The sequence below is a fragment of the Ensifer aridi genome (assembly GCF_002078505.1).
Lineage (GTDB): Bacteria > Pseudomonadota > Alphaproteobacteria > Rhizobiales > Rhizobiaceae > Sinorhizobium > Sinorhizobium aridi.
In genome coordinates this window covers 132,557-188,814 of record NZ_LUAV01000034.1, presented here as the reverse complement: position 1 = coordinate 188,814, position 56,258 = coordinate 132,557, and the positions used below count along the sequence as shown (strand labels likewise).

The following is a 56,258-nucleotide window of genomic DNA, read 5'->3' as shown; positions in this document are numbered from 1 at the left end:
CACCGACGGTAATGGACGTGCGCGGATGCTCTGCGAGGCGGACGATGGCGCGTGCGGCACGGCGTGCATCATAGACGGGCGGAGGGACGCTGAGCTTGCGACCGGTGTAGTTCGCACCATGCGCGACGCCGGGCGTGTCCATGAAGGTCGGATAGACGTCGCAGATATGGATATCGGGTTCGCCGGCAAGTTCCGCCCGCAGCGCTTCGGAAAAGCCTCTCAGACCGAATTTGCTCGCCCCGTAGGCTGCCGCGAAGGGTGTCGCTGCGAAGCCGCCAAGCGATATCATGTTGATGAAGATGCCGTGACGCTGCCTCAGAAAAATCGGAATGACCGCGTGTGCGTCGTTGAAATGGCCGATCAGGTTCGTGCGAATGACCTGCTGGTGGGCTTCGATCGGGGTCTCCTCGAAACGGCCCACGGCTCCGACACCGACATTGCTGAACCAAATGTCGATCTTGCCGAAGCTCATCGCCTTCTCTGCGAGCTTCTTGACGGCGCCGGCATCGGTCACATCGGTCGGAGCGACCAGAACCTCCGCCCCTAATTCGCGACACGTCTTCGCGACGAGCTGGAGCGCCGACGCATCGCGCGCCGCCAGCACGAGCTTTGCTTCTCGCTTGGCAAATTCTTCCGCGGATGCCTGCCCCACACCGGACGAGGCACCGGTGATCACGACTACTTGATCTTTCAGGGATTTCCACATGGCGCTTCTCCGTCTCGAGCAAGTGCCGACGGAACCGCGTGCGGCTGAATATGTTCCGCCGCGCATCGGCACCAACGGCCTGAAAACCGAGCTGTTTCGCCATGTGCTCGGAACCGGACCCCTGCGGTGCGGCGTTAGTCTTGGTTAAATTCCAACACGGGCCGAAAGGGGCCGACCCCATGCCGTTGCAAGCCACCCTCACGCCGACGGACAATCGTGCGGCAATGATGCAAAACCGCTTCGAAGAGGAAGCGGTGCGCGATCCAGGCAGCGGCTTGGACCTGATTCCGCCGCGGGAAGCCGGCCTCGTCTATGTCAGCGATTCCGAGCCCGGCATCAGGCGGCTGCGCTGCGGCAAGGGCTTCGTCTACAAAATGCCCGACGGCTCTACCGTCACCGACCCCGCGACGAAAGCTCGCATTTCGGCACTGGGCCTGCCGCCGGCCTACCAGAACGTCTGGATCTGCCTCGATGAAAACGGTCACCTGCAGGCGACTGGCTTCGACGCACGCGGTCGCAAGCAATACCGCTATCATGAGAAATCGCAGGCGCTTCGAAGCGTCGATAAGTTCGCTCAACTGGTCCCCTTCGGCAAGGCGCTGCCGAGAATAAGGCGCGTGGTGCGACGCCACATGGAGGGTAGCCCGGATGACGTCCAGACCATTCTCGCCGCACTTGTTGCGCTGCTCGACGAGGCGCATCTGCGCACGGGAAGTCCCGCCTATGTAGAGGAAAATGCAACCTATGGGGCGACGACCCTCTTGAAACGTCACCTGAAACTGGTGGACGGATGCATCGAACTCAAATTCGCCGCCAAGGGCGGCAAGCGTGTGACGCGGCGGCTTCGCCGCCCGAAGCTGCAGCGCCTGCTTGAAGAAATCGCAGACCTGCCGGGACGGCAGCTCTTCGTCTGGAAGGACGAGAACGACGCTCTCCGTCCTGTCGATTCGGGTCGCCTCAACCGCTACCTCGCTGGGATAGCCGGCTTTCCGGTCTCAGCGAAGACATTCCGGACCTGGGCGGGAAGCGTCGCCGCTTTTGCGGCCGCGCGAGCCGCGCTCGACGAAAACGGGCGCGCGACGGTCAAACAGATGAGCGAGGCTGCGGCATCGGCACTTTGCAATACGCCGGCCATCTGCCGCAAAAGCTACATCCATCCAGACATCCTCTCTCTTGCCGGCAGTGGTTCCTCGACCTCGGCCAGGCAATTGCAGGTGCGCGGGGGAGCGAAGCCGGAGTTGCGTGCCGAGGAAGCACGTATGCTCAATTTCTTGGCTCGTGCCGAGCGAGCCCGAAGACGAAGCGACGGGCCCCGATGAAAGGGCCCGTCGCAATTTCACGAGCGGCGCGGAAGGTCGCTTTTCACTTCAAAGGTTGCGATCGGTTTCGCCGCCGGTCCAGCCGGACGTGCTTCCCGTCGTGCCCGTGCTTCCCGACGTCCGAACGCGGATGTTATTTTGGACATGGGTGACGCCGGAAACGTCTTCGGCGCAATCCTCGGCCCGGCGTTTGGCCCATCTCGAGTCGACGAAACCGCTGAGTTGGACCTCCCCGTTCGTGACGGAAACCTCGATATTCGAAGCGTCGAGCGCTCCATCGTCGCTCAAGCGGTCGCTCACGTCTTCCTGGATACGGCTGTCGGAGCGGGTATAGCCCTTGGGTCCCTTGCCGCGATATTGATCCATCTGGCGCCTGCGTTCAGCCTCCTCGTCGCCGAACCAGGAAGCCACTTCGTCGCCGGCGCGTTCGAAGAAGCCGCGTTCCTCCCCGTAGTCTCTGCCGCGAGACGGGCGTTCCCGATAGCCATAGCCGGGGTTGTAATAACCGCCGCCGTAATAGGGGCCTCCTGGGCCCTGATAGTCGCGGAAAGCACCTTCCCGGTTCCAGCGATCGACGTCCTCGCCCCTCCGGCGATAGCCGCCGGCCCAACCGGTCTCGGCATCCGGAAAATATTCCGAATTCTCGTAATCTGCGCCGGCATAACCGCGGCGCCTCTCCTCATCGGAGTATCCATAGCGCCCGCGTTCGGATTCCGGGTAGCGCCCGTAGTTGCGACTCCAATTCGTCCTATAGGGCATGATCTCCTCCATTCGTTTTCATTTGTTCGAGTTTCGACCAAACCAACGAAGAAGCGCGCGGTTCCCGCCGCGAGGGCGGCGCCGGGTGTTGGTCGACGATGTGCCGGGGGGGGGGAGCTGCATACCTCCCGGAAACGGACTTAGTCGCCCTTCATCTTTCCGGCGTCGGACAGCTTGCCGCGATGCGGGTCCTTCAGATTTTCGCCGGCCGCGTCCCTGTCGCGCTCAGGGTCGTCCTTGGCGGGCATGTATCCTCTTGGCCGTGTTTCCTTCGGCCCTTCCCACCTTGGCGATTGTTCCGTTGTGCCAGGCGCACCGTCCTTTGGTTTTTTCATGATTCTTCTCCGGAAGTGTCGTTCAGGATGAGCGGCAGCTTTGTCCGCCGTGCCTCAGTCCTGATCTTTCATGCTGGGGAGTGGGAAGCGCTCGTCGGCGTCCTCGAGGTCGGATTCCACAAGGAAGTCGTCCCTTTTGCTGCGTGCTGCCTCCCTCACCGCTTGGTGCTTCGGCAGTTCATCCGGCTCGAGAGGCTGCGTCTTCGATTTCAGGTCGCTGTCCGACTTCACAGGCTCGCTTCTTGCTGTGGTGGCGTCCGGCACCCCTTTCGATTTCTTATGGGTTTTTGACATTTCGCCCTCCTCGGCTTTTCGTTTGGTCAACGCCAGGCCGCAGACGAAGTTCCATCGCTCCTCGCCGCTTCCGCCTCTCGGAACAAAGCGGCAGAGCCTGAGTTAGGGCCGCGCCCGTTATCGCAACCCGCCATTATCGGAACCATCGTCGAAACAAGCACGCACCACCATTCGCGCCGGTTCCACGAAGGAGGCCTTCACCATGGAAAACTTCCCCCGCCCACCGTTTGAACGCCAGAGCCAACCGATGCCTGGAACGACGGACCGCATGGATCCGCTGCCGGACCATGGTGAAAACTCCTACAAGGGATCAGGCCGGCTTGCCGGCAAGAAAGCCGTCATTACCGGCGGCGACAGCGGCATAGGAAGAGCCGTGGCGATCGCCTATGCACGCGAGGGCGCGGACGTCCTCATTGCCTATCTCAACGAGCACGAAGACGCGAAAGCGACGCAGGCGTTGGTGGAAGAGGCGGGCCGCAAGGCCGTACTCGTCGCCGGCGACATCCAGTCCTCCGATCATTGCAGGCGCATTGTCGAAACCGCGGTGAAGGAACTCGGCGGCATCGACATCCTCGTCAACAACGCGGCCCACCAGGCCTCCTTCAAGAACATCGAAGACATCAGCGACGAGGAGTGGGAACTGACGTTCCGCGTCAACATCCATGCCATGTTCTATCTCACGAAAGCAGCGGTCCCGCACATGAAGCCGGGCAGCTCGATCATCAACACGGCCTCGATCAATGCCGACAACCCGAACCCGACCCTGCTTGCCTATGCGACCACGAAAGGCGCGATCCAGAATTTCACCGCCGGGCTCTCCCAGCTGCTCGCGGAGAAGGGCATTCGCGCGAATTCCGTGGCACCGGGCCCGATCTGGACGCCGCTCATTCCCTCGACGCTTCCCGAGGACTCGGTCATGAACTTCGGCAAGCAAGTCCCGATGAAGAGGCCCGGGCAACCGGTGGAACTCGCCTCGACCTACGTCCTGCTGGCAGATCCGATGTCGAGCTATGTCTCGGGCGCCACGATCGCCGTCACAGGCGGCAAGCCGATCCTGTAGCAGCGACACGTCCGCGGGGGAACATTGCGAACCATTCGCGGTTCCGGAGCAGACAGAGCCGGAGCCTCGATGCGAATGGCGCTTTGTCCGGTGAGTCCGACCGGAAACACGAGGACCATCCACCATGATCGATTTTACCCGTGCCCGGGACCGAATGATCGCGTCCCACCTTTCCCGTCGGGGGATCAAGGACCCGAACGTTCTCGAAGCAATGCGGCTCGTCCCGCGGGAGGCCTTCGTCGACCCCGGCTTCGAGGAATTCGCCTACGAGGATTCCGCCCTTTCGATCGGCCATGGCCAAACCATTTCGCAGCCCTACATCGTTGCGCTGATGACCGAACGGGCGGAAGTCCAGCCGGGCGACACGGTTCTGGAAATCGGGACGGGGTCCGGCTATGCGGCAGCGGTTCTCAGCCGGATCGCCGCACATGTCTACACGATCGAGCGCCACGCCGGGTTGGCCGAGGCGGCACAACGGCGGTTTGCCGATCTCGCCTACCGCAATATCGATGTGCGCATCGGCGACGGCACGCGGGGGTGGCCGGAAGCAGGCCCCTTCGACGCGATCCTCGTGGCAGCAGCCGGGCCTGCCGTCCCGCACGCGCTCAAGGAGCAACTGGATCTCGGCGGCCATCTGGTCATCCCCGTCGGCCCGCCGGAAGACCAGCGCCTCGTCAGGATCACCCGCGTCAATGCCACCACATTCGAGGAACAGGACCTAGGAGGCGTGAGGTTCGTGCCGCTTGTCGGCGAAGAGGGCTGGGGCGAAGAGCGGACGTCACCCCGCGTCTCGTCACGCCTGCGGCCACCGCCCACACTTTCCGAAATGATCGCCGACGCCGCCGAGCCCTTGCCCGATTTCGACGATTCCGCCTTCGGACGCCTCTTCGATCGCTTCGCCAAGCAGAGGCTGGTGCTGCTCGGGGAGGCAAGCCATGGCACGTCCGAATTCTACCGCGCCCGCGCGGCCATCACCCGCCGGCTCATCGAGGCACATGGATTTACCATCGTCGCCGTCGAAGCCGATTGGCCGGACGCGGCGGCGATCGATCGTTACGTCCGCCACCGCAGCCCGGTCGCACGGCCGCAGGCTCCTTTCCAACGCTTTCCGACCTGGATGTGGCGAAATCGCGAGGTCATGGAGTTCACGGAATGGCTGCGCGGCCACAACGAACGCAAGCGCGAGGCCGACCGCGCGGGCTTCTATGGTCTCGACATCTACAATATGCGAAGTTCCATCGCTGCGGTGCTGGACTATCTCGACAAGGTCGACCCGGAGGCGGCAGCGGTCGCGCGCGAGCGCTACGGCTGTCTGACGCCATGGCAGAACGAACCGTCCACCTATGGTCGGGCGGCGCTTAACGCCGGCTTCCGAAAATGCGAGGAAGCGGTCGTCAGACAATGCCGCGAATTGCTGGAGAGGCAGCTCGAGGCCGGGCGCGAAGCGGGCGACGATCTCATCGACGCAGCGCAGAACGCCCGCCTCGTCGCTTCGGCCGAAAGATACTACCGCGTTATGTACTACAGCGGAGCCGAATCCTGGAACATGCGCGACACGCATATGTTCGAGACGCTGCGACACGTTCTTAATGCACGCGAGCCCGACGCGAAAGCAATCGTCTGGGCCCACAACTCGCATATAGGCGACGCGCGCCACACCGACATGGGCACCGCACGCGACGAGTTGAACATCGGTCAGCTCTGCCGGGAGGACTTCCCCCGGGAAACCGCGCTGATCGGCTTCGGCACACATCGGGGGCATGTTGCAGCGGCGAGCGACTGGGGCGGCGAAATGGAGGTGAAGCCGATCCGGCCCTCGCTCGAGGACAGCTACGAGCGCCTGTTCCACGAAGCGCAAGTCGAGCGCTTCCTCCTCGATTTTTCGCGCGACCGTATGCTTCGGGAGAAGCTGCTCAGGCCGAGGCTCGAGCGGTTCATCGGCGTCATCTACAGACCGGAAACGGAGCGCTTGAGCCATTATGCCTATGCGTCGCTGCCTCAGCAGTTCGATGCCTTCGTCTGGTTCGACGAAACGGCACCCGTCACGCCGCTCGGCCCGGAACATATCGAGCCGGGCGTACCCGAAACATTCCCGTTCGGCTTGTGAGCCTGGGACTGGCGTCGAGAGCGTGAATGCCTACAGCTGCGTCGAGATGATGTTGTCGATCCGAACCGTGCCGCCGATCACTCCCCGCTTCGAGCCCGGCGGTGCCGGCCCCTCCTCGATGACGGTATAGAGCTTTTCGTTACGGAACGCGCTCGCCATGTCGGTCGTGACGCCTTCTGCCGGTTTGGCGTCGATCTCGCGGAAATCCAGTTCCGCCTCGGAAGCAACCAGGCGGGCATCGCCGCTCGATCTGGCGACCACAGTCACCTCGCCCTGATACGACGCGTTCTGCCAGTTCGGATCGTTGGGTTCCGCCAGCGGCGCCAGCCGAAATATCTTCAGTTCTTCTTGCATGAGCCTGCTCGATCTTATTTTGATGGAGGCGCTGTCCTCGGCTTCACTCCTATTCCGATTGGTCGATCGCATGCGGCGGCGGCTGACCATCTTCTTGGGTTGGCCCGTCGAGGGGGAAAATCGTCCAAAGCGCCGCTACCACTATGAGGAGGACGAGCACTGCTGCGATCACGGTTCTTTGCATCGTACCTGCTTCGATCGTTGCTGGAGAAAGGCGCGGCGCTGCCACGTTCGCTATCAATCGCCGCCAATTGGAATTGTTCCGAATCCGCTCTCACGATTCATCGAGCTAATACGGCGCGAATTCGGAACTTTTCCCAGGGCCATCAGTTGGGTGAGCCGCAAAAAAGAAAGGAACATCCGATGGCGACCGCGAACGAAAATTTGCTGGCTTGGCTTAGGGACGCGCATGCGATGGAAGAGCAGGCGATCACTATGCTTACTAGCCAGTCCAGACGGCTGGAAAACTATCCCGAGCTCAAAGCCCGGATCGATCGTCACCTGCAGGAAACGCGCGACCAGGCCGCAATGCTTGAGCGGTGCCTCGAGCGGCTCAACGGCGGTGCCTCGACCATCAAGGATATTACCGGCAAGATCGTGGCCTTCGGGCAGGGCTTAAGTGGCCTTTTCGTCGACGACGAAGTGGTCAAGGGTTCGCTCGCCAGTTACACGTTCGAGCACATGGAGATCGCCAGCTACAAGATCCTTATCGCGGCGGCGGATTACGCTGGCGATCAGGAAACGAAACGAGTCTGCGAAACCATTCTGCAGCAAGAGGTTGCGATGGCGGAATGGCTCGAGCAGCACGCAGGCGAGATCACCCGCAAGTTCCTCGAGCGGGACAAGCGCGACGTCACGGCCAAGCATTGAGCGTTCCCAAAGCGGCGGCAGCCCCGCGGATCCTTCTGGTCGCGGGCAGCGCGTCAGTCGATCACGCGACAGGTCACCCGACGGAGCCCGCGTTGGAGGTAACGCGGGCTCCTACGATTTCTCGAGCCCTCATACCGCGCCGCACTTCTGGGCGGGCTACGCCGTGAAGCACTGGGCGCTTCGGCGCTGGACACCGCACTCCTTATTGTGTTCAATGAACTCACCTATACATCTCATTGCTTAATAACTTCCCGGCAGGGCGCGCCGCGCTCGTTAATCATTTTGGCCTTTGTTGAAGTCATGCGTATCGTTTTCGTTGGCGCAGTCGAAAGCTCCAAAATCGCGTTAGAAGCGCTGATAAACGCCGGTCGAGTTCCTGCGTTGGTGATCACCATCCCTCTCGAGGTGGCGGGACGCCATTCCGATTTTGCCGACATAGGAGATCTGGCGCGGGCTGCCGGAAGCGCAGTTTGCTACGCCACAGACATCAACGGTCCTGCCGTCCTGGAGGCGATGGCATCGGTCGAACCCGATCTCACGCTTGTCGTTGGCTGGTCGCAAGTCTGCCGGCAGCCGTTCCGGGACATCGCACGAGACGGCACCATCGGCTTCCATCCGGCGGCGTTGCCGCGTCTGCGTGGCCGTGCCGTCATTCCTTGGACAATACTGCGCGGCGAGGAGGTGACGGGTTCAACGCTCTTCTGGCTGGATGAGGGGATCGACTCAGGCCCCATTCTGCTTCAGAGGCTGTTCGCTGTCGCGAGCGACGAGACCGCACGCAGCCTCTATGCCAAGCATACAGCAAATCTCGCCGAGATGGTGGTTGAGGCGGTTGCGCTCGTCGAGGCTGGCGATGCACCGCGAATGGAGCAGGATCATGAAAAGGCAAGCTATTGTGCGAAGCGAACCGTTGAGGACGGTCTGATCGACTGGAACGCGTCTGCAGCCTCGGTACTTCGCCTTGTCCGTGCCGTCAGCGTCCCATACCCCGGCGCATTCTCCTTTTACGATGGCGGGAAGATCCGGATCGACGACGCCGTGCAGATCGAAACCGCCGGTCGCTTTGTCGGTTTGGTGGGCCAGGTTCAAGCCCATACGGAACGCGGCTTCATCGTTCTATGTGGGGATGGTGAATGCATTGAGGTGCTGGCCTGGGCCTCGCCCACTGGCAAACGCCCAGCGGTGCACAGCAAACTACATCGGTGAGCGTTTCGACGACGCGAATAGGTCGACGACACAGGCGCGCAGAACTCGGCGCGGGGTCAAAGACCGCCGCTGACGGCGCGGCGAAACCGTACGAGCCTTTCTCCAACATTGAGGAACTGGCGCGACCAGCAGAGCGCAGACCTTCGCTCATGAGGTAATGGGAAAATAAGACCGCTATGGTAAGCAGATACGGATCGCGCAACCACGACCATATGTCCGCTGTATTAGGTAGTCGACATTGCCGCACGACTATGCGAATATCGAGGCTGTCGAGCGGGGCACTAATGGCTACGCTGCGCAATTGTGTAAATAAATGGCTTTCAGAGACTGATTTACGGGCTTGGCCAACACTAACGGCTAAAGCGCGGAGTATTTTTTAAAAGGTTCGCGAGCGTGTCACGCGCATGATGGGGGCCTGTCAAAGATTTCGATCGGACTGCTGTTGTGCTGCCTAGCGATTTTTGCGGTGGCCGGGCAGAACAAGTCTTTGCGGCTTAAATTCTAACCTCTGTCAGCACGCTGGAGCCAAACGGACGCACCAGAAATGGGGGGCGGCGGCTACATGAAGCGAGAACGACATCTGGTGCAGCCAGTTTCGGCGGCGACGGCCAACGACGCAATGACTTTCCCTCATGCAAGGGCGCAACTCGTCGCGACCGTCGTTCTTTCGTTGGCGGTCTCGCTCCTGTTTTTCGCAACCACATCGCACGGAATAGGGATCCTACCAGATTCAGTCGCGTACATGCGCATAGGCACCGCGCGTCATTTCGCTCCGCTTTACACCTGGTTGCTGCAAGCCGCGGCACTCACCCAGATCGATCTCGTGGCCGCCGCCTGGTGGCTCAATTGGTTTCTTTATATCGTCAATACGGTCCTGATCCTGCGGTTGCTGTTTCTCGCGCAATTAGGCCCGACCTGGGCTGCATTGGGAACGGCCCTGATCGTTGGTCATCCGGTCTTTGTCGAATTTCACTCGGTGGCAATGACGGAGCCGTTGTTCATCGCGTTGACCCTTGCGTCCGTCCTAGTGTTTCTCAGGGCGATGCAAGACAACCGCGTCGCAAGCGCCGCGCTTGCGGGGGCGATTGTCGGCCTCGCCATGCTGACGCGATTTGCTGCCGCTCCGCTGCTTCCAGTTTTTGCACTCCTGAGGCTCCTCGCCGGCGGCGGAGGCTTTGCGAGACGATTGGTCGATTGTGCTGTGATGACCGCTGCGTGCGGTGCTGTCTTCGGGTCATGGCTGGTCGCGAGTGAGCTGACGTCCGGGGATTCAACCGGACGTTCACTGGAACTGCTGGGCAACACCGACCTGGCATACTGGATCAGGACGGTAGGCTCCGCATCGGCAATGCTTTTGCCGTCTGCGGCGGGGTCGGCCGCGCGCTTCCTGTTTCTTGCCCTCACCAGCGTCGCTGTGGTTTTCGTTGCCGTGTACTACGCTCTCGCATGGCTCCGTCTACCCCCCGAACAACGGGCCCGACCGCAGGCGCTCGTACCCGTCGTGTTCAGTCTCCTGTCGATCCTGTATCTGCTGTTCCTGATTGTGTCGGTGATGATTCAGTATCGACTGAACCTCACCGGACGGTTTCTCCTGCCGCTCTATGTTTTTCTGGCCCTCGCCGCGATGACTCCCTTCGGAGCTGACGGGTTGAGTTTTTCGCGCCGTCGCGAACTCGGGATTGTCCTCGCCGGTCTCGCGGCTGTGATCGGAGCCTCGAATCTCGCCAGGACGACTGTGTTCACCATGTCCACCTATGAAGCGGGCCAAGGATATGCTCACAAAATCTGGTCGACCTCGCCTGTGCTCGCATCCGCGGCAAAATTGCCCGCGAATGCCGCGATCTATTCCAACGCACCGGACTTGATCGAATTCCGGTTGCGGCGCAGCGCGGCGTACCTACCGCGCCGCTTCAGTCATCTGTCTGGCCGGGACGAGGCAAGCATGCCCTTTGCGCAGCAGATGGACGCCATGCGCCGCCGCCTTGCGGAAGGGAACGCCTATGTCGTCTTCGTCTACGGCGTGGACTGGCGGGACTACCTGATCAGTGAGAACGACCTTCTCAATTCCGTTCCACTCGTCGAGGAGGAAACTCTCGCCGACGGGCGGATCTATCGCTCAGTACGCCGCGCGACCGAGATGCAGCTTTTGCCCTGAAACGGGCCGGCTGAGCAACATCGAAATTTGGAGATTGGGTGCACCGAAAAATTGTAACGGGGAGTATAGATCATCATGTTTCAAAAGAAAATTTTTGTGGTTATCCCGGCTTATCAAGCCGCTCTGACACTCGAAAGCGTGTTTGACAGGATCCCGAGGGAAATTTACGAAAAAGACGTCCGCATTGTCGTCGTGAACGACGGCAGTTCCGACGGAACAGGCGATGTTGCGCGCAGAATTGCTCATTCGCGGGCAAACGTGGAAGTCATCGACCATCCTCAGAACAAGGGCTATGCCCAAGCGCAAAAGACCGGTTTTTCTTACGCATTGGCGCAAGGTGCCGACATCGCCGCACTCCTGCACGCCGACGGGCAATATGCGCCGGAACTGCTGCCACGTTTGCTCGCGCCACTGGAAAGAGGCGAGGCTGACGTCGTCATCGGGTCGCGCATGCTCGAGCGTGGCGCCCTGAAAGGCGGCATGCCTCTGTACAAGTACATCGCCAATAAAGCGCTCACCGCGATAGAGAACCTCGCCTACGGCCTTCACGTGAGCGAATACCACAGCGGCTATATGCTCTATTCCCGCCGGTGCCTGGAAACCATCCCCTTCGTTCGCCTCAGCGATACATTTCACTTCGACGGCGAAATGATCATGATGGCAGGCAAGCGCAAGCTAAAGATCAAGGAAATTGCGATACCCACGCGATACGCGGATGAAAAGTCACATTTGAAACCGGTACAGTATGGCTTTGATGTACTCAAGATCGTATGGGCCAACTATCGAGGAAAATACGAGTTTAACTGACAAAACTATTTTAGGTATAAGGAATTTTGCTATGAGGGTACTCGTTACTGGAGGCGCAGGTTTCGTAGGTTCCTTTTTATGTGAGAACCTTCGCAAATCCGGATACGACATACGAATTTTCGACAATTACGAGCCGCAAGTCCATGCTGGATCGCAGGGCAATCTTGGAGGCCTGTTGCAGCCGAACGGGCTGCCTATGAAGGGCGTCGAGATCGTCTACGGTGACACCCGCAGCACCAGCCAGCTCGACGCCGCGTTGAAGGACGTGGACGCCGTCGTGCATTTGGCCGCGCAGGTCGGGGTCGGCCAGTCGATGTACGAAATTCACCGCTATGTCGACCACAATACGGTCGGAACCGCCGTGCTCCTCGAACTGCTGGCTTCCCGCAGGCACAATGTGAAAAAGCTTGTGGTCGCCTCGTCCATGTCGATCTACGGAGAAGGTGGCGCACGGTGCAGCCATTGCGGCGATGTCACGCCGACGCTTCGTGAGGCGGAGCAGATGAGGCGTGGTGATTGGGAGGTGCGGTGCCCGATCTGCGATCGAACCGCGACACCGATCCCAACCGGCGAAGCGAAGCCCGTTCTGCCGACCTCGATCTATGCCATTTCAAAAAGAGACCAGGAGGAAATGTGCCTGGTCGTCGGCAGAGCTTACGACATACCCTCCGTGGCACTGCGGTTCTTCAATATCTATGGCCCCCGGCAGTCATTGGGCAATCCCTACACCGGAGTCGCTGCAATATTCTCGTCCCGTTTGCTCAACAACCACGCCCCGGTCGTCTTTGAAGACGGCAACCAGACGCGGGATTTCGTTCACGTGAACGACATCGTGCAAGCCATTTCCCTTGCCCTCGCAAAGGACGAGGCGAACGGCCAGGTGTTCAATGTCGGCACCGGTCGCCCGACGTCGATCAAAGAGGTCGCGACTATCCTCGCTCGGAAAATGCGGCGCGACATTGCTCCGCAAATAGAAAACAAGTTCCGAGAGGGGGATGTCCGGCACTGCTACGCCGACATAGGCAAGATCCAGCGGCACCTTGGCTACAAGCCCACTGTCGAGCTCGAATCCGGCATCGAGGACCTGATCGCTTGGGCAGAAGACCAGCAGGCGGAGGACCGGTTCGAGCACGCAGCCGCCGAGTTGGCGAAAAGAGGATTGGCCCGGTGACGGGCAACCATCGAGTTAGAGCACATTTGCGTGGGACCGCGGGTATCGTCGTCAGACTCTCGGCCGCTGGCCGGAGACTGGATTGCCATCCCGCCGGCGAACAGCTTCAGATGAGGTAGCGCTATGGGGCGTCAATTTACAAATCGCGTATTGGTGACTGGGGGGTGCGGTTTCATCGGGTCGCATCTTTGCGAACGGCTGATTGAAAGCGGCGCCGACGTCCTTTGCGTCGATAATTTCTTTACCGGCTCCCGTGCGAACGTAGAGGAACTGTTATCCCACCCTCGATTCGAGTTGCTAAGGCACGATGTGACGATGCCCCTCTATGTGGAGGTCGACAAGATATTCAACCTTGCCTGTCCGGCCTCTCCGGTGCACTACCAGTTCGACCCGGTGAAGACCACGCGGACAAGCGTGCAAGGCGCGATAAACATGCTCGGCCTTGCCAAGCGGCTGAAGGTCAGTGTCCTTCAAGCATCCACGTCGGAGGTCTACGGGGACCCGGCCGTTCACCCCCAGACGGAAGAGTACTGGGGCAACGTCAACCCTATCGGGCCTCGCTCCTGCTACGATGAAGGCAAGCGTTGCGCCGAAGCGCTATTCTTCGATTACAGGCGGCAGCATCAAACGGCGATTAAAGTTGCGCGCATCTTCAATACCTATGGACCCCGTACGCACCCGAGCGACGGGCGTGTTGTTTCGAGCTTTATCGTCCAGGCGCTACTGGATGCCGACATAACTGTCCACGGAGACGGCTCGCAGACGCGGTCGTTCTGTTACGTCGACGACACCGTTGCCGCCTTGCTGCGTTTGATGGATTCGCCGTTTGACGTGACCGGTCCGATCAATGTCGGCAACCCCAACGAAATCTCCATGCGCGAACTGGCCGAGTTGATCATCGATCTTACCGGATCCAGGTCGCGCATCGTGTACCGGCCACTGCCCCAGGACGATCCTTGCAGACGGCGCCCGGATATCTCGCGAGCAAAGGAACAGCTTGGATGGTCCCCCAAGATCGGTCTGAAGGAGGGCCTTCTGAAGACGATCAACCATTTCAACGAGCTCCTGAGGCGTCCTAGTTCGCAGATGGAACTCGGCGCTTTGTACGAGGCAAATCATGCTTAGCGGACGAGGGTTTCCTCAAGAGGCGAAACTTGACGGCTGTACCTCGGCCGAAGAGGCGGCCGCGCTGGGTTTTCGGCCGCAGCCGCTTCCTGCCGGCCACCCCGCAGGCGAATCCTATTCCGACGCAGCACCTCACCTCCGGTGGAATACCGTGCAACAGTTGCCCCTTGTAGGGAGGGCACTGAGAGCGGTCTTTGCCGTGCGCCTGCTGAGATACGCCTTTGTCGGTGGTTGCGCAGCGTTGCTGCAGATCTGCCTGTTGGCCTTGTTCGTGGAACTCGCCGGCATGGACGCCTTGGCGGCATCAACGCTAGCGCTCTCGATCTCGGTCATGGTCAACTACGGCCTGCAGCACCGTGTGACATTCAGATCGAAATCGAAGCACATCGTCGCCGCTCCGCGCTTTGTCGTTCTGACGCTCTGCACGCTGGCGGCGAATGCCGTTGTCTTCGACAGCCTTTTGACTGTGCTGCCCTACATTGCAGCCCAGATCCTGACGACTGGAGCTATCTTCCCCGTCAACTACTATTTGAATCGAACTGTGACATTTCGCCTCTGACGATTACGAAATCCATCTGTGCCGCGTCTTTAGGAGCCGTTCGCCGGGCGAGAGACGATCGAACACTCAGCGGATCGATTTGCTGGAAAACTATAATTGGGTGGATACATTGGAGGACTATTTACAACTAGTTAATTACGTGCTTTTTTATTATCGAAATCGGATATGCAGGTCATTTTGTGTCGCGGTCTAACCCATCGCGACTTCTAATCTTTGTTGAATTTAATTTATCAAGCCTTTCGAGCCAGTCGACGACAAAGACTTACAGACGCACCGTTCTTTGACCCACCATTAAGCCTCTTGGGGTAGGTGCAGTTTTCGCTCGGCAGCACGGCAGGCTTACAGATATTAGGAAGGGGCCGTCATGCAGCGTTTTTACGCCGCCGCGAAGGCAGTGCGCGATAATTTCCTAATGTTACCCAGAGGGAGCGCAGCAAAATCATCGGCTAAAATGTTGTTGGCGGTGTGCGGTGCGGCCCTCGACATCGGTTATCGGCGTCTACGGGGCGCCGTTCGCAGCGTTCAGAAATACCCCGCCTTATATATCGCGGACCTTGGCTCCGCAGGTATTGCGCTCGCGGTTGCACTGTTGCTGCGTTACGGCTTTACCGAGCTCAGTGCAAGGCCTGAAACAGCCTCCGTCCTGCTGTGGTCCGGCGCTCAATACCTCGCCATTTGCGCGTTCATTTTTCCCTTGTCCGGCCTCTACAGCCGAAATTGGAAATATGGCTCCATCTCCGATCTCTTGATCATCCTTCGCGCGGTTCTCCTGACATCGCTGCTGCTTATCTCGCTCCTGTTCTTCTCGACAAGACTGATCGATATGCCGCGAACCGTCGTGCCGATGCAGTCGCTGCTTCTGATCGCCTTCCTCGCCGCTGCGCGGCTGAGCTTCCGCGCAGAGGAAATCACCCAGGCGCGGCCGGGCTTCAAGAATGGGCGCAGCAAGGGTGCGGGCGACGATCACCGGGTCCCGCTGCTGCTCGTCGGAGCGGGCGACGCCGCCGAGCTTTACCTGCGCGCGCTGGCCCGGGATCCGAACGCCACCCACGTGCCGGTGGCCTGTCTCGACAAAAACGCAGACCAGTTGGGGATGAGTCTTCGTGGCGTACCGATCGCGGGCCGGATCGAGGATTTTGAGCAGGTCGTGGCGGAATTGCAGCAACTCGACAAGCGGCCACGTCACGTCGTCTTCACGGAAGCCCCGGCGAACTTCGGTGAAACCGCGTCGGACGAGCTGCTGCGGTCCGCCGAGCGGCTCGGCATTGCAGTGTCGCGCCTGTCGCAGATGACTGAGCTCAGGCGCGCCAAAGGCGACAACCCTTACGAACTGCGGTCGATCGAACTCACCGACCTCCTCGAGCGGCCGCAAGCCGCGCTCGACCGAGAGGCAATCGCCCGTCTTGTTCGAGGCCGACGCGTGCTGATCACCGGGGCCGGCGGCTCGATCGGCAGCGAACTAACCTCGCAAGTTGCTGCTTGCGAACCCGCGGAGATCGTGCTGGTCGACAATACGGAATACAATCTTTACGCGATCGACATGACGCTCAACGAGACCTTCCCAGAGGTATCTCGGTGGAGTTACCTTTGCAGTGTCCGGCGCAGCCAGCGTGTTGAGGAAATTTTTGAACGGCATCGGCCCGAGCTGGTCTTCCACGCTGCCGCCCTCAAACATGTGCCTATGGTGCAGTTGAACCCGCGCGAGGGCGTCCTCACCAACGTCATCGGCACTATGAACGTTGCCAATGCAGCAAAGAAATTCGGCACACTTGCCATGGTGCAGGTGTCGACCGACAAGGTCGTGAACTCGACAAGCGTGATGGGTGCGACCAAGCGCCTCGCGGAGCTCTATTGCCAGGCGCTCGACCTGCACGGACTTCAAACTGGCAAAGGTCCCCGGTTCATGACGGTTCGCTTCGGCAACGTACTGGGATCGAGCGGATCGCTGATCCCGCTCTTCGAGCGGCAGCTTGCAAGAGGCGGCCCATTGACCGTCACCGATCCATGCATGACGCGCTTTTTCATGACGATCCGTGAGGCCGTGGAGCTGACGTTGCAGGCATCGGCCTACGGTTTCGAAAAACAGCTCGGACAGGGAGAGATCTTCGTTCTCGACATGGGCGAGCCGGTCAAGATCATCGACATTGCACGCCGCATGATACGGCTGGCCGGGTTCACTCCGGACAAGGAAATAAAGATCAAGATCATCGGTTGCCGCCCGGGCGAGAAGCTCTACGAGGAGCTTTTCGACGAAACCGACAAGCGCATAACCTCGCCGGTGCCGGGCGTTCTCGGCGCGGTTCCGGAACCTATTCCGTTGCCCACGTTGCGCGACGCGTTCGCCCGACTTCAGCGCCATGCGGAGCGGGGCAACGATGCGGCCGTTGTAGCGGTCATGCGCGAACTGCTTCCACGCTACGAGCACGAGGCCGGCAATATAAAGCCTTCCGCCGTGAAGAAGCGGGCCTGGGTCCCGCCGAAGAAAAGCAGCAAGGCCGGCGTTTCGCAGCGGCGGCCCGCCTACCACAAGAGCGCCCGCGGCGGACTCCCATTGCCGGACAATTGAAATGGCAGGCGCGGATCGCCTGAATGGCCGCAGGGAACTTTTCCGTCGAAACCCGTCCGACGCCAAGGCGCTCGGCCTCAGAGCCGAGCAACCGAGTGACAACGCCGCATTGCGCTTTGAGCGCGGTTTCGACAAGCGCGCATCGCTTTGCACGCTGGGATCAGTCCGGGGATCCGATCCGGGAGGTCAGCTTTGAGTTCCGCTGAACATGTAGCTCGCATGCATACCGAGGACGTCGCCTGTTTGACAGGTCCGTCCGGTGTTGCATGCCCTCCAGCGCGCAGGCGCGTGATCGCCGTTGTCGCAAGCCTAACGGCATCTCTAACGATTTTTCGGTTGGAGTTGTTGAAGCGGCTGGCCGGCGCCGGGCACGACGTCATAGCCTTCGCTCCGGAGCACGACCCGCGAGTGGAGCAGGCGCTCGCTGAAATCGGCGTGCGTTTCATTCGCATTCCCATGGCCCGAACCGGTCTCAATCCGCTGGAGGACATCCGGACCTTTTGGTCGCTGCGGCAACATTTCAAACGGCTGAAGCCGGACATGATCCTCCCTTATACCATGAAACCGATCATCTATGCCGGCATCGCCGCCCGGACGCTTGGGATAAAGGAACGTTGCTTCCTCGTGACGGGTCTCGGCCACGTCTTTTCAGAGGCGGGCGGTCGCTCATTCAAAGCATTGGCCATCCGCCACCTGTGCGTCCGCCTGTATCGTTTGGCGTTCAAGCGCGCGAGAGTCGTTTTTGTCTATAACGACGCGGATGCAGAAGACGTTCGCCGCTACCGCATGCTGCAAGGCGGCCTCTCGCCGACGATGGTTGCCGGATCCGGCGTCGATCTGGATCACTTTGCCTTTGCGCGAGCAACTCGCGGAGGGCCTGTGTTCCTTATGATTGCACGACTCCTGCGCGACAAGGGAGTGGTGGAATATGTAGAAGCCTCAAGGATCGTGCGTCGCACTTTTCCCGATGCCCGGTTTCAACTGCTCGGCCATTTTGACAGCAATCCCACGGCAATCTCGCGCGAAGAAATCAACAATTGGGTCAGCGAAGGAATATTGGAATATCTTGGGACCACCAACGACGTGCGCCCCTATCTGGAGGCATGCAATGTCTTCGTCCTGCCTTCTTATTATCGCGAAGGCATTCCGCGGAGCATCCTCGAAGCGTTGGCGATCGGAAGGCCGGTGATCACGACGGACCTGCCAGGCTGCCGCGATACGGTGGAGGCCGGTGTGAACGGAATGATCGTGAAGCCGCTCGACGTCGTCGCGCTCGCCGAGGCGATGGCATCATTTGCCCGCAATCCGCATCTCGCCGAAAAAATGGGCCGGGCCTCGCGAGAACTCGCGGAGACCAAATTCGACGTGCACATGATCAACCGGATTCTGTTTGCCGGCATGGGCTTGACTGATTGATGGGCTTCCATGGCGCAGCAGATCATACGTCCGATATATGCATGGACAGCGGCGAACGCGGAGCCGCGGCGATGATCATGCATGTCATTACCAACTTCACCGCCAGTGCAGGCGCCGAGACAATGCTCGCGCGCCTCCTTCACGGTTCAGCCGATGAGCGTATTGTGGTCGTTTCGCTGATCGGTGTCTCGGATCGGAACCGCAATCTCGCCGACAATCCGAGAGTTACCTATGTGTCGCTGGCCGCCTCCTCCCTCGCCGCGCTGCCCGGCGCGATCTTGCGGCTCGCGCGGCTCATCCGCAAGGAACGGCCAAATGTGATCCTGTGCTGGATGTACCACGCGATGATCGCTGGGGTGCTCGCGTCCCGCATGGCCCGATGTGGAGCACCGGTTTACTGGAACATTCGCCAGTCCCTGGATGATCCCGCCTCGCTCACGCGCAGCTCCCGCCTCGCAATTGCCGGTGCAAAGCTGCTGTCCAGCCAGCCGGCCGGCATCATCTACAACAGCGCCCGGGCCCTCGAGTTACATCAGGCCTACGGCTATCAAAACCGGAACATGGTTGTCATTCCGAATGGCTTCGAATTGCCTCAGATCGGTCCCGCTGAGGCGACAACAGTCCGCCGGATCGGTATCGTCGGTCGATTTCATCCGCAGAAGGATCATGGCACGTTCTTCAAAGCCGTAGCTGCCGTTCGCAAGACGCACCCACAGGCAGTCTTTTCCGCCGCCGGCAACGGGCTTTCCCACGACAACCGCGCTGTGATCGACTTGATGATGGAGGCGGGATTGCCGGCGCATGCCGTCGATCTCAAGGGTGAAATCGCCGATATGTCATCCTACTACTGCAGCATCGACGCTTTGGTGCTGTCGTCGAGGACAGAGGGCTTTCCCAACGTCATTGCAGAAGCGATGAGTTATGCGAAGCCGATCGTCACCACGGATGTCGGCGATGCCGCCACCGTCGCGGGTAACGCCGGAATTGCGGTACCCGCACGCGACCCTGAGGCACTCGCCAAGGCGATCCGCGCAATCCTGGACCTCTCGCCGACCGAATATGCCCGCTATGCGCGCAATGCCCGACAGCGCGTCGAAAATGAGTACGCGATCACGGCGGTCCGGGCAAAATATGCAAGATTTCTAATGCCTTAAATCATGAATTCGATTGCAATCAGGGAGTGTCGTTCGGCGTATTTCCAGATTACCTTAAGGAATTAGATGAGAAACTTGGCTTTCGCTGCCGTCCTAAGTTCAGTTGAAGGCCATTGATCCTTTCTAAACCAAGTAGTATAATTCTATTTTTCCTTGTGACAAACATGTGTATTCTTGTGATGAAGGCTGACTTTAGGCCTGAGTTCACGTTTGCGCCCCATTCTCAAATTATTGGCCCTCCTGCAAACAGCTAGGAGATGATGATGATTCTAAAGGGAACCAATCTGTCCGACACGATCCGGGGCACTCTGAACGACGACGAGCTTTGGGGCTACGCCGGAGATGATTACCTCGAGGGCGGATATGGCAATGACAAGTTTTTTGGCGGTGACGGCAACGACTTGATCAAGTCTGGTCCGGGCGACGACTATGCCGAAGGCGGAATCGGCAATGACCGTTTTGATGGCGCCCTCGGTGCGGACACATTCATCGGCGGATTGGGCAACGACATCTTTGATGGCGGTGACGGCAACGACACGCTCGACGGTGGCGACGGCCACGACCACTTCTTAGGTGGCAGTGGACATGACAAGATCTACGGTGGAGCGGGCGAAGAGTACATCGACGCAGGGGACGGCAATGACATCATTTATGCCGGCTCAGGCGACGATGGGTTCAACAATCGAATAAACCCCGCAACCGGCCAGCGCACGCAGCAGGCAGTGGGAGGCGGTGCCGGGGACGACACGATCTACGGCGAAGGGGGCAATGATGCCCTCAAAGGTCAATCTGGCAACGACCGCGTCTACGGCGGCATCGGCAACGACATCGTTGATGGCGGCGACGGGAACAATTACCTCGATGGCGGTGATGGAAATGACGTGCTCGACTCCGAAAGCGGTATCGACGAGGCTCACGGTGGCATCGGCAACGACAGGATTTCGGTGGGTGCCGGCGACGATCTAGCGTACGGGGATGACGGCGACGATACCCTGTCGGGCGAAGGAGGCGCCGACGTCCTTCACGGCGGCATCGGCAACGACTTCTTATTTTCCGGCGATGGCAACGACACTTTGCGCGGTGACGCCGGGAAAGACACTCTTATGGGCGAGGCGGGAAGCGACACACTTTGGGGTGGCGCCGATTCCGATCGCTTCATCTTCAAGGCGACTCCGGCGCTCAGCGGCCAGGACACCGTCATGGACTTCCAGGACGGCGTCGACCTCCTGGTTATCGAGAAGCTCGGGGTTACCCAGTACTCGAATTCCGGCGCCAAGGGCACCGTCCACGCTTATGACACGACCAGCGGCGACGTGCTGATAAAGGGTTACGACTCTGCTGGCAATGCGTTCTCAATTCTCCTGGACGATCCGAACGGCAATCTCTCGGCGTCCAACATTTCGAAGAGTGATTTTCTCTTCGCCTGATGTGCGATCGCCAAGCCGCTTAAAAGCAAAGGAGGGTGCCGGTAAGACGGCGCCCTCTTTCCAGCCCCGGCCTTGCGGCGAACCGCCGGCTCAGTGTTGCCCGTTCTGGAAGTCCTTAAAGCCCGTCTCTGCTTTCCATGCTTCGATGCCTTCGCGGAAAGAGCGTGGGTTGTACCCTAACTGCTCCGTCGCCTTGGTGACGTTCAGCGGCGCAAAGCCCGTCATGCTTCCAACCCGCTCGCCTTCGACGTCGACGAGGTTCGGGTCCACGCCGAGGGCCTGGGCGATGATTTGAGCCGCCTCGAGCGACCTGCAGGCGCGCCCGCTGCCTGCATTGAATACCCCGGCCTCCTCTTTCTCGACCGCCCGCAACGCCAGAGAAACCACGTCGTCGACATAAACGAGGTCGGCGCGATATCGCCCCCCGTCCTGTATGACCACGGAACGCCTGCTTCCGAGCGCACGAATGAAAGTCGGCAACATGCCCGTGCCGTGCATGCCGGGACCATAGACGGATGCAAGACGAAGCACGGTCACAGGCATCGCGTATGCTGTCCCGAAGGCCAGCAGGCAAATCTCCGCCGAGAGCTTACTCGCGAGATAATAGCTGGCGCGATGCACCGGAAAGGCAGGACTTGTCTCCGACACCGGCTCGGAGGCGGGCACATAAACCTGCCCCGACCCGAAAAATATAAATCTCTTCACCCCCTGCGAGGCGGCGTCCATCGCGACCCGCAAGGTACCGTTCGTGTTGACCTCGAAGCATCTCGCGGCTTGGTGCGGGTCGCCGAGATCGGCCGGAATATAAGCGGCAAGGTGAAGAATGGCGTCAGCTCGCGTCACCGCCGGCAAGGGCTCGCCAATCGACCACTTCTCGATATGCAAGCGCGAGCTACTTCTTGATGTCACCCGGTCCGGGTCACGAGCCAAGGCCGTAACGCGATAACCCATTGTAAGCGCGCGATCGATCAGCCTCGAGGCGATAAAGCCTGTCGCACCGGTAACAACGAGCTGCATCGACGTCAGACCCCGCGGTTTCCCGCGAGCCGCCGTAAGCGGGTCGCCCCTGAACGAATATGGACGACACGCTTCAGCTTCTTGCCGTCATGCGCGTCGTAATCCCGGAACCGCTGCACACTTTTGGGCGACATGGATTAAACTTCTTCCTGCAAACGCTCGGGGGCCGTGATCAGCTCACCGGGTCTCACCACGGTCTCCGACCAGTGCCGCAAGATTGTCACCGGCATGATCTCCGGCTGCTCGACCGGCTTTCCGAAGAGCAAATGCCGGATGCACATCTCCACCTCATTGAATCCCGCATGGATTCTCACCGCGGTCGTTCCTGAAAACCGGGCGTTGATCTCGAAAATCCTCGGCACGCCATCGTCCAGACGAAACTGAAAGTTTGCAGGACCGTACGCGCCGAGAGCGTCCGCCGCCTGTGCCATCGCCCTGCTGAGCGCGGGAAAGGGCTCGGCAAAGGCCCGGTAAGTATTGCCGTCCCGCAGGTCTCGGCGCATGACGATCGTCGCGCGACATTTCCCGTCGAAGGTCAGGGTGCCTGCCGTGTATTCACTCGCTTCCGAGCCGACATATTTCTGAATGACGATGCCGGGCTGTTCGGCTATTGCCCGCTTTAGCTGATCCCGGTCGCGCATGATTCCGAAGCCGATCGACCTGGCCCCTATCCGAGGCTTGACGATGAGCGGGAATCCGCACTCCTCGATCAGGACCTCCTCGTCACCTGGCAAACACGAAGGAACGAAGCCCAGTCCCCGCTCCCGGAGAAACTCGGAGGTGAGCCACTTGTCGTTCGCGATGGACACCACATGAGGCGAACTGATGATTACCCTGGTTCCGTAGGTTGTCTCGATCGCCTCGCGATTGGCCGAAAGGATCGGGAGCTCGACATCTGTCCCCGGGATCAGGATGTCTGGCCGTTCCGCACGCAAAAGATCGCCCAGCCGCTCCAGATAGGCAGGATCTTTCGCCATCGGGATAAGATGGGCTGCATCTCCCCAGTAAAGGCCGGCCGAGAGCGGACTCGGATCCCCCACGATTATCCTTGCGTTCAAGGTCGACCGCCGCAGGGCGCGAATGATGCCTTGCCCCAGCAGGGCGCCCGCACCCGTGACGAAGACTTTCATGATCGCCCTACCCCCAATTCAATTAGCTGATCTCTGCAACGGCCCAATTCGCTCAACTTGTGCGCATCGGAACCGATCGAGACAAACGGGTTGATCTCTCCGCACAAGGCCAGAAATGCAGGCATATCTGCCAGGTACGATGAGTTGATCTCGATCGCGATCCCCCGCTCCAGCGTTGCCGTCATCAATGCGCGGAAATAGTGCTCCGGAAAGCGTCCATGCCGCCTCAGGCTCATGCCACCCGGATGCGCCAAAACGTCGATCGGCGCGTTTTTGATCATCCCCATCGATAGCCGGAATTCGATTTCGGCTGTCTCTTCGAAGGACAGCTTGTCGAAATCCAGATAGCCGCCTTTTCCGTCCGGCAAGCGGTGGACGACACCAAGAACGATATCGCATGCGTCGAGCACGGATTGCGACACATCCAGGCTGCCATTGTCGTCCATGGCTTTCGTCTCGCAACCCACATAAACGCGCAAATTATCGAAGCGAGGCGCAGCGGAAAGAATCTCATCCTTAAAGTCAGGAAACCAGGACGTCTCCTCTCGGACATGCTCCGTGAAGGCAAGCTCCGCAAGCCCGCGTTCGCTCGCCGTTTGCAGGACTTCGAGCACCGTCGCCCGGCCATCGGTCCAACTGGTATGGACCTGGAGCTCCACATTCAACTGCTCGCGACTGAGATCCCTAAACCGGGAGAACAGAGGCTTGCGCGGATCCGTATTTCGTTGCGCGTCCATGCTTGTCATGCGCCCTTTGGTAAGCTTCGTTCCGCGTCCATCAGCCGGGGTGCACCCACCGATCGTGCCATAGGTTGAACATCAGAACCGCCCACAATTGCGGTCCCCAGTCGCGGCGGCCGTCAAGATGCGCCTTCCATCGACTGACGATCGGCTCGGCGCGGAAGATTCCATCGCGCTGCAGGCGGGATGGCGACAGCATCTCCTCCGCCCAGACACGCAGCGGCCCGCGCAGCCAAGCGTTGACGGGAACGCCGAATCCACGTTTTGGAAGATTTATGAATTGTTCCGGCAGTCTTCGGGACAGGAGTTTGCGCAGCGCGGGCTTGCCCGTGGCTTCAGCGAAACACAGCGACCTTGGCGCGCGCCAAGCCAACTCGACAAAGCGGTAGTCAAGCAAGGGAGCCCGCATCTCCAAGCCCACCGCCATCGAAGCGCGGTCCATCTTTACGAGGATGTCGTCGGGCAGATAGTCGACCATGTCGCTGTACATCATCCTGTCGACTGCGCCCAGGCAAGCCGGTATCCGTTTCGAGGTCATAGCCGTCGGAGGCTCTGCCCCGCCCAACACCACATCCGCCGGATGTGACCAGAGCGAACGAAAGTCCAGGTAGCGGGCGTCGGGATCGTCAATCTCCAGAAGCTCGGCAAGTCTTCTTAGCCGTTTGCCCGTTATTTCGTCTTGAAGCGAGGACGGACGCGCATGGCGTGCCGCCGCGGCGGCAAATTCCAGCGCCCAGTGTGGGGCGTGCCTTGCTGCACGCAGGGCGACGGCCGGCGTTTTCCTGGCCAGGCGGTCGAAGGCGACCATTTGCCGATAGCGCTTATAGCCGCCGAAGAACTCGTCCCCGCCATCACCCGAGAGCGCCACTGTTACGGTTCTTCGCGCCAACTGCGACACCAGCAGCGTCGGGATCTGCGAAGGATCGGCAAACGGCTCGTCATAGACATCCGGCAATTCGGCCACCATCCGCAGTGCCGTATCAGGTTCGGCCGTAATCTCGGTGTGATCGGTGCCGAGCTGCTCGGCGATGGCTGACGCCAAATCCGCCTCGTTATATTGCTCCTCCACGAAGCGCACGGTGTAGGTTTTCACACGTGACGTCGAAACTTCCTGCATTACGGCCGACACCAAGGAAGAGTCGACGCCGCTGGAAAGGAGGGCTCCCACGGGGACGTCCGAAACAAGCCGCTCGCTTACCGCCCGTTTCAATTCGGCGTCGAGCGCCTCTAAAGCTTCGTCGGGGCATTCGATCCGTTGCGCATGGCCTCTTTCCGCCGCCTCGAACGCATCCCAATAGCTCTTGACCCCGCTCAAAGCGGCCGACGCCGACGCCGGTGGCGTGTCGACCGAGAGGCTCAGCCAGGAGCCATGCGGAAGTTTGAAGATTCCGCGATAGATCGAGTAAGGGGTCGGCACGTAACCGTATCGCAAGAAAAGCGAGGCCGCGTGGGGGTCTATTTCAACGGACCGGAAGGCAGGATGTGCTCTAATGCTTTTCAGCTCGGAGCCGAAAGCAACAGCACTCTTGGATACGCCGATATAGAGAGGCTTCTTTCCTAGGCGGTCGCGAGCGAATATGACTTGTCGGGTGGCGCTGTCGTAAAGAGCAAAGGCGAACATGCCGTTGCAGCGATGCAATGCACTTTCCAGGCCGTAGGCCTCGATCGCCTCCAGGAGCACTTCAGTATCGGAGTGGCCGCGAAAAAGCGAGCCACGCTCCTCCAAAGCGGTCCTCAGTCCAAGGAATCCGTAGATCTCGCCATTGAACACGATCGAGTAGCGGCCGCTGCTCGAATGCATAGGCTGGGCACCCGTGGGAGAAAGGTCAATTATAGACAGCCGGCGGTGACCCAGGCCCACACGGCCGTCGCGATCGAGCCAGATGCCTGAGGCATCCGGTCCACGATGAGCAAGCGCATCAGCCATGCGCGTCAGTCTCTGCGCCAGTTCCTCCCGGCCATGCTGCGCATAATCTATGAGGCCGGCAATTCCACACATGAGAAATTCCTCTTGGCCGTTCGCTGCAAATCGCGTGCAGTACTAAAGTGCCGCCAACGCCGGAGACATGTCCGCCCAGGCGATGAAATGCGGATTTGCGAAGTCGCTGTCCTCGTCCTGCCGCGTCTTGCCGTAGAGCAAGCGCGAGCCGTCCAACCGCACCACCGAACCGCCGGCGGCCTTCAGCACAGCATCGCCGGCCGCCGTATCCCACTCCATCGTTCGGCCGAAGCGCGGATAAACGTCCGCCTTGCCTTCGGCGAGCAGGCAGAATTTCAGCGACGAACCGACGGAAGTGTAGTCCGTTACGCCGTGGCCGACCAGAAACGCTTCTGTTTCGGAGCTGTTGTGCGAGCGGCTGGCAACCGCCGTCAGGGCCGCCCCTCGCATCCGTGCGCGTATCGCCTGCCTCTGCTCGACCTTGAACGCCTGGTCCAGGAAGAGCTTTTCCGCTCGGCCGTCGTCGGCCACATAGGCGCAGCGCTGCGCCGGCGCATAGACAATGCCCGCGATCGGAACATTGCCCTCGACAAGAGCAATGTTGACCGTGAAGTCGCTGCGCCGGTTGATGAACTCCTTAGTCCCGTCTAGCGGATCGACCAGAAAGAAGGTGCCGCCGCTGATGTCGGGAACGCGGCCAGATGCCACGGCCTCCTCCGCAACGACCGGAATATGCGGAAAGGCGGCCGCGAGCCTGTCCAAGATGATGGCTTCGGCTCGCTCGTCGGCCTCACAGACGGGCGAATGGTCGTCCTTGTAGCAAATACTGGGGCCGGCCTCATAAACGTCGAGAATAGCCGCTCCCGCGTCGAGCGCGATGCGTTCAAGCAGTTCGCAAAGAGGTGTCATTCGTCCCCCATCCTCTTGTCGAGGAATTCCTCAATCTTCAGAGCGAGGTCGATCGGCTCGTGACCGACCGTCTGCAGATGCAATTCCGCGTTTTCCGGCACCTCATACGGCGAGGAGACGCCGGTGAAGTTCGCGATCTTGCCGGCGAGCGCCTTCTCGTAGAGCCCTTTAGGATCCCGACGCGCGCACTCCTCAAGCGGCGTGTCTATGAAGATCTCGATGAACTCGCCCTCCTCCATCAATTCGCGCGCCATGCGCCGCTCGTCGCGGAACGGCGAGATGAAGGAGACGAGAACGATCAGACCGGCATCCGCCATGAGTTTGGCCACCTCCGCCACGCGGCGAATGTTCTCGACACGATCCTCCTCGGTGAAGCCGAGATCCCGATTGAGCCCGTGGCGCACATTGTCGCCGTCGAGCAGGTAGGTGTGCTTGCCGCGGGCATGCAGGATGCGATCGAGAGCGTTAGCGACCGTCGACTTGCCGGAGCCGGAAAGCCCGGTGAACCAGAGCACGGCAGGGCGCTGGTTCTTCATCGCGCTGCGCGCGCCTTTATTCACCTCGAGCGCATGCCAGTGGACATTATCGGCGCGCCGAAGCGGGAAATCGATCATGCCGGCGCCGACGGTGGCATTCGTCACCCGATCGACGATGATGAAGTTGCCCGTCGCCCTGTTGTCCTTGTAGGCGTCGAAGGCGATCGGCGTCTGTGTCGAGATGTTGCAGACGCCCACTTCGTTCATCTGCAGCGACTTCGCCGCCTCGCGTGCGAAGCTGTTGATGTTGACCTGGTGTTTGAGCGTGGTGACCGCCGCGCTCACACTGTCCGTCTCGGTCCTGAGGATGTAGCTGCGCCCCGGGAACATCGGGTTGGCGTCGAACCAGATCACATGCGCCTGGAACTGGTCGGCCACGAATGGCCGTGCGGCCGGGGGGACCAGCATGTTGCCGCGCGAGGCATCGACCTCGTCCGCAAGGACGAGCGTGACGGCCTCACCCTCCCCTGCCGTAACGAGGTTCCCGTCATAGGTGACGATCGCGTTGACGGTCGTTCGCTGTCCGGATTTTGCGACGACGACCGGATCGCCGACGGAAACCCTGCCGGAGGCGACTTGGCCTGCATAGCCGCGGAAGTCCGCGTCCGGCCGCATGACCAGTTGCACCGGGAAGCGGAGTGGCTTCTCCCGGACGGGTGGATCGAGTTCCACCGTCTCCAGATATTCGAGCAGCGCTAGGCCCCTGTACCACGGCGTGTTTACCGATGCCGAGATGACATTGTCTCCGTAGCGCGCCGAGATCGGGATCGGCCGGATGCTGGCAAAGCCGAGTTCCTTTGCAAAAGCCATATAGTCGGCGACGACTTCGTCGAAGACTTGCTGGTTGAAGTCTACGAGGTCGATCTTATTGACCGCGAGCACGACGTGGCGGATGCCGAGCAGCGAGGCGATGTAGGAATGGCGCCGCGTCTGCTGCAGGATGCCCTGGCGGCTATCGATCAGGATGATGGCGAGATCCGCCGTCGAAGCGCCGGTCACCATGTTCCGCGTATACTCCTCGTGGCCGGGTGTGTCGGCGACGATGAATTTGCGCTTCGACGTGGCGAAATAGCGGTAGGCGACATCGATGGTGATGCCCTGTTCGCGCTCGGCCTCAAGCCCGTCGAGAAGAAGGGCCAGATCGATCTCCTTGCCGTTGGCGGTACCAGGCGGACCGACGCGTCCGAGGTTTGCCAACTGGTCCTCGAAGATCAGTTTCGCGTCGTAGAGCAATCGTCCGATCAGAGTCGATTTTCCGTCGTCGACGGAGCCGCAGGTGATGAATCGGAGGATCGACTTGTTGTCGTGCTCGGCCAGATGCGCCTCGATGTCATGCGGCGGTATGGATTGAACATACGACATCAAAAGTACCCCTCCCGCTTCTTCTTCTCCATTGCCCCGACTTCGTCGGTGTCGATCAGGCGGCTCTGCCGTTCCGACGTCCGCACCGTCAGCATTTCCCGCAATATGTCCGGAACCGTGGCAGCCTCGGACTCGATCGCACCAGTCAGCGGATAGCAGCCGAGCGTCCGGAAACGTACGAGGCGCTCAAGGACTTCCTCCTCGGGTTGGATCGGCATGCGGTCATCGTCCACCATGATCAGCATGCCATCGCGTTGCACGACCGGCCGCCGGGCCGCGAAATAGAGCGGCACGATCGGAATGTTTTCGCGCAGGATGTATTGCCAGATGTCGAACTCGGTCCAGTTGGAGAGCGGGAAGACCCGCATCGTCTCGCCCTGGCCGACCCGCGTGTTGTAGGTCTTCCACATCTCGGGGCGCTGACGCTTCGGGTCCCAGCCGTGCTGGGCGCTGCGGATGGAGAAGATGCGCTCCTTGGCCCGCGACTTCTCCTCGTCACGGCGCGCGCCCGCAAGAGCCGCGTCGAAGCCGTACTTCTCCAGGGCCTGCCTCAGCGCCATCGTCTTCATGACGTGGGTGTGGACGTTGGACCCGTGCGTGAAGGGGCCGATCCCCTGATCGATCCCGTCCTGATTGACGTGGACCAGAAGGTTGAAACCGAGTTCGTGCGCCATCCGATCACGGAACTCGATCATGTCCCGGAACTTCCATTTCGTATCCACGTGTAGGAAAGGAAAAGGCGGTTTGGCCGGATAGAACGCCTTCATCGCCAGGTGCAGCAAAACCGAAGAGTCCTTGCCGATGGAATAGAGCACAACCGGGTTGGAAAACGTTGCAGCGACTTCTCGAATGACGTGAATCGCTTCGGCTTCAAGTCGCCGAAGATGGGGAAGAGACATATCGCAATCCCTCTGATTTTAAATAATAAAAATGCTTGTATGCGAACAAAAAGAACGTCGCCCGCCAATGATCGCAGGCGCATTTCAAATAATTGTGCAGCAGCTAAACGTGATCCCGCCGACTAGGCCGCATTTAAGCGCCATATCGCTAATATTTCAAGTAACAATAGCAATCCTCTTTTTCGCAAGCGGCGCGCGACGTGGCCGCACGTCTGCTGCGATCAGGGCGCGGCCGTCACCCGCGTCTTCAGGATCGCCGAAAACCGCGGATCGAACGTCCGACTGATTGGTTCCGCCGCTGCGCCGATCGCGACCGCCCAGGGGTCGGTGAAGCCCAGTTGCAATCGTGGCGCGCTCCGCCCCCGCCGCTCGGCGATCGAAGGGAGCAGAGGATGGAGAGCGTCGAGGAGGAGGTCGGCGAGGCCCGGCGGCATGCCGCCGCACAGGATGACCGTCTGTGGATCGAAAACCGTCTCGAGAATCTGGACGGCGGCCTGGAGTTCAAAGGCGGCATCGGCAATCCACGCTTTCACGCGCTGATCCGGCATGCGGGCCTTGGCGTCGATGTGGTCGTAGAGGTCGGGATCGGCGGGGTCGAGATCGAGGGCCTTGCAGAGCGAGGCGATCGACGTCCTGTGTTCGAGTGGTGCCCTCGCGTCATCCGCCCCGCCACGCGGCCTGCTGAGGATCATGCCGATCTCGCCGGCGTTTCCATTGGCGCCGCGGTAGAGCTCACCATTGAGGATCAGCCCGGCGCCAAGCCCGTATCCGAGATAGATGCAAAGGGCGTGGTCGAGGCCGTGGGCGGCGCCGACCATCTTTTCCGCCGTTGCCGCGGCCGCCGCGTCGTTCTGCAGGCGCACGTCGAGGGCCGTCCCGGTTGATAGTGTCTCCACCAAAGGAAAACTCTGCCAGGCGGCCATCATCCAGGGGTCATCCTGGTCGGCAGCAATGCCGAATGGCCCGGGCATGGCGACGCCGAGGCCGACGAGGCGATCCTTCGATTTCGGCGCGGCCTTCACGAGAGCGCGCCGGGTTTCCTCGATCAGGGCAAGAACGGCCTCTGCGCCCTTTTCCGGTCCGCCGGCAGGCAGGTTCGTCTCCTTGCGCGTAAGCACCGTGCCGACGAGATCGACCGCAACGGTGCGCGTCACGTGCCTATCGATTTGAAGGCCGATGGCAAAGGCTCCTTCCGGCACCAGCCGATAGGGGGTCGAGGGCTGCCCCCGCCCCCTGCGGACGGCCGCGAGCGACGTGACAAGCCCGTCATTCTCCAGCTCCTCGATGATGTTGGAGACGGCCTGCTTGGTCAGTGCCGTCGCCCGCGCGAGATCGGCCCGCGAAAGCTGCCCGTTCAGCCGCAAGGCATCGATCATGACGCGCCGATTATGGGCGCTCGCCCCCTCCTGATTGGTGCCGCTCTTTGCCCGGATCGGGCGCATCTCGTTCATCCCGCAAATCCCACTTGACACATCTAGAATATTGAACAAGAAATTAGTCAAGACAATTGACTTAATAAGAGGTCGAAAGAACCTCGGGGGAACGAAAGCGGTCGCCAAGCGAACGCAAACGCTCCGATTGATTTGTCGACGGCCGTCGCGGGAAGCGGCGGATTTCTGGCATTCGGCGCGCGCATTGGCAGTGCGCCGGGAAGACTGAAGCAGTCAGCAAATGGAGGCGACAATGTTGAAATCCATACCCAGTGCCTTGCTCGGCGCGACGCTCGCCGGCGTTGCACTCACCGGACACGCCTATGCGGAGACTACGCTCAACGCCCTTTTCATGGCGCAGGCCGCCTATAGCGAGGCCGATGTCCGCGCCATGACAGAAGCCTTCACCAAGGCGAACCCGGACGTAAAGGTCAATCTCGAATTCGTCCCCTATGAGGGCCTGCACGACAAGACGGTGCTGGCGCAGGGTTCCGGCGGCGGCTACGACGTCGTCCTCTTCGACGTGATCTGGCCGGCGGAATACGCGACCAACAACGTGCTCGTCGACGTCACGGACCGGATCACGGAGGAAATGAAGAAGGGTGTCCTTCCCGGCGCCTGGACCACGGTGGAATACAACGGCAAGCGCTACGGCATGCCGTGGATCCTCGACACCAAGTATCTCTTCTATAACAAGGAAATCCTTGAGAAAGCCGGCATCAAGGAGCCGCCGAAGACCTGGGACGAGCTTGCCGAACAGGCAAAGACGATCAAGGAAAAGGGCATCCTGGAAACGCCCATCGCATGGAGCTGGTCGCAGGCGGAAGCGGCGATCTGCGACTACACGACGCTCGTCAGCGCCTATGACGGCAAGTTCCTCGAGGGCGGCAAACCCGCCTTTACCACGGGCGGCGGGCTCGACGCGCTCAACTACATGGTTTCGAGCTATACCTCGGGCCTCACCAATCCAAACTCGAAGGAATTTCTCGAGGAGGATGTGCGCAAGGTATTCCAGAACGGCGAAGCCGCCTTCGCGCTCAATTGGACCTACATGTATAATCTCGCCAATGACCCGAAGGAGAGCAAGGTGGCCGGCAAGGTCGGCGTTGTGCCGGCACCCGGAGTCGCCGGCAAGAGCGAGGTTTCCGCCGTCAACGGCTCCATGGGGCTCGGCATCACCACCACCAGCAAGCATCCGGAAGAGGCGTGGAAATACATCGTCCACATGACCTCGCAGGAGACGCAAAACGCCTATGCCAAGCTCAGCCTGCCGATCTGGGCCTCCTCCTATGAGGACCCAAGCGTGACCAAGGGCCAGGAAGAGCTGATCGCCGCCGCGAAGCGCGGGCTTGCGGCGATGTATCCGCGACCCACGACGCCCAAATATCAGGAGCTCTCGACCGCCTTGCAGCAAGCAATCCAGGAAGCGCTTCTCGGCCAGGCTTCGCCGGAGGATGCGCTGAAGAGCGCCGCTGAAAACAGCGGGCTCTGACGGCCTGTTTCCCCCCGGACGAGCAATCGTCCGGGGGCGCCGAACGCCCCGGGCGCAGAAGGTGAAACCACGTCCATGGAACGGCTTACCGCCAGGTTGTGCCCTAAGTTCTTAAATCCACATGCTTGCCGGTCGGGTCAACCGAGCTCGCCCGCATCTTGCAGGCGCCAAAAGGTGTAATTCATGTCCGGCACCTGGATCTCAACACGCGCGTGGCTCATGATGCTGCCGCTCCTGGTGGTCATGGTTGCTGTCATCGGCTGGCCGCTCGTCGATACGGTGCGGCTCTCCTTCACCGATGCGAAGCTTGTCGGCACCGAAGGCGGCTTCGTCGGCGCCGACAACTATGTGAAAATGCTGACGGGCTCGAACTTCCAGCGGGCGCTCATCACCACCTCCTGGTTCGCGGTTGTCTCAGTCGCCGCCGAAATGGTGCTCGGCGTCCTTGCCGCACTCCTCCTCAACCAGCAATTCCGCGGACGAACCGCACTTCGGGCGCTGATGATCCTGCCCTGGGCGCTGCCGACGGTGGTCAACGCGACGCTCTGGCGCCTGATCTACAATCCCGAATACGGCGCGCTCAACGCGGCGCTCACCCAACTTGGCCTCCTCGACAGCTATCGCTCATGGCTCGGCGAGCCGGGTACGGCCCTCGTTGCGCTGATCGTCGCCGACTGCTGGAAGAACTTTCCGCTGGTGGCGCTGATTGCCCTTGCCGCGCTCCAGGCCGTCCCTCGCGATATCACCGCAGCCGCGCTCGTCGATGGCGCCGGCTCCCTCAATCGTTTCCGTTTCGTCATCATGCCGTATCTTGCCGGTCCTTTGCTCGTGGCGCTGGTACTGCGCACCATTGAGGCCTTCAAGGTCTTCGACATCATCTGGGTAATGACGCGGGGCGGGCCGGCAAACAGCACTCGCACGCTCTCGATCCTTGTTTACCAGGAAGCCTTTTCCTTCCAGCGGGCAGGCTCGGGCGCGTCGCTGGCGCTCATCGTCACCCTGCTCGTGACCATCCTCGCCGTCGCCTATGCGGCGCTGCTACGCAAGGCTGCGGGAGCTTCGTGATGGAACGCCAAAGCCGCCTCTTTTCCTTCTTCGTCCATGCAAGCGCCCTGCTCCTCACCCTGGTGATCCTCGCTCCGATCATCTGGCTCTTCGTCATGAGCATTTCGCCCGCGGCCGATCTTTCCGCGAAGCCTCTCAACTGGTGGCCGAGCGAGGTCGATCTTTCCCGCTATCGCACGCTTCTGTCAGCCGTCGAGAACAGCGCCGGCGCAGCCTTCATCGCCTCGCTCCTCAATAGCCTGAAGGTCGCCGCGATGGCGACGCTTGCTGCGATCGTGGTCGCGGTTCCTTCCGCCTGGGCCGTGTCGCGCACGCCGACAGTCTCCTGGTCGCTCTACGCCGTGATCGCCACCTATATGCTGCCCCCCGTGGCGCTTGCCGTGCCGCTCTATATGGGCCTCGCCTATCTTGGCCTGCTCAACTCGGTCTTCGGTCTGGCGCTCGTCTATCTCACCATTCTCGCGCCCTTCACGACCTGGTTGCTGAAGTCGGGCTTCGATTCCATCCCGCGCGAGATCGAGAGCGCGGCGATGATCGACGGCGCCCGGCTCGACCAGATCCTCAGGCTGCTGACGCTACCGCTTGCCGCCCCCGTGATGGCGACCTCGGCGCTTTTCGCGTTCCTGCTTGCCTGGGACGAATTCTTCTACGCGCTGCTCTTCACCTCCGATCTGCGCGCCAAAACACTCACCGTCGCCATTGCGGATCTCGCCGGCGGCCGTGTCTCCGACTACGGGCTGATCGCAACCGCCGGCGTGCTTGCCGCCCTGCCCCCGGTGCTGATCGGTCTCGTCATGCAAAGAGCGCTGATTTCCGGGCTCACCAGCGGCGGGGTAAAGGGATAACCATGAGCGTATCAAAGGATCGCCCGGCGGGGCTCATAGCGATCGATCGGGAGATGGCGCGCCAGCACGCCGACGCCATCGCTTCCTATGAACGAGCGACCGCTCTTGCCCAGCGGCTAGCTGCCTCGCTGATATCGACCGGCCGACTTCTCCTTCTCGGCATGGGCGGCTCGCACGCCGTCGGTCGGGCCGTCGAGCCGCTTTATCGCGCGCTTGGCGTCGACGCGGTGGCCCTGCCGCTCTCCGAACAGCTTGGCCAGCCGCTTTCGATCGAAGACAAGACCATTCTCGTCACCTCGCAATCCGGCGAGAGCGCCGAAGTGCTGCGCTGGTTGAGGGAGACGAACGGCGGTACGCCCGAGACATTCGGCCTGACACTCGAAGAGGATGCTTTGCTGGCGAGGGCTGTACCGTCGCTTATCGGAGCAGGCGGCACTGAGCGGGCATTTGCAGCGACACGCAGCCTGACGGTGACTTTCGCACTGCATCTCGCGATTCTCGCTGCCCTCGGCGCCGATCCGGCCGAAGCACTTCGTGCCCTCGAGAGTCCCGAAATGCCGGCAATCGACGGCGCCCTTGCGGCGCTCGCCGATGTCGGCGCCATCGTCACCTCCGGCCGCAGGCTGCAGGGGCTCGCGGAAGCGATTGCGCTGGGTCTTACGGAACTCTCGCGGCTTCCCTGCCTTTCGCTCGAGGGCGGACAGTTGCGGCACGGGCCGATGGAAATGCTTGGGCCCTCCGTAGGCGTCGTGCTCTTCCGAGCCGCCGATCCGACGGCCGGGCTCGTCCAAGCGATGGCGGCTTCTGCCGCCGAGGCCCGTTCGCCGGTCGTCGTCTTCGACGCTTCGGGCGAACCGCCGATCGAAGGCGTCACGACGATTGGTTTCAAGCGGTCAACAGGAATGGCCGCCATCTTGGCAATGTTGCCCGTGGCGCAATCGCTGATGGTCGCCTTCGCCGACGCCCGTGTCGAGAATGCCGGCACGCCGGTGCGGTCCACCAAGGTCACCCGGAGCGAATGAAATGCGTCCGCTTGCAGCCATCGGCAACGTCAATGTCGACCTCATCCTCGGTCCCGCCGAGCCCTGGCCGAAGGCCGGCACCGAGATCATCGTCGATCACGACGAGCTGCGCGTCGGCGGCTGCGCCGGCAACAACGCGCTTGCCTGGGATTCGCTCGGCGTCGACTACGAGATCGCCGCCAATGTCGGCAACGACCAGTTCGGCGCCTGGCTGAAGGAGGCCTTCGGCGAACGGTCCCGCGATTGGCCGGTGGAAGCCGTCGGCACAACGCTTTCGGTCGGCATCACCCACCCCGACGGCGAGCGCACCTTCTTTACGACCCGAGGTCACCTGCCGCTCTTCAGCTTTCAAGAAGTGCTCTCGATGCTCGACGGAAACCGGCTCGGCGGCGGCTATGCGCTGCTCTCCGGCTCGTTCCTGACCGATGCGCTGACGCTCGCCTATGACGAGCTTTTCAATTGGGCGGACGAGCACGAAGTCGCCGTGGCACTCGACACGGGCTGGCCGATCGAGGGTTGGACGGAGGCGAACAGGCTCAAGACTCTGAGCTGGTTGAAGCGCTGTCATTGCGCGCTTTTCAACGAGGTGGAGACGACCATGCTGACGGGGCAATCCGATCCGGCCGAGGCGGCAGCCAGGTTAAAGGGCGCGATGGCGGCCGATGCGATCGTCGTTGTCAAACGCGGTCCGCAGGGCGCGCTTGCGCTCGCCGCGGACGGGCAGGCGTTTTCCGTCGCAGCACCGCGGGTCAAGGTCGTCGATACGATCGGCGCCGGCGATGTCTTCAATGCCGGCTTTCTGGCGGCGCTTGCCGCCGGCATGCCGCTCGAAGCCTGCCTCAGGACCGGCGTCGCCGTCGCCTCAGAGGCGATTTCCACGCTGCCGCGCAGCTATGGCAAACCCCTTTCTGCCTTTATCGAAGAAAGTCAGCGATGAGCGCACTCGAGATCCGCAGCATCCACAAGCGCTATGGCGAGGTGGAAACCTTGAAAGGCATCGACATCGCACTCGATAGCGGCGAGTTCCTGGTGCTGCTCGGCTCGTCCGGCTGCGGCAAGTCCACGCTTCTGAACATCATCGCCGGACTGGCCGAACCGAGCGGCGGCGACATCCTGATCGGCGAGCGCTCCGTCCTCGGGGTCCATCCCAAGGATCGGGACATCGCGATGGTGTTCCAGTCCTACGCGCTCTACCCGAACATGAGCGTCGCCCGCAACATCGGCTTCGGACTCGAGATGCGCAAGGTACCGCCGGCCGAGCGCGAGAAGGCGGTGCGTGAGACGGCGAAACTGCTCCAGATCGAGAATCTGCTTGAGCGCAAACCGAGCCAGCTTTCCGGCGGCCAGCGCCAGCGCGTCGCCATCGGCCGGGCGCTGGTGCGCAATCCGCAAGTCTTCCTCTTCGATGAGCCGCTCTCCAATCTCGACGCCAAACTCAGGATGGAGATGCGCACCGAACTCAAGCGCCTGCACCAGATGTTGAAGACCACCATCGTCTACGTCACCCATGACCAGATCGAAGCGATGACGCTCGCAACCCGCATCGCCGTCATGCGCGACGGCCGGATCGAACAGCTCGGCACGCCCGAAGAGATCTATGACCGGCCCGAGACACTCTATGTCGCCGGCTTCGTCGGCTCACCGCCAATGAACATCCTTGACGCCGAGGTGACCGGACGTGGGCTGAAGCTCGACGGTTGCGAGGAAATCCTTCCGCTGCCGGCGAGCTTCAAAAGCGCCGCCGCGGGGCGACCTGTCAAGGTCGGCATCCGGCCGGAAGTCCTGCGGCTCGCGGCCGACTCACCGGGCCCGAGATTGATGGCGCGTGTGGAGGTCGTAGAGCTGACGGGGCCGGAACTCGTGACCACGGCAATAGTCGGTAAACAGCGCATCATCGCGTCCCTACCACCGCGCACGGCGCTGAGCATGGGATCAACTCATGCCTTCACCTTTGACGAGGCCGCGCTGCATCTCTTCGATCCGGGCAGCGGCCGCTCGCTTCGAGCAGCATAACCGCCGTCTTCGGCTTTGACTGCAGCAGTCAGCGGCCTGAGGCGGTCCGCGCCGCCGACGCGTGATCCTGCCGGTAGCCGAGCTTCTCCGATAGCTCGCTCGCCCCATCGATCAGCACGCGAAGATAGGTCTCCCGATTGCGCAGACCGTCCTCCTTCGGTGCGACGAGGCAGAGCGTCGCGACGCAGATCCCTTCCGCGTCACAGACGGGCACGGCAAAGCAGTGAGTGAAGCTGTCGACGATGCTGTTGAAGGTGAAATAGCCATCCTTCTTGGCCTGACGGACCTGGGCGATGAACTCGGATGGATCGAGGCGCCTGCCGCTCGGCAGCACGAAATCCTCTTCAGGGATGAAGGCCAGTATCTCCTCGTCGTTCATATGGTCGACGAGGAGGCGGCCCGAGGCGGTCCACGGGATCGCAACCGGCTCACCGATATTGGTGGAGATGCGGAACGGGCGGTTGCCCTCGTTCATCAGCACGACGGCATATTTGTTGCCTTCGAGCTGGCACATCTGGGCCGTTTCACGCGTTTCTTCGGCGATTCGGGCCAGCAAATGCTCGCACTCGCGCATGAGGTCGAACTGCTCGGCATAAGCCGCGCCGAGGAAATAGAGCTTGCGGCCGAGAAAGACGCGGCCGTCATCGCCGCGGTATTCTATCACGCCTTGGCGGAGCAGCAGATTGACAAGTTCATAGACCGAAGATCGCGGCGCGCCGATGCCTTGCGCGATCTCGTTCGGGCGCAATGGTTGACGCTGCAGACGCAGATAGTCGAGTATCTCGAAGGCCCGATCGAGCCCCCGCGCCCTGCGATTGATGGTATCTGCCGCTTCCGCCATCGCATCCTCGATGTCAATTCGTGAAGGCCCGTTCAGATGCGGGCCGGATTCACCTCATTTAACCTTGTAGGCGACGCAGTCAACTTCGACCTTGCAGTCGACCATCATGCGCGATTGAACGCAGGCGCGCGCCGGCGGATGCTTGCCGAAATATTCCGCATAAACACCGTTGAAGGTCCAGAAGTCGCGCGGATCGTCGAGCCAGACGCCGACACGGACGACGTCTTCGAGGCCATAGCCCGCCTCATTGAGGATGGCGATCATGTTCTCGATCGCCTTGCGGCTCTCGGCAACGATGCCGCCGGCGATGATCTCGCCCTTTTCCATGGCGACCTGCCCCGAAACATAAAGCCAGCCGTTCGCCTCGACGGCGCGCGCAAAGGGCAAGGGCTGCTTGCCCGCACCGGTTTCGCCCGTTCCATAACGCTTGATCGTCACAATACACTCCACTTCTTCATCGCACGGTTTGTTTAGTTGAACGTCGAGGTCTTCAGAAATTCCGCCAGCCGCTCCGTCTTGGGCTTCAGGAACATTTCGCGAGGATCGCCCTCCTCGCCGATGCGCCCTTGGTTCATGAAGATCACCCGGGACGACACCTCATAGGCAAAGCGCATCTCGTGGGTGACGATGAGCATACTCATGCCGTCCTCGGCGAGCCCCTTGATCACCTGCAGCACCTCGTTGACGAGTTCGGGATCGAGCGCCGAGGTCACCTCGTCGAAGAGCATCAGCTTGGGATTCATGGCGATGGCGCGCGCGATCGCGACGCGTTGCTGTTGGCCGCCTGAAAGCTGGCCCGGATAGTGATCCTTGCGCGAGAGCAGGCCGACGCGGTCGAGCCATTTCTCCGCCAGTCCCCTCGCCTCGTCGCGGCTCATCTTCTTCACCTTGACGAGCCCCAGCATGACATTGCCTGCCGCGGTCATATGCGGGAAAAGGTTGAACTGCTGGAAGGCCATGCCGGTGAGCGCGCGCTGGCGGGCGATCTCCCGCTCCGGCTTGCGGCGCCGCACGCCGCCCACCGTCTCGTAGCCGATTTCCTGGCCGTCGATCGAGATCGTGCCGCCCTGGAACTCTTCCAGCATGTTGATACAGCGAAGCATCGTCGTCTTGCCGGAGCCACTGGAGCCGATGATGCTGATCACCTCACCCTGGCGCATAGAGCAATCGACGCCCTTCAGCACCTCGACCGTGCCGTAGCGCTTGTGAAGATCGCGGATTTCAAGAAGATTGGTCATCAGATTGCGAAGCCTCACGACGGAACGGCGGTCTTGCGCTCGACGTAACGACCGAAGCGCTCGATGCCGTAATTGATGACGAAATAGAGGAAGCCTGCGAAGAAATAGAATTCGAGGCTCATGAAGGTGCGCGAGATCACTTCCTGCGTGCGCAGGAGCAACTCGCCGACGCCGATGATCGAAAGCAGTGTCGAGGCCTTGACCATCTCGGCCGCCGTGTTGACCCAGGCGGGCAGCGCCTGGCGCAGCGCCTGTGGCCCAAGCACATAGGCGAAGGTCTGCGGAAAGGTGAGCCCGATCGCCTTCGCGGCCTCGGTCTGGCCCTTGGGGATCGCCTGCAGCGCACCGCGCACCAGTTCGCCGACATGTGAACTGCAGAAGACGGCAAGCGCCAGCACGCCTGCCTGGAACGGGCCGAGATCGATACCGACGGTGCTCAACACATAGTAGCTCGCAAGCACCAGCACGAGCACCGGCGTGCCGCGGATGAAGTCCGTATAACCCCGCACCAGCCACTGAACCGGCCTATAAGCATAGACGAGTGCCAGTCCGACGAAGATGCCGAGGACCGTACCGGCCACAATCGAGAGAAGTGAAATCGAGATCGATACGCCGAGGCCCTTGAGGAGCGGAATGCGGGCGACCCAGAGCTGATCGAGAAAACCGAAATCCATGGCGATCACCTCGGCACGGCGAGACGCCGCTCGACGGCCCGCATCAGCGCGGCCAGCAGCGAACAGGTTGCGACATAGAGACAGCTTGCCACGATCCAGGTCTCGATCACGCGGAAGGTCTCGACATTGATCTTGCGCGCCTCGAAGGTCAGTTCCGGCACGGCGATCGCGGCCGCAAGCGACGTGTCCTTGAAGAGCGAGATCATCGTGCTGCCGAGCGACGGCAGAACGTTGCGCAGCATCAGCGGAATGATGATGGAGGTGCGGATCTGCATTTCGCTAAGCCCGATCGCGAGCCCCGCCTCGCGCTGCCCCGGCGGTATGGCGATGAGGCCACCGCGGAACACTTCGGCGAGATAGGCGCCGGAATAGATCGCGAGCGTCACCACGAAGCTCTCGATCTTGCCGAGGCGCACACCGAGTTCGGGAAGGGCGAAATAGCTGAAGAGCACGAGAACGAGGATCGGCGTGTTGCGGATAATCGTGACATAGAGACCGGCGGGCTTGCGCAGCACGACGCTCTTCGACACGAGCCCGAAGGCGGTGATCAAGCCGATCACACAACCGGCGAGAATCGCGACCAACGCCAGCCCGAGACTGAGCGCCAACCCCTGCAAAAGAAGGTCGAACGAGCGCCAGACAGCCGCGAAGTTCAATGAATAGGTCATGGACGTGCCATAGCTTAAGCAAAGCGAAAGGCGGCGCCGCCGACCGGCGGAGCCGCCGATGGGCTTACTTGTACTCGATCGGGAAGCCGATCTGCGGCGGGGTCAAATCCTTGCCGAACCAGGTCTTGAAGGATTTCGCATAGAAATCGAACTCGACGCCGGTCATGGCTTCGTGCAGGGCGGTGTTGACGAAATTCAGCCAATCCTGATCGCCGCGCTTGACGCCGCAGGCATAGGTCTGCGGATTCCAGCCGTGTCCGGCATCCTTGTAGCGGCCGGGGTTCTGGGTCATGTACCAGGCAAGCGAGGATTGATCGGTGGCAGCGGCATCGGCACGGCCGGATTCGAGCGCCTGGTAGATCAGATCCTGGGACTCGTACTGATCGACGGTCGCCTCGGGCAGAGCCGCGTGCACCATGTCTTCCGCATAGACGTTCTGCAGCACCGAAACCGTGACCGAGGAACCTGCCGCCTTCAGCGCCTCGTAGTCGGCATATTTGCCATCGCCCTTCAACATCAGGCCGACGCCTTCGCGATAATAGGGAATGGTGAAAGCTATCTGCTGGGCTCGCTCGCCCGTGACGGTCATGAACTGGCAGGTGATGTCGACTTTGCCGGTGGTGATATTCGGAATGCGGGCATCCGACGACTGGTTGACGAACTCGATCTTCTCCGGATCCCCGAACAGGGCCTTGGCGATGATGCGGCCCATGTCGACGTCGAAGCCCTGCAGCTTGTCCTCGGCGCTCTTGAAGTGCCATGGCGCGTTGGTGCTGCCGGTGCCGAGTATGAGATGGCCGCGGGCCAGAACCTCGTCGAGCTTGCTTGACGGTTGCTGCGCATGGGCGGGCGTGCCGGCCAAGGCTGCCACGGCAAGGCTCGCGGCAATAGCGAATGTCTTGATCATCGGAGATCTCCCCTTTTTCGTTCCCGGTGAATTATAAGTCCACTATATCGGACATACGTCCCGAATACTGGATTGACCTATGAAAGGCCTCGGTGCATAACTTGTCAAGCGGGATCGGCGAGAATCGCCATCTTCGCCTGCCGAGGAGGATTGAGGCCGCATGACCTTGCCGATCGAAACCCCCGCCGTTCTGGTCGATATCGACATCGCGCGGCGCAACATCCGCAGGTTTCAGGACTATGCCGATCGGAACGGCATCGGCGTGCGCCCGCACATAAAGACGCACAAGCTGCCGCAGATGGCCGAACTGCAGCTCGACGCCGGAGCAATAGGCATTACGTGTCAAAAGGTCACCGAAGCGGAGGCGATGGTCGACGGCAGCGCCCGGATCAAGGACGTGCTGATCACCTACAACATGCTCGGGAAAGAAAAGCTCGCGCGTCTCGAAAGGTTGAACGAACGGGTCATCCTCAGCGTGGTGGCGGACAATCAAACTGTCATCGACGGTTTGTCCGTTCACTTCGCCCATGCCGGTAAGCCGCTCACCGTGCTCGTCGAATGCAATACGGGCGCCGACCGTTGCGGCGTCGCGATGCCCGCCGAAGCCGCCACACTTGCCCGCCGGATCTCCGATGCTTCGGGGTTGCGCTTCGGCGGTTTGATGACCTATCCGCCGGCCGACGGCGCGGCCCGGGTACAATCCTTCATGAGCGAGGCGAAGCGGCTGATCGAGGCGGATGGGCTCAAAGTGCCGACCATTACCTCCGGCGGGACTCCGGGCATGATGGAAGCGGCGGAAGCGCCGATCACCACGGAATATCGCCCGGGCACCTATATCTATAACGACCGCTCACTCGTCGTCCGCGGCGTGGCCACATGGGAAAACTGCGCGCTCACCGTGCTTGCGACCGTCGTCTCGGTCCCCGCCGAGAACCGGGCGATCATCGACGCAGGCAGCAAGGTTCTGACCTCGGATCTCCTCGGGCTCAGCGGCTACGGCCATGTTCTCGGCCGCGACGACATCCGGATCGATCAGCTCTCGGAGGAGCACGGCCGCCTCGTGTCGGACGGGCCGATCGGCCTCAAGGTCGGCGAGCAGGTCCGCATCGTTCCGAACCACGCCTGCGTCGTCACCAACATGGTTGACGCCGTGCACGTCCTCGAGGGCGGAAAGCCGAAAGGGCAATGGCCCATCCCCGCCCGCGGCTGCGTCCTTTAATTCTGTTGCTGGACGTTCCCTCGGCATCCAACACGGGCAAGCCGGGCCGCCTCTTTGCGCAGCGGTTACTATCGAGCGACGCATAATTTTAGTGCGTCGCTAAGATACCGTGCTATCTTGCAGGCGGAGTGCGGTTGCCGCGGGGACCTGAGCGGGCAAGGCATTCCAGAAAATACCTAAAGAACGAAATGAGATTTCACGAATTCCGCCCGGCGCGTCATGAGTTTGCGTTGTGGTAGTTGATTAAATTGATAGTTTTATCTGGCAAAGGATGGAGGTCGAGATGAGCTCGAGAACACTTGCCGGAATAATTAAATTAGCCCTCGTGGTCGGAAGCCTACAGCTTGGTTCAGTCGGCCTCGCTTATGCGGATGCGACAATCCTCAATGTTTCCTACGATCCGACACGGGAATTGTACAAGGATTTCAACGCTGCCTTCACCGAAAAGTGGAAGGCCGATACCGGCGAAACGGTGACGATCCAGACGTCGCATGGCGGCTCGGGCAAGCAGGCGCGGTCGGTGATCGACGGCCTGGAAGCGGACGTGGTCACTTTGGCTCTCGAAGCCGACATCGACGCGATCGCCACAGCAACCGGCAAGATCCCCGCCGACTGGAAAGGCCGGCTGGAGAACAACAGCTCTCCCTACACATCGACGATCGTCTTTCTCGTCCGCAAGGGCAACCCGAAAAGCATCAAGGATTGGGGTGACCTCACCAAGGAAGGCATCCAGGTGATCACGCCGAACCCGAAGACCTCCGGCGGCGCCCGTTGGAACTTCCTCGCCGCCTGGGCCTGGGCCCGCGCCGCCAACAACGGCGACGATGCCAAGGCACAGGAATACGTCGCTCAGCTCTTCAAGCATGTTCCGGTCCTCGACACCGGCGCCCGTGGCGCAACGACGACCTTCGTCCAGCGCGGCCTCGGCGACGTACTTCTCGCCTGGGAAAACGAGGCCTACCTATCGCTGGAAGAGCTCGGGCCCGACAATTTCGAGATCATCACCCCGTCGATTTCGATCAAGGCGGAGCCGCCCGTTGCACTTGTCGACGGCAATGTCGACAGCAAGGGCACGCGCAAGGTGGCCGAAGCCTACCTCAACTACCTCTACAGCGATGTCGGGCAGAAGATCGCCGCCAAACACTATTATCGCCCCTTCAAGCCGGAGGCTGCCGACCCCGCGGACATCGCCCGCTTCGCCGAGGTGAAACTCGTCACTATTGACGAATTCGGCGGCTGGAAGGAAGCTCAGCCGAAGTTCTTCGCCGACGGCGGAGTTTTCGATCAGATCTACAAGCCGGGACAATAGTACTTCATGGCCTCTCGCAGCAGCACGCGATGGCGGTTTCGGCAGCCGAGTGTCATTCCGGGTTTCGGTCTGGCGCTCGGCGTCACACTGGCTTGGCTCACCCTCATCGTACTCATCCCCATATCCGGCCTGATCTGGCGCTCAAGCGGCCTCGGATGGTCGAAATTCATCGAGCTGACGCTCGATCCGCGCACCGTCAACGCGCTTACGATCAGCTTCGGCACGGCCTTCATTGCGGCCGTCGTCAATCTCTTCTTCGGCGTCATCCTCGCCTGGGCACTCGTGCGCTATCGCTTTCCGGGCAAGCGTGTGATCGACGCCATGGTCGATCTACCCTTCGCGTTGCCAACAGCCGTGGCCGGCATTGCGCTGACGGCACTTTATGCGCCGAACGGCTGGATCGGGTCGCTGCTCGAACCGCTCGGCATCAAGATCGCGTTCACACCGGCCGGCATCGTCGTGGCGCTCATCTTCGTCGGTCTGCCCTTCGTGGTCCGCACAGTCCAGCCGATCATGGAAGAGATCGACAAGGAGGTCGAGGAAGCGGCGGCGACCCTCGGCGCCAACCGCTTCCAGACGATCAGCCGGGTCCTGTTGCCTGGCTTGCTGCCGGCCGGTCTCACCGGCTTCGCTCTCGCCTTCGCCCGCGGCGTCGGTGAATACGGTTCGGTAATCTTCATCGCCGGCAATCTGCCGTATGTTTCGGAGATTGCGCCGCTGTTGATCATCATCCGCCTCGAGGAGTTCAACTACGCGGCAGCGACGGCGATCGCGTCGGTGATGCTGCTTCTGTCCTTCTTCATGCTACTGGTCATCAACATGATCCAGGCTTGGAGCAGAGGGAGGTACGGCTATGGCTCATGATGCCGGCTCCGCGTCGATCACGGCGCCATCCAGGGCAATCGAGGCGGCAACGTCGGAGACGCGACTTGCCCGCGCGATGTTGATCGCCGTCGCACTCGGCTTCGTCGTGCTCTTCCTTCTCCTGCCGCTCACCACCGTCTTCATCGAGGCCTTCCGCAAAGGACCGGCAGAATTCCTGGCAGCTCTCCGGGACCCCGAAACCTTTTCGGCCATCCTGCTGACGCTCACGGTCGCGGGGATCGCCGTGCCGCTCAACCTCACCTTCGGCGTGGCGGCCGCCTGGGCGATCGCCAAGTTCGAGTTCAAGGGCAAGGCGTTCCTGACGACGCTGATCGACCTGCCGTTTTCCGTATCGCCGGTCATTTCGGGCCTCGTCTTCGTGCTGCTCTTCGGAGCCAACAGCGCGCTCGGCCCCATCCTCCAGAGCTACGGCATCCAGATTCTCTTTGCCGTCCCGGGCCTCGTGCTCGCCACGGTCTTTGTGACCTTTCCCTTCGTCGCCCGCGAACTGATCCCGCTGATGCAAGAGCAGGGGACGAGTGATGAAGAAGCGGCGCTCTCCTTGGGGGCGACCGGCTGGCAGACTTTCTGGCACGTGACGCTACCGAACATCAAATGGGGCCTGCTATACGGGGTACTGCTCTGCAACGCCCGCGCCATGGGCGAGTTCGGCGCCGTCTCGGTCGTTTCCGGCCATATTCGCGGTCAGACGAACACGATGCCGTTGCAGGTCGAAATCCTCTATAATGAATACAACTTCGTCGCCGCCTTTGCGGTGGCGGCACTCCTTGCGCTTCTGGCGCTGGTAACGCTCGTTTTGAAGACGGCACTTGAACTTCGCTACAGCGACGAGATCGCTGCCAGCCGCAGGCATTGAAAGGCCAGACACCAATGGAAGTCCGCGTCCAGAACATACGCAAGGAATTCGGCCGCTTCCCGGCGCTCGAAGACGTTTCCCTCGACATCCGGTCCGGTGAACTGATCGCCCTTCTCGGTCCCTCCGGCTCGGGAAAGACAACCCTGCTGCGACTGGTGGCCGGTCTTGAGAGCCCGACCGAGGGCATGATCTTCTTCGGCGAACAGGATGCATCGAGAAAGAGCGTGCAGGAGCGAAACATCGGTTTCGTCTTCCAGCACTACGCCCTGTTCCGTCACATGACGGTGCTCGACAATGTCTCCTTCGGGCTCAAAGTGCGGCCGTCCAACCGCCGCCCGCCCGCCGCTGAGATCCGCCGTCGCGCACTCGACCTCATCGATCTCGTGCAGCTCTCCGGTCTCGAGAAGCGCTACCCGGGCCAGCTTTCCGGCGGTCAACGGCAGCGCGTGGCGCTTGCCCGCGCCATGGCGGTCGAACCGAACGTGCTGCTTCTCGACGAGCCCTTCGGCGCACTCGACGCGCAGGTACGCAAGGAGCTCCGGAAGTGGCTGCGCGAGATCCACGACCGCACCGGCCACACTACGATCTTCGTGACCCACGATCAGGAAGAGGCGCTGGAGCTTGCCGACCGCGTGGTCGTCATGAGCAAGGGCGCCATCGAGCAGGTCGGCACCCCCGACGAGATCTACGATCACCCGGTCTCGCCGTTCGTCTACGGCTTCATCGGCCAGTCGAACTGTCTCAACGTCACGCTTGCCAATGGCGAGATCTGGTTCGAGGACCGGCCAATCGGTCTCCGCGCCGCGAACGAGCCCGACGGCACCGCAACCCTCTACTTCCGCCCGCACGACATCGAACTGATCGACGGCTGCGGCGGCTGTCTTGCCGGCCTCGTCACGGCCAGCCGGCGCGTGGCCGGCACCCGCCACCTCGAACTCGATCTCGGGCGAGCCCACCCTTCCGTGGAGATCGAGCTGCCGCCGGAGCGCGCGACCTCGACCGATCACACCCGCGTCGCCTTCCGACCGACGAAGTGGAAGCTCTTCCGCAAGGAGGAGAAGCGGGGCGCGGCGCAGCAGAGGGTAGAGACGCCGGCAGCCGAACTCGCGCGCACCGGGACCTGAGAACACGCGCCCTCCCGCCGCCCTAGTCTGCTGATTTCGTTCTCCCGAGTTTGCCCTTAAATTCGCCCCGCACCCCAGCCCTCTCCCCGCAAGCGCAGCGGGCGCCGCCAACCCTTTGTCTCGCTTGCGCGGAGAAGGGGCGGCAGGCGGATGAGGAGCGCGCCCGGATCGCGGTTTCACTTAGCTCTAATGCTAGAGCCACGACGCCGGCGAGTTCGGCAACCGGCCTTCCGGATCGATGACGTCGAGGCTCGGCCCGTCGCGACCGTTCCAGCGCCAGAGGGCGACGCAGGTGCCGCCCGGCGACATGAACGAGGGATAGATCACACCGTAAAACCCGCGGGAGGCGAGATCCACTTGCGTTCTATGCGTCTGCGGCACGGCACCTCGATCAAGTTCGTCGCGCCACTCGCAGCGGTGGATGGTCTCGTCGACACCAAGTTCCGCAAGCGCGCCGGCATCCGTCAGGTCCGCCAGCTTCGCATCGCGAAGCTCGAGCTGCACGATCAGCGCCGGGTGCTGCACGAAACCCTGATTATATTCGGCCCAGGCGGTTGAAAGTTCGCGCGCGGCGTAGATCGTCGGCGTGCCGATCGGGTTCCACCGGCCGCCGAAGCGGGCGGCACCCTCGCCGGAAAGCGGCATGTGGGCCCAGCGCGGCACGAAGGCGCGCCAGAGGGTTATCGAGTTGGCTTTCGAGCCAGAGCGGGACGCGGACGGAAGACCGCTTACACTTCTCCTCATTCGCTAGGCGTAGACGCCGGCGCGGATCGCCTCGAGGTAGGCGAGAACCTTGTCGGCTTTGCCTTCGCCGACGAGATCATATGCCGTCTTGCCGGCCCAGCCGGGGATCGGCTGATGCTTGAACCAGATGACGGCGCGAGCCTCGTCGCCCGCCATTTCGGATGCCATAGCGAGGATGCGGACGACCTTACTCAAGGCACTGTCGACCTTTCGAATGCCGGACTTTGCCGTCAACGTGTTGCGCGCGACACCAATGAGCTTGGCCAGCTCGGCAAGCGTAATACCCAGCCTATCGGCAACCAGCCGCGCCGACAGAAACGGAGAATGACCGTCCCCGAAACGCGCGGCAGGAATCTGGAAATCGATGGCCATCATGAACTCTTCCCTGTTTTGATCAGGAGATCATAAATCTAGGTTCAATTTCCAGTCAATTCAAGCGCAATCCGCGATCATGCGCGCCAGGAAGGTTCGCGGCGCTCGAAGAAGGCGGAAACCCCTTCGCGGGCTTCTTCCGTTTCCCAGGTATCGGCAAGCTGCTCGATCGTGGCGGCAATGACCGCATCGGTGATGGGCGTGCCGAGCGATCGAGCAAGGCGCTTGGCGCGGCCGGCTGCTCCGGGGGCAGCGGTCAGAAAAGACGCGACCTCCGCCTCGACGGCAGCGTCAAGAGAAGCGACGTTCACAACCATCGACACCAACCCGGCGGTTTTCGCTTCTTCGGCCCCAAAAATCCGCGCGGACATGAATAGCGGCCGCGCCCTTGCCTCACCGATCCGGGCAATGACATAGGGGCTGATCGTCGCCGGGATCAGCCCGAGGCGCGCTTCGGTCAGTCCGAACTTTGCACCATGCTCGGCGACAACCGCATCGCATACGCTGATCAGCCCCACCCCACCGCCGAAGGCGTTGCCATGGATGCGTGCGATCAGCGGTTTCGGCATCTCGTTCAACGCTTTGAACATCATCGCCAGCCGCGTCGCCTCCGCGATCCGCGTCGGCCTGTCTGCCGCGAATTGTTGCCGCATCCATTCCAGATCGCCGCCGGCGCAGAAGCTCTTGCCCTCCGCCTCGAGAATGACCGCCCGTACGGTCGCATCGGATCCAAGCCGGCCGGCCACGTCCGTGAGTTCGCTGATCATAAGAGCAGAGAGGGCATTGTGTTTTTCCGGACGCGCAACCGTCAGCCGGGCGACGCCCCGGTCGTCGATCGCATAGCGGATTGTCTGCAACTTCATGCCGCGCTCCTCAGGGATCGTGCGAAACGAGCGGCTCGCGCGAGCTTTTCGGCGTCAAGTCCGGTGGAAAATCCCCTCGCCTTGAGAAAGGCGTTCACCGCAAGCGTGTCGACGTTGCCTGCCGCGCCCGGCGCATAGGGGCAGCCGCCGAGACCGCCGGCGGACGCATCGAACGCTCTGAGGCCTCGCTCCAGCGCGACCGCGATATTCTCGAGTGCCCGCCCTGACGTGTCATGAAAGTGTCCCGCAAGCTTTGTCGCGACAATCTCGTCGAGTACGGCCGAAAGCATGGCATCGACCGCCTCCGGCGTGCCGCGCCCGATCGTGTCGCCGAGACTGATCTCGTAACAGCCGAGATCGGCAAGCAACCGCGCCACGCGGGCGGCCGCAGCCGGCGCGATCGCACCCTCATAGGGGCATTCGACAACGCAGCTCACATAGCCACGCAGAGGAATGCGATGATTGCGGGCGGCCTCGGCGACCGGTCGAAACCGTTCGATGCTCTCGGCGATCGAGCAGTTGATGTTCTTCTCCGAGAAGCTTTCGGAGGCGGAGGCGAAGATCGCCACCTCGTCGACATGCACCGCACGCGCGGCCTCGAAGCCCCGCATGTTCGGCGTCAGCGCCGCATAGCGCGTGCCCGGACGCCGTGCGATGCCGGCCATGACGGCCGGCGCATCGGCCATTTGCGGCACCCAGCGGGGGCTCACGAAGCTCGTCACCTCGATGCGCTCGTAACCGCAATCGGAGAGCAGGTCGACGAGCCTGATCTTGTCCTCGGTGTCGACGAGCCGGGACTCGTTCTGCAGGCCATCGCGAGGCGCCACTTCGACGATCGTCACATGCCCGCTTGCCGGCGGCGTCATTGCGCAGCCTCCTCCATGAGCGTTACCAGCACCGTGCCCTCGCTGACCTGCGCCCCCTCCGCCACGTGCACGCTTGCCACCGTTCCCTCGCGCGACGCCGCAAGCGTCAGCTCCATCTTCATCGCCTCCATGACGACGAGCGGCTGTCCCTTGCTGACCGCCTCGCCGGCACCGACGCGCACCAGCTTCACCAGCCCCGGCATGGGCGCGATCAGCTCGTCGTCGGCGATCTCACTGCCATGCCCGCCGGTCAGCGCGTCCGGCAGGTGGAAAACCAGATTCCGCCCATTGTGGAAAAGCGTCAATGTATCACCGTCCTTGGCGAAGCGGATCACGCGCTTCTGCCCGGCAACCTCCAGCCGGGCACCATCCTCGAAACGCTCCAGTACCAGGATCGGCAGCGTGCTCGCGCCGGCGCGCACGGCGAACTGATCGCGACCGCGCGCGGCGAGCGTCACGGTCGCACGGCCACCGGCCTGGTCGATCGCGATCGTCCGATGCGCATCGCCCCAGATCTGCCAGGAGCCGAGCGACGACCACGGATCGGCCGAGACAGCCGGAGCCAGCACACCGGTCGAAATGATCGCCGCCAGCGCCAGCGCCTCGTCGTCTGGCACGACCGGCGCCGTCAGCCGTTCGATCTCGCGGTCGATCAGCCCCGTATCGGGCCGGCCAGCGCGGAATTCCTGTTCTTCCGTCAAGCGGATCAGGAAATCGAGATTGGTTACGGTTCCGCCGATGCGGCATTTCTTGAGCGCCGCCTGCAGGCGGTTGAGCGCCGCTGACCGGCTCGGGCCGTGCACGATCAGCTTGGCGATCAACGGATCGTAGTAGGTGGTTATCGTGTCGCCCTGGCGCACACCGGAATCGATGCGCGCGCTGCCGTCGGGAAAACTCAGATGCGCCAGCCGGCCGGTTGCCGGCAGGAAGCCGCGACCCGGATCCTCGGCATAGAGCCGAGCCTCGAAAGAGCAGCCCTCAATGCCGATATCAGCCTGCTTTTTCGGCAGGGGCTCGCCGGCCGCGACGCGCAACTGCCATTCGACGAGGTCGATTCCCGTGATCGCCTCGGTCACCGGATGCTCCACCTGCAGCCGCGTATTCATCTCCATAAAATAGAAATGGTCCGGCCAGAGCCCGTTGGTCACGTCGGCGATGAACTCGACCGTGCCGGCGCCGACATAGCCTATCGCCTGCGCTGCCCGTACGGCCGCATCGCCCATGGCACGGCGAACCTCCGCGGTCATGCCCGGCGCAGGCGCCTCTTCGATCACCTTCTGGTGCCGCCGCTGCAGCGAGCAGTCGCGCTCGAAAAGATGAACGATGTTGCCGTGCCGGTCGCCGAAGACCTGTACTTCGATGTGACGCGGCTTCGTCAGATATTTCTCGAGCAATACCGAGCCGTCGCCGAAGGCCGCCTCCGCCTCACGCCGCGCCGCCTCCAGCGCCGCAGCGAAATCCTCCTGCCGCTCGACCCGTCTCATGCCTTTCCCGCCGCCGCCGGCGCGCGCCTTGATGAGGACCGGATAGCCGATCTCGGCCGCCCGCGCGGCAAGGAAGTTCGCGTCCTGTTCTTCGCCATGATAGCCAGGCACGACCGGTACGCCGGCGCTTTCCATCAGCGTCTTGGCCGCGTCCTTAAGGCCCATCGCGCGGATCGCAGCCGGCGTCGGTCCGACAAACACCATGCCAGCATTTTCCACAGCCTCGGCGAATTCGGCATTTTCCGACAGGAAACCGTAGCCGGGGTGGATGGCGTCCGCGCGCATGCTCCTCGCCGCCTCGATGATCCGCCCGATCGCCAGATAGCTTTCGGCAGCCGGCGCCGGCCCGATCCGGATCGCCTCGTCGGCGAGACTTACATGCAACGCATCCCCGTCGACGTCGGAATAGACGGCGACGGTCCGAATGCCGAGCCGCTTCGCGGTGCGGATGATGCGGCAGGCGATTTCACCGCGATTGGCAATCAGGAGTTTTGAAAACATGCGCGTCTTTTCCGATCTATTGCGCTGCAACCACTTCGACTTCCAGGAGCCAGGCGGAATCGAAGATGCCGGTGATCACCACCGTCATCGCCGGCGCATGCGAACCGAGATAGTCGTTGCGGATCTCGCGGTTCGCCATGACGTGATGCCGGTCGGCGAGATAGGTCGTGATCTTGACGATATCGGTCTTCGCCATGCCGGCCGCCTTGAGTTGTGCATCGACGTTCAGCCAGACCTGACGCGCCTGCGCCTCGAAGCCCTCCGGAACGACTTCGTCGGACGGCACCGGAATCTGGCCGCTGACGAAAAGCAGCCGCCGAAATTCCTCGATGCTCACGGCTTGCGAATAGCCGCCGTGCGGCTGCGGCGCGTTCAAGGCATTGATATGGTCGCGCTTCATCTCCAGAGCCCTTCATTACATCCTGAACAGTCCGAAACGCGTCTCCTCGATGGGCGCGTTCAGCGCCGCCGATAGTGAAAGCGCCACCACGTCGCGGCTCTTGCGCGGATCGATCACACCGTCGTCCCAGAGGCGCGCCGATGCGTAGAGCGGGTGGCTCTGGCGCTCGAACAGGTCGAGCACCGGCTGGCGGAAGCGGGCCTCCTCCTCTTCGCTCCAGGGCGTGCCTGCCCGCTTCAAAGCTTCGCCGCGCACGGCCGAGAGCACGCCTGCCGCCTGCTCGCCGCCCATGACCGAGATGCGGCTGTTCGGCCAGGTCCAGAGGAAGCGCGGCGAGAAGGCGCGCCCGCACATACCGTAGTTGCCGGCACCGAACGAGCCGCCGACGAGCATGGTGATCTTCGGTACCTTCACGGTCGCGACCGCCGTCACCAGCTTGGCGCCGTGCTTGGCGATACCCTCGGTCTCGTATTTGCGGCCCACCATGAAGCCGGTGATGTTTTGTAGGAACACGAGCGGGATTCTGCGCTGGGCGCAGAGCTCGACAAAATGCGCACCCTTTACCGCCGACTCCGAAAACAGCACGCCGTTGTTGGCGATAATACCGACGGGGATGCCGTGAATATGGGCGAAGCCGCAGACGAGCGTGGTGCCGAAACGCGACTTGAATTCGTCGAAACGGGAACCGTCGACGATGCGAGCGATCACTTCGCGGATCTCATAGGGTGTCCTGAGATCGGCGGGAACGATCCCCGTGATTTCCTCCGGATCGTAGAGAGGCGGTTCGGGCTTTGCCAGTTCGACCGACCACGGTTTCTCGCGATTCAGCCCCGAAACGGCGCGCCGCGCCAGTGCCAGCGCATGCGCGTCGTCGCGCGCCAGATGATCGGCGACGCCTGAAAGACGCGTGTGCACGTCGGCGCCGCCGAGGTCCTCGGCCGACACCACCTCGCCGGTCGCCGCACGCACCAGCGGCGGCCCGGCGAGAAAGATCGTCCCCTGCTTCTCGACGATGATCGTCTCGTCAGACATGGCCGGCACATAGGCGCCGCCGGCGGTGCAGGAGCCCATCACCACCGCGATCTGAGGAATCCCTGCCGCCGACATGTTCGCTTGATTGTAGAAGATGCGGCCGAAGTGATCACGGTCGGGGAAGACCTCGTCCTGGTTCGGCAGGTTGGCGCCGCCGGAATCGACGAGATAGACGCAGGCAAGCCGGTTCTCGGCGGCGATCTCCTGGGCGCGCAAATGCTTCTTGACGGTCATCGGATAATAGGTGCCGCCTTTAACCGTCGGATCATTGCAGACGATCATGCATTCGCGCCCCGCAATGCGGCCGATGCCGGTGATGAGGCCGGCGCCGGGCGCATCTGCGTTATACATGCCGTGCGCGGCGGTGGCGCCGATCTCGAGAAAGGGGGTGCCGGGATCGATGAGCGAGGCGACCCGGTCGCGGGGCAGGAGCTTGCCGCGGCTGACGTGTCGTTCGCGCGCCGTATCACCGCCGCCGGCGGCAGCCAACCGCACCGCCTCTTCGACCGTCGAGATCGACTCCGCCATCGCAGCGCGGTTCGCCTTGAACACATCCGAGGATGGCGAGATGTGCGATCGCAATATTGTCATGGTCCCCCCAACCCTGCCCGGCAACCGCCTGTGTTTCAGCTACTTGGTCTCGGCGAAAAGCTCCCGGCCGATCAGCATCCGGCGGATCTCGCTCGTGCCGGCGCCGATCTCATAGAGCTTGGCGTCGCGCAGCAGGCGCCCGGCCGGATAGTCATTGGTGTAGCCGTTGCCGCCGAGCGCCTGTATCGCCTCGAGCGCCATGGCCGTCGCCCTCTCCGCCGCATAGAGGATGCAACCGGCAGCATCCTTGCGCGCCGTCTCCCCACGGTCGCATGCCGCCGCTACGGCGTAGACGTAGGCGCGCGCGGCATTCATCGTCACATACATGTCGGCAAGCTTTCCCTGCATCAACTGAAACTCGCCGATCGGCTGCCCGAACTGCTTGCGCTCATGGAGATAGGGGACGACGACATCGAGGCAAGCGGCCATGATGCCGAGCGGCCCGGCCGAAAGCACCACCCGCTCGTAGTCGAGACCGGACATCAGCACCTTGACGCCCTCACCGACGGCGCCGAGCACGTTCTCCTCCGGCACCTCGCAATCGCTGAAGATGAGTTCCGAGGTGTTCGAACCGCGCATGCCGAGCTTGTCGAGCTTCGGGCCGGGCGAGAAGCCGGGAAAAGTCTTCTCGACAAGGAAGGCGGTGATGCCGCGGGGGCCCGCCGCCGGATCGGTCTTGGCGTAGACCACCAGCACGTCAGCGTCGGGGCCGTTCGTGATCCACATCTTGTTGCCATTCAGGAGATAACGGTCGCCGCGCTTCTCCGCCCGGAGCTTCATCGAGACGACATCCGAGCCGGCGTTTGGCTCCGACATGGCAAGCGCGCCCACATGTTCGCCGGAGATCAGCTTCGGCAGATATTTGCCCTTGTGCGCCGGGCTGCCGTTGCGGTTGATCTGGTTGACGCAGAGATTGGAATGGGCGCCGTAGCTCAAACCCATCGACGCGGAAGCACGGCTGATCTCCTCCATCGCGACGCAATGGGCGAGATAGCCAAGTCCGGCGCCGCCATAGGCCTCGTCGGCGGTGATGCCGAGAAGGCCGAGTTCCCCCATCTCCCGCCAAAGCGGCATCGGAAAGGCATTGCTGCGATCCGCTTCGTCGGCAAGCGGAGCTATGCGCTCGGATGCAAAACGGTGCACGCTCTCGCGCAGCGCGTCGATCTCCTCGCCCAGCGCGAAGTTCAATCCACCCTGAAACATTCCATTCTCCTCCCGACATCCCTGCCCGCGATCTCCTCATCGCCGTGGCAGGAACGAAACGAACGCGCGCCAACATGTTACCGCCGCGCTGCCCTTGTCGCGAACGATAACATCGCCGCCGGCTAATTTCCTTCCAAAGAGCCGGGCCGCCAAGCACGATGTGCAAAGACGGACGCTTGCGTGCGTCGAGAAGAATGCGTCGGGTCAGATCGATCCATGGCCCAGAGCCGGCCCTGCCCGGCTCATACCGCTATCGCGATCTCCATTTCCACGACGAGGTTTCGGGGGAAGACTACAGCCGCCCGAGCCCGGCGAGTGCCTCGCGGACGATGGTTTCCAGCGGCTGGGCGATATCGACGGCAACCGCATTTTCCTCCCCCGTCGGGTCCTCCAACGTCGCGAGTTGCGTCTGCAGCAGTGAGGTTGGCATGAAATGACCGGAGCGGTGACGCATGCGCTCGGCGAGCACGGCCTCGCTGCCGTGCAGAAATACAAAGGCGAGGCCCTTCGACGCGCTTTCGCGAAGCTTCTGCCTATAGCTGCGTTTCAGCGCGGAACAGGCAACGACGACGGACGACGGGCTCTCCGCCAGCCGCTGCCCGATCGCCGCCAGCCACGGCCAGCGGTCATCGTCGGTAAGGGGTATGCCCTCCGACATTTTCCTGATGTTTTCCGGCGGATGCAACGCGTCG

At 61.7% G+C, this 56,258-nt stretch carries 53 protein-coding genes and 1 pseudogene (1 of these 54 cut by a window edge); 25 read left to right on the top strand and 29 right to left on the bottom strand.

Translation table 11 applies throughout. The features are described from left to right. Nucleotides 1-706 carry the 5' portion of an SDR family oxidoreductase gene (locus AYK65_RS25820; RefSeq protein WP_081161870.1) on the bottom strand. 341 nt of this gene lie to the left of the window's left edge, so only the first 706 of its 1,047 coding nucleotides appear in the window; it begins with the start codon at nucleotides 704-706; the stop codon falls past the left edge of the window. 179 nt (nucleotides 707-885) lie between these two features. Between AYK65_RS25820 and AYK65_RS25815 the strand changes: the two genes are divergently transcribed. After that, a complete protein-coding gene (locus tag AYK65_RS25815; protein WP_081161867.1) occupies nucleotides 886-2,025 on the top strand; it encodes a DNA topoisomerase IB in 1,140 nt (379 codons plus the stop codon). Nucleotides 2,026-2,073: 48 nt separating this feature from the next. On the opposite strand, the gene AYK65_RS25810 is transcribed toward AYK65_RS25815, so the two are convergent. From AYK65_RS25810 to AYK65_RS25800, 3 genes are all read right to left on the bottom strand, one after another. Then, nucleotides 2,074-2,784 carry a BON domain-containing protein gene (locus AYK65_RS25810; RefSeq protein ID WP_026616615.1) on the bottom strand — a complete coding sequence of 237 codons (711 nt, stop codon included), beginning with the start codon at nucleotides 2,782-2,784 and terminating at the stop codon, nucleotides 2,074-2,076. Nucleotides 2,785-2,924: 140 nt separating this feature from the next. Beyond that, complete coding sequence (locus tag AYK65_RS25805; protein WP_081161865.1) at nucleotides 2,925-3,119, bottom strand: hypothetical protein; 195 nt, start codon at nucleotides 3,117-3,119, stop codon at nucleotides 2,925-2,927. A 54-nt stretch (nucleotides 3,120-3,173) separates the two neighbouring features. Next, a complete protein-coding gene (locus AYK65_RS25800; protein ID WP_046117178.1) occupies nucleotides 3,174-3,413 on the bottom strand; it encodes a hypothetical protein in 240 nt (79 codons plus the stop codon). A 202-nt stretch (nucleotides 3,414-3,615) separates the two neighbouring features. Here AYK65_RS25800 and AYK65_RS25795 point away from each other — a divergent pair, with 202 nt between their 5' ends. Further along, nucleotides 3,616-4,473, top strand: a complete 858-nt coding sequence (locus tag AYK65_RS25795) for an SDR family oxidoreductase (RefSeq protein ID WP_026616612.1) — start codon at nucleotides 3,616-3,618, stop codon at nucleotides 4,471-4,473. A gap of 124 nt (nucleotides 4,474-4,597) precedes the next feature. Further along, on the top strand, nucleotides 4,598-6,580 hold the full coding sequence (locus AYK65_RS25790) for a protein-L-isoaspartate(D-aspartate) O-methyltransferase (protein ID WP_081161863.1): 1,983 nt from the start codon (nucleotides 4,598-4,600) through the stop codon (nucleotides 6,578-6,580). A 30-nt stretch (nucleotides 6,581-6,610) separates the two neighbouring features. Here AYK65_RS25790 and AYK65_RS25785 read toward each other — a convergent pair whose 3' ends face one another. After that, a complete protein-coding gene (locus tag AYK65_RS25785) occupies nucleotides 6,611-6,934 on the bottom strand; it encodes a hypothetical protein (protein WP_026616610.1) in 324 nt (107 codons plus the stop codon). 363 nt (nucleotides 6,935-7,297) lie between these two features. Between AYK65_RS25785 and AYK65_RS25775 the strand changes: the two genes are divergently transcribed. From AYK65_RS25775 to AYK65_RS25720, 11 genes are all read left to right on the top strand, one after another. Then, nucleotides 7,298-7,804 (top strand): ferritin-like domain-containing protein, encoded by a 507-nt coding sequence (locus AYK65_RS25775; RefSeq protein ID WP_026616609.1) that lies wholly within the window; start codon nucleotides 7,298-7,300, stop codon nucleotides 7,802-7,804. Nucleotides 7,805-8,104: 300 nt separating this feature from the next. Then, on the top strand, nucleotides 8,105-9,010 hold the full coding sequence (locus tag AYK65_RS25770) for a methionyl-tRNA formyltransferase (RefSeq protein ID WP_081161861.1): 906 nt from the start codon (nucleotides 8,105-8,107) through the stop codon (nucleotides 9,008-9,010). Nucleotides 9,011-9,680: 670 nt separating this feature from the next. Then, on the top strand, nucleotides 9,681-11,165 hold the full coding sequence (locus tag AYK65_RS25765; protein WP_172402071.1) for a glycosyltransferase family protein: 1,485 nt from the start codon (nucleotides 9,681-9,683) through the stop codon (nucleotides 11,163-11,165). A 75-nt stretch (nucleotides 11,166-11,240) separates the two neighbouring features. After that, on the top strand, nucleotides 11,241-11,972 hold the full coding sequence (locus AYK65_RS25760; protein ID WP_051440609.1) for a glycosyltransferase family 2 protein: 732 nt from the start codon (nucleotides 11,241-11,243) through the stop codon (nucleotides 11,970-11,972). A 31-nt stretch (nucleotides 11,973-12,003) separates the two neighbouring features. After that, nucleotides 12,004-13,143 (top strand): NAD-dependent epimerase/dehydratase family protein, encoded by a 1,140-nt coding sequence (locus tag AYK65_RS25755; RefSeq protein ID WP_046117182.1) that lies wholly within the window; start codon nucleotides 12,004-12,006, stop codon nucleotides 13,141-13,143. Nucleotides 13,144-13,266: 123 nt separating this feature from the next. Next, nucleotides 13,267-14,268, top strand: a complete 1,002-nt coding sequence (locus AYK65_RS25750) for a UDP-glucuronic acid decarboxylase family protein (RefSeq protein WP_046117183.1) — start codon at nucleotides 13,267-13,269, stop codon at nucleotides 14,266-14,268. Beyond that, on the top strand, nucleotides 14,261-14,827 hold the full coding sequence (locus AYK65_RS25745; protein ID WP_081161859.1) for a GtrA family protein: 567 nt from the start codon (nucleotides 14,261-14,263) through the stop codon (nucleotides 14,825-14,827). Before AYK65_RS25750 ends, AYK65_RS25745 begins: the two co-directional genes overlap by 8 nt. A gap of 451 nt (nucleotides 14,828-15,278) precedes the next feature. Further along, the gene (locus AYK65_RS25740; RefSeq protein ID WP_244560115.1) at nucleotides 15,279-17,393 is read left to right on the top strand and encodes a polysaccharide biosynthesis protein; all 2,115 of its coding nucleotides are present in this window, start codon (nucleotides 15,279-15,281) and stop codon (nucleotides 17,391-17,393) included. Nucleotides 17,394-17,612: 219 nt separating this feature from the next. Then, the gene (locus AYK65_RS25730) at nucleotides 17,613-18,809 is read left to right on the top strand and encodes a glycosyltransferase family 4 protein (RefSeq protein WP_046117184.1); all 1,197 of its coding nucleotides are present in this window, start codon (nucleotides 17,613-17,615) and stop codon (nucleotides 18,807-18,809) included. 71 nt (nucleotides 18,810-18,880) lie between these two features. Continuing rightward, nucleotides 18,881-19,963 carry a glycosyltransferase gene (locus tag AYK65_RS25725; protein WP_046117751.1) on the top strand — a complete coding sequence of 361 codons (1,083 nt, stop codon included), beginning with the start codon at nucleotides 18,881-18,883 and terminating at the stop codon, nucleotides 19,961-19,963. Between the two features lie 263 nt (nucleotides 19,964-20,226). Next, entirely contained in the window at nucleotides 20,227-21,390 is a 1,164-nt protein-coding gene (locus AYK65_RS25720) for a calcium-binding protein (protein WP_026616601.1), read from the top strand. Nucleotides 21,391-21,480: 90 nt separating this feature from the next. Here AYK65_RS25720 and AYK65_RS25715 read toward each other — a convergent pair whose 3' ends face one another. From AYK65_RS25715 to AYK65_RS25680, 9 genes are all read right to left on the bottom strand, one after another. Further along, entirely contained in the window at nucleotides 21,481-22,407 is a 927-nt protein-coding gene (locus AYK65_RS25715; RefSeq protein WP_081161853.1) for an NAD-dependent epimerase/dehydratase family protein, read from the bottom strand. Nucleotides 22,408-22,412: 5 nt separating this feature from the next. Continuing rightward, complete coding sequence (locus AYK65_RS33565; protein WP_275531694.1) at nucleotides 22,413-22,541, bottom strand: hypothetical protein; 129 nt, start codon at nucleotides 22,539-22,541, stop codon at nucleotides 22,413-22,415. A gap of 3 nt (nucleotides 22,542-22,544) precedes the next feature. After that, complete coding sequence (locus AYK65_RS25710) at nucleotides 22,545-23,537, bottom strand: ATP-grasp domain-containing protein (RefSeq protein ID WP_046117186.1); 993 nt, start codon at nucleotides 23,535-23,537, stop codon at nucleotides 22,545-22,547. Further along, nucleotides 23,534-24,274, bottom strand: a complete 741-nt coding sequence (locus AYK65_RS25705; protein ID WP_081161921.1) for a PHP domain-containing protein — start codon at nucleotides 24,272-24,274, stop codon at nucleotides 23,534-23,536. The genes AYK65_RS25710 and AYK65_RS25705 overlap by 4 nt, the downstream gene beginning before the upstream one ends. Nucleotides 24,275-24,314: 40 nt before the next feature. Next, nucleotides 24,315-26,276 carry an asparagine synthase (glutamine-hydrolyzing) gene (gene asnB, locus AYK65_RS25700; protein ID WP_081161851.1) on the bottom strand — a complete coding sequence of 654 codons (1,962 nt, stop codon included), beginning with the start codon at nucleotides 26,274-26,276 and terminating at the stop codon, nucleotides 24,315-24,317. A 42-nt stretch (nucleotides 26,277-26,318) separates the two neighbouring features. Then, the gene (cysQ, locus tag AYK65_RS25695; RefSeq protein ID WP_026616596.1) at nucleotides 26,319-27,125 is read right to left on the bottom strand and encodes a 3'(2'),5'-bisphosphate nucleotidase CysQ; all 807 of its coding nucleotides are present in this window, start codon (nucleotides 27,123-27,125) and stop codon (nucleotides 26,319-26,321) included. Next, the gene (gene nodQ, locus AYK65_RS25690) at nucleotides 27,122-29,023 is read right to left on the bottom strand and encodes a bifunctional sulfate adenylyltransferase/adenylyl-sulfate kinase NodQ (RefSeq protein WP_046117189.1); all 1,902 of its coding nucleotides are present in this window, start codon (nucleotides 29,021-29,023) and stop codon (nucleotides 27,122-27,124) included. The genes cysQ and nodQ overlap by 4 nt, the downstream gene beginning before the upstream one ends. After that, nucleotides 29,023-29,922, bottom strand: coding sequence for a sulfate adenylyltransferase subunit CysD (cysD, locus tag AYK65_RS25685; protein WP_046117190.1), 900 nt, complete (start codon nucleotides 29,920-29,922; stop codon nucleotides 29,023-29,025). The genes nodQ and cysD overlap by 1 nt, the downstream gene beginning before the upstream one ends. Before the next feature lie 221 nt (nucleotides 29,923-30,143). Further along, a complete protein-coding gene (locus tag AYK65_RS25680; RefSeq protein WP_026616593.1) occupies nucleotides 30,144-31,373 on the bottom strand; it encodes an ROK family transcriptional regulator in 1,230 nt (409 codons plus the stop codon). A gap of 232 nt (nucleotides 31,374-31,605) precedes the next feature. Here AYK65_RS25680 and AYK65_RS25675 point away from each other — a divergent pair, with 232 nt between their 5' ends. The 6 genes from AYK65_RS25675 (at nucleotide 31,606) to AYK65_RS25650 (ending at nucleotide 37,789) form a co-directional block, all read left to right on the top strand. Beyond that, entirely contained in the window at nucleotides 31,606-32,844 is a 1,239-nt protein-coding gene (locus tag AYK65_RS25675) for an extracellular solute-binding protein (RefSeq protein ID WP_026616592.1), read from the top strand. Nucleotides 32,845-33,027: 183 nt separating this feature from the next. Further along, nucleotides 33,028-33,909 carry a carbohydrate ABC transporter permease gene (locus tag AYK65_RS25670; RefSeq protein ID WP_026616591.1) on the top strand — a complete coding sequence of 294 codons (882 nt, stop codon included), beginning with the start codon at nucleotides 33,028-33,030 and terminating at the stop codon, nucleotides 33,907-33,909. Further along, nucleotides 33,909-34,754, top strand: coding sequence for a carbohydrate ABC transporter permease (locus AYK65_RS25665; RefSeq protein ID WP_081161848.1), 846 nt, complete (start codon nucleotides 33,909-33,911; stop codon nucleotides 34,752-34,754). The genes AYK65_RS25670 and AYK65_RS25665 overlap by 1 nt, the downstream gene beginning before the upstream one ends. A gap of 2 nt (nucleotides 34,755-34,756) precedes the next feature. Next, nucleotides 34,757-35,776 (top strand): SIS domain-containing protein, encoded by a 1,020-nt coding sequence (locus AYK65_RS25660; protein WP_139793348.1) that lies wholly within the window; start codon nucleotides 34,757-34,759, stop codon nucleotides 35,774-35,776. 1 nt (nucleotide 35,777) lies between these two features. Then, nucleotides 35,778-36,713, top strand: coding sequence for a PfkB family carbohydrate kinase (locus AYK65_RS25655; protein WP_026616588.1), 936 nt, complete (start codon nucleotides 35,778-35,780; stop codon nucleotides 36,711-36,713). Continuing rightward, nucleotides 36,710-37,789 (top strand): ABC transporter ATP-binding protein, encoded by a 1,080-nt coding sequence (locus tag AYK65_RS25650; protein ID WP_081161842.1) that lies wholly within the window; start codon nucleotides 36,710-36,712, stop codon nucleotides 37,787-37,789. The genes AYK65_RS25655 and AYK65_RS25650 overlap by 4 nt, the downstream gene beginning before the upstream one ends. A gap of 28 nt (nucleotides 37,790-37,817) precedes the next feature. Here the strand turns inward: AYK65_RS25650 and AYK65_RS25645 are convergent, their stop codons facing one another. From AYK65_RS25645 to AYK65_RS25620, 6 genes are all read right to left on the bottom strand, one after another. Next, nucleotides 37,818-38,630, bottom strand: coding sequence for an IclR family transcriptional regulator (locus AYK65_RS25645; protein WP_081161839.1), 813 nt, complete (start codon nucleotides 38,628-38,630; stop codon nucleotides 37,818-37,820). A 54-nt stretch (nucleotides 38,631-38,684) separates the two neighbouring features. Beyond that, on the bottom strand, nucleotides 38,685-39,068 hold the full coding sequence (locus AYK65_RS25640; RefSeq protein WP_026616585.1) for a RidA family protein: 384 nt from the start codon (nucleotides 39,066-39,068) through the stop codon (nucleotides 38,685-38,687). A gap of 32 nt (nucleotides 39,069-39,100) precedes the next feature. Beyond that, complete coding sequence (locus AYK65_RS25635; RefSeq protein WP_026616584.1) at nucleotides 39,101-39,868, bottom strand: amino acid ABC transporter ATP-binding protein; 768 nt, start codon at nucleotides 39,866-39,868, stop codon at nucleotides 39,101-39,103. Nucleotides 39,869-39,882: 14 nt separating this feature from the next. After that, the gene (locus tag AYK65_RS25630; RefSeq protein ID WP_026616583.1) at nucleotides 39,883-40,542 is read right to left on the bottom strand and encodes an amino acid ABC transporter permease; all 660 of its coding nucleotides are present in this window, start codon (nucleotides 40,540-40,542) and stop codon (nucleotides 39,883-39,885) included. 5 nt (nucleotides 40,543-40,547) lie between these two features. Beyond that, on the bottom strand, nucleotides 40,548-41,210 hold the full coding sequence (locus tag AYK65_RS25625; RefSeq protein WP_026616582.1) for an amino acid ABC transporter permease: 663 nt from the start codon (nucleotides 41,208-41,210) through the stop codon (nucleotides 40,548-40,550). A 64-nt stretch (nucleotides 41,211-41,274) separates the two neighbouring features. After that, entirely contained in the window at nucleotides 41,275-42,117 is an 843-nt protein-coding gene (locus tag AYK65_RS25620) for a transporter substrate-binding domain-containing protein (protein ID WP_026616581.1), read from the bottom strand. Between the two features lie 160 nt (nucleotides 42,118-42,277). On the opposite strand from AYK65_RS25620, the gene AYK65_RS25615 reads away from it, so the two are divergent. The 5 genes from AYK65_RS25615 to AYK65_RS25595 all read left to right on the top strand — a co-directional run bounded on the left by AYK65_RS25615 (nucleotide 42,278) and on the right by AYK65_RS25595 (nucleotide 47,510). Then, nucleotides 42,278-43,336: a D-TA family PLP-dependent enzyme gene (locus AYK65_RS25615; protein WP_046117192.1), complete on the top strand. Its 1,059-nt coding sequence runs from the start codon at nucleotides 42,278-42,280 to the stop codon at nucleotides 43,334-43,336. A gap of 283 nt (nucleotides 43,337-43,619) precedes the next feature. Further along, entirely contained in the window at nucleotides 43,620-44,645 is a 1,026-nt protein-coding gene (locus tag AYK65_RS25610; RefSeq protein WP_026616579.1) for a sulfate ABC transporter substrate-binding protein, read from the top strand. Nucleotides 44,646-44,651: 6 nt separating this feature from the next. Then, nucleotides 44,652-45,509: a sulfate ABC transporter permease subunit CysT gene (cysT, locus tag AYK65_RS25605; protein WP_081161836.1), complete on the top strand. Its 858-nt coding sequence runs from the start codon at nucleotides 44,652-44,654 to the stop codon at nucleotides 45,507-45,509. After that, complete coding sequence (gene cysW, locus AYK65_RS25600) at nucleotides 45,499-46,386, top strand: sulfate ABC transporter permease subunit CysW (protein ID WP_026616577.1); 888 nt, start codon at nucleotides 45,499-45,501, stop codon at nucleotides 46,384-46,386. Before cysT ends, cysW begins: the two co-directional genes overlap by 11 nt. Nucleotides 46,387-46,400: 14 nt before the next feature. Continuing rightward, nucleotides 46,401-47,510, top strand: coding sequence for a sulfate/molybdate ABC transporter ATP-binding protein (locus AYK65_RS25595; RefSeq protein ID WP_046117193.1), 1,110 nt, complete (start codon nucleotides 46,401-46,403; stop codon nucleotides 47,508-47,510). A gap of 192 nt (nucleotides 47,511-47,702) precedes the next feature. Here AYK65_RS25595 and AYK65_RS25590 read toward each other — a convergent pair whose 3' ends face one another. The 9 genes and pseudogenes from AYK65_RS25590 to AYK65_RS25550 all read right to left on the bottom strand — a co-directional run. After that, nucleotides 47,703-48,254 (bottom strand): RES family NAD+ phosphorylase, encoded by a 552-nt coding sequence (locus AYK65_RS25590; protein ID WP_081161833.1) that lies wholly within the window; start codon nucleotides 48,252-48,254, stop codon nucleotides 47,703-47,705. A gap of 3 nt (nucleotides 48,255-48,257) precedes the next feature. Continuing rightward, nucleotides 48,258-48,629 carry an MbcA/ParS/Xre antitoxin family protein gene (locus tag AYK65_RS25585; RefSeq protein ID WP_026616574.1) on the bottom strand — a complete coding sequence of 124 codons (372 nt, stop codon included), beginning with the start codon at nucleotides 48,627-48,629 and terminating at the stop codon, nucleotides 48,258-48,260. Between the two features lie 74 nt (nucleotides 48,630-48,703). Continuing rightward, nucleotides 48,704-49,489: a crotonase/enoyl-CoA hydratase family protein gene (locus AYK65_RS25580; protein WP_081161830.1), complete on the bottom strand. Its 786-nt coding sequence runs from the start codon at nucleotides 49,487-49,489 to the stop codon at nucleotides 48,704-48,706. Next, nucleotides 49,486-50,355: a hydroxymethylglutaryl-CoA lyase gene (locus AYK65_RS25575; RefSeq protein WP_081161827.1), complete on the bottom strand. Its 870-nt coding sequence runs from the start codon at nucleotides 50,353-50,355 to the stop codon at nucleotides 49,486-49,488. Before AYK65_RS25575 ends, AYK65_RS25580 begins: the two co-directional genes overlap by 4 nt. Then, the gene (locus AYK65_RS25570) at nucleotides 50,352-52,340 is read right to left on the bottom strand and encodes an acetyl/propionyl/methylcrotonyl-CoA carboxylase subunit alpha (RefSeq protein WP_026616571.1); all 1,989 of its coding nucleotides are present in this window, start codon (nucleotides 52,338-52,340) and stop codon (nucleotides 50,352-50,354) included. Before AYK65_RS25570 ends, AYK65_RS25575 begins: the two co-directional genes overlap by 4 nt. A gap of 16 nt (nucleotides 52,341-52,356) precedes the next feature. Then, nucleotides 52,357-52,740, bottom strand: a complete 384-nt coding sequence (locus AYK65_RS25565) for a RidA family protein (protein ID WP_081161824.1) — start codon at nucleotides 52,738-52,740, stop codon at nucleotides 52,357-52,359. A gap of 15 nt (nucleotides 52,741-52,755) precedes the next feature. After that, nucleotides 52,756-54,363 (bottom strand): carboxyl transferase domain-containing protein, encoded by a 1,608-nt coding sequence (locus tag AYK65_RS25560; RefSeq protein WP_046117196.1) that lies wholly within the window; start codon nucleotides 54,361-54,363, stop codon nucleotides 52,756-52,758. Between the two features lie 39 nt (nucleotides 54,364-54,402). Further along, nucleotides 54,403-55,566, bottom strand: a complete 1,164-nt coding sequence (locus AYK65_RS25555) for an isovaleryl-CoA dehydrogenase (protein WP_081161822.1) — start codon at nucleotides 55,564-55,566, stop codon at nucleotides 54,403-54,405. A 292-nt stretch (nucleotides 55,567-55,858) separates the two neighbouring features. Beyond that, nucleotides 55,859-56,258 (bottom strand): annotated as a pseudogene (locus AYK65_RS25550) (gluconokinase); the annotation flags it as partial.

Coding starts and splice junctions, on each gene's coding strand:
- AYK65_RS25815 (WP_081161867.1), top strand. CDS start 886: ATGCCGTTGCAAGCCACCCTCACGCCGACGGACAATCGTGCGGCAATG.
- AYK65_RS25810 (WP_026616615.1), bottom strand. CDS start 2,784: ATGCCCTATAGGACGAATTGGAGTCGCAACTACGGGCGCTACCCGGAA.
- AYK65_RS25805 (WP_081161865.1), bottom strand. CDS start 3,119: ATGAAAAAACCAAAGGACGGTGCGCCTGGCACAACGGAACAATCGCCA.
- AYK65_RS25800 (WP_046117178.1), bottom strand. CDS start 3,413: ATGTCAAAAACCCATAAGAAATCGAAAGGGGTGCCGGACGCCACCACA.
- AYK65_RS25795 (WP_026616612.1), top strand. CDS start 3,616: ATGGAAAACTTCCCCCGCCCACCGTTTGAACGCCAGAGCCAACCGATG.
- AYK65_RS25790 (WP_081161863.1), top strand. CDS start 4,598: ATGATCGATTTTACCCGTGCCCGGGACCGAATGATCGCGTCCCACCTT.
- AYK65_RS25785 (WP_026616610.1), bottom strand. CDS start 6,934: ATGCAAGAAGAACTGAAGATATTTCGGCTGGCGCCGCTGGCGGAACCC.
- AYK65_RS25775 (WP_026616609.1), top strand. CDS start 7,298: ATGGCGACCGCGAACGAAAATTTGCTGGCTTGGCTTAGGGACGCGCAT.
- AYK65_RS25770 (WP_081161861.1), top strand. CDS start 8,105: ATGCGTATCGTTTTCGTTGGCGCAGTCGAAAGCTCCAAAATCGCGTTA.
- AYK65_RS25760 (WP_051440609.1), top strand. CDS start 11,241: ATGTTTCAAAAGAAAATTTTTGTGGTTATCCCGGCTTATCAAGCCGCT.
- AYK65_RS25755 (WP_046117182.1), top strand. CDS start 12,004: ATGAGGGTACTCGTTACTGGAGGCGCAGGTTTCGTAGGTTCCTTTTTA.
- AYK65_RS25750 (WP_046117183.1), top strand. CDS start 13,267: ATGGGGCGTCAATTTACAAATCGCGTATTGGTGACTGGGGGGTGCGGT.
- AYK65_RS25745 (WP_081161859.1), top strand. CDS start 14,261: ATGCTTAGCGGACGAGGGTTTCCTCAAGAGGCGAAACTTGACGGCTGT.
- AYK65_RS25740 (WP_244560115.1), top strand. CDS start 15,279: ATGTTGTTGGCGGTGTGCGGTGCGGCCCTCGACATCGGTTATCGGCGT.
- AYK65_RS25730 (WP_046117184.1), top strand. CDS start 17,613: ATGCATACCGAGGACGTCGCCTGTTTGACAGGTCCGTCCGGTGTTGCA.
- AYK65_RS25725 (WP_046117751.1), top strand. CDS start 18,881: ATGATCATGCATGTCATTACCAACTTCACCGCCAGTGCAGGCGCCGAG.
- AYK65_RS25720 (WP_026616601.1), top strand. CDS start 20,227: ATGATTCTAAAGGGAACCAATCTGTCCGACACGATCCGGGGCACTCTG.
- AYK65_RS25715 (WP_081161853.1), bottom strand. CDS start 22,407: ATGCAGCTCGTTGTTACCGGTGCGACAGGCTTTATCGCCTCGAGGCTG.
- AYK65_RS33565 (WP_275531694.1), bottom strand. CDS start 22,541: ATGTCGCCCAAAAGTGTGCAGCGGTTCCGGGATTACGACGCGCATGAC.
- AYK65_RS25710 (WP_046117186.1), bottom strand. CDS start 23,537: ATGAAAGTCTTCGTCACGGGTGCGGGCGCCCTGCTGGGGCAAGGCATC.
- AYK65_RS25705 (WP_081161921.1), bottom strand. CDS start 24,274: ATGGACGCGCAACGAAATACGGATCCGCGCAAGCCTCTGTTCTCCCGG.
- asnB (WP_081161851.1), bottom strand. CDS start 26,276: ATGTGTGGAATTGCCGGCCTCATAGATTATGCGCAGCATGGCCGGGAG.
- cysQ (WP_026616596.1), bottom strand. CDS start 27,125: ATGACACCTCTTTGCGAACTGCTTGAACGCATCGCGCTCGACGCGGGA.
- nodQ (WP_046117189.1), bottom strand. CDS start 29,023: ATGTCGTATGTTCAATCCATACCGCCGCATGACATCGAGGCGCATCTG.
- cysD (WP_046117190.1), bottom strand. CDS start 29,922: ATGTCTCTTCCCCATCTTCGGCGACTTGAAGCCGAAGCGATTCACGTC.
- AYK65_RS25680 (WP_026616593.1), bottom strand. CDS start 31,373: ATGAACGAGATGCGCCCGATCCGGGCAAAGAGCGGCACCAATCAGGAG.
- AYK65_RS25675 (WP_026616592.1), top strand. CDS start 31,606: ATGTTGAAATCCATACCCAGTGCCTTGCTCGGCGCGACGCTCGCCGGC.
- AYK65_RS25670 (WP_026616591.1), top strand. CDS start 33,028: ATGTCCGGCACCTGGATCTCAACACGCGCGTGGCTCATGATGCTGCCG.
- AYK65_RS25665 (WP_081161848.1), top strand. CDS start 33,909: ATGGAACGCCAAAGCCGCCTCTTTTCCTTCTTCGTCCATGCAAGCGCC.
- AYK65_RS25660 (WP_139793348.1), top strand. CDS start 34,757: ATGAGCGTATCAAAGGATCGCCCGGCGGGGCTCATAGCGATCGATCGG.
- AYK65_RS25655 (WP_026616588.1), top strand. CDS start 35,778: ATGCGTCCGCTTGCAGCCATCGGCAACGTCAATGTCGACCTCATCCTC.
- AYK65_RS25650 (WP_081161842.1), top strand. CDS start 36,710: ATGAGCGCACTCGAGATCCGCAGCATCCACAAGCGCTATGGCGAGGTG.
- AYK65_RS25645 (WP_081161839.1), bottom strand. CDS start 38,630: ATGGCGGAAGCGGCAGATACCATCAATCGCAGGGCGCGGGGGCTCGAT.
- AYK65_RS25635 (WP_026616584.1), bottom strand. CDS start 39,868: ATGACCAATCTTCTTGAAATCCGCGATCTTCACAAGCGCTACGGCACG.
- AYK65_RS25630 (WP_026616583.1), bottom strand. CDS start 40,542: ATGGATTTCGGTTTTCTCGATCAGCTCTGGGTCGCCCGCATTCCGCTC.
- AYK65_RS25625 (WP_026616582.1), bottom strand. CDS start 41,210: ATGACCTATTCATTGAACTTCGCGGCTGTCTGGCGCTCGTTCGACCTT.
- AYK65_RS25620 (WP_026616581.1), bottom strand. CDS start 42,117: ATGATCAAGACATTCGCTATTGCCGCGAGCCTTGCCGTGGCAGCCTTG.
- AYK65_RS25615 (WP_046117192.1), top strand. CDS start 42,278: ATGACCTTGCCGATCGAAACCCCCGCCGTTCTGGTCGATATCGACATC.
- AYK65_RS25610 (WP_026616579.1), top strand. CDS start 43,620: ATGAGCTCGAGAACACTTGCCGGAATAATTAAATTAGCCCTCGTGGTC.
- cysT (WP_081161836.1), top strand. CDS start 44,652: ATGGCCTCTCGCAGCAGCACGCGATGGCGGTTTCGGCAGCCGAGTGTC.
- cysW (WP_026616577.1), top strand. CDS start 45,499: ATGGCTCATGATGCCGGCTCCGCGTCGATCACGGCGCCATCCAGGGCA.
- AYK65_RS25595 (WP_046117193.1), top strand. CDS start 46,401: ATGGAAGTCCGCGTCCAGAACATACGCAAGGAATTCGGCCGCTTCCCG.
- AYK65_RS25590 (WP_081161833.1), bottom strand. CDS start 48,254: ATGAGGAGAAGTGTAAGCGGTCTTCCGTCCGCGTCCCGCTCTGGCTCG.
- AYK65_RS25585 (WP_026616574.1), bottom strand. CDS start 48,629: ATGATGGCCATCGATTTCCAGATTCCTGCCGCGCGTTTCGGGGACGGT.
- AYK65_RS25580 (WP_081161830.1), bottom strand. CDS start 49,489: ATGAAGTTGCAGACAATCCGCTATGCGATCGACGACCGGGGCGTCGCC.
- AYK65_RS25575 (WP_081161827.1), bottom strand. CDS start 50,355: ATGACGCCGCCGGCAAGCGGGCATGTGACGATCGTCGAAGTGGCGCCT.
- AYK65_RS25570 (WP_026616571.1), bottom strand. CDS start 52,340: ATGTTTTCAAAACTCCTGATTGCCAATCGCGGTGAAATCGCCTGCCGC.
- AYK65_RS25565 (WP_081161824.1), bottom strand. CDS start 52,740: ATGAAGCGCGACCATATCAATGCCTTGAACGCGCCGCAGCCGCACGGC.
- AYK65_RS25560 (WP_046117196.1), bottom strand. CDS start 54,363: ATGACAATATTGCGATCGCACATCTCGCCATCCTCGGATGTGTTCAAG.
- AYK65_RS25555 (WP_081161822.1), bottom strand. CDS start 55,566: ATGTTTCAGGGTGGATTGAACTTCGCGCTGGGCGAGGAGATCGACGCG.